At 37.6% G+C, this 57,671-nt stretch carries 48 protein-coding genes and 2 pseudogenes (1 of these 50 running past the window's edge); 30 read left to right on the top strand and 20 right to left on the bottom strand.

Annotated features, from left to right (window positions below):
* The 7 genes from cxpE to ASC84_RS14290 form a co-directional block, all read left to right on the top strand.
* Positions 1-495, top strand: partial view of a chloramphenicol efflux transporter CxpE gene (gene cxpE, locus ASC84_RS14320; RefSeq protein WP_004721760.1) — the final stretch only. 708 nt of this gene lie to the left of the window's left edge; 495 of the gene's 1,203 nt are visible here — the last part of the coding sequence; its start codon lies off the left edge, out of view; it ends in the stop codon at positions 493-495.
* 15 nt (positions 496-510) lie between these two features.
* Positions 511-1,218 (top strand): DnaA regulatory inactivator Hda, encoded by a 708-nt coding sequence (gene hda / locus ASC84_RS14315; RefSeq protein ID WP_004721759.1) that lies wholly within the window; start codon positions 511-513, stop codon positions 1,216-1,218.
* Positions 1,219-1,389: 171 nt separating this feature from the next.
* Positions 1,390-3,204 carry a rhombotarget A gene (gene rbtA / locus ASC84_RS14310; RefSeq protein ID WP_056515887.1) on the top strand — a complete coding sequence of 605 codons (1,815 nt, stop codon included), beginning with the start codon at positions 1,390-1,392 and terminating at the stop codon, positions 3,202-3,204.
* A 10-nt stretch (positions 3,205-3,214) separates the two neighbouring features.
* Positions 3,215-5,677, top strand: a complete 2,463-nt coding sequence (locus ASC84_RS14305; protein ID WP_056515884.1) for a CSLREA domain-containing protein — start codon at positions 3,215-3,217, stop codon at positions 5,675-5,677.
* Between the two features lie 225 nt (positions 5,678-5,902).
* Complete coding sequence (locus tag ASC84_RS14300) at positions 5,903-6,685, top strand: hypothetical protein (RefSeq protein WP_056515883.1); 783 nt, start codon at positions 5,903-5,905, stop codon at positions 6,683-6,685.
* 9 nt (positions 6,686-6,694) lie between these two features.
* On the top strand, positions 6,695-7,819 hold the full coding sequence (locus tag ASC84_RS14295) for a toxic anion resistance protein (protein ID WP_056515879.1): 1,125 nt from the start codon (positions 6,695-6,697) through the stop codon (positions 7,817-7,819).
* A gap of 45 nt (positions 7,820-7,864) precedes the next feature.
* The gene (locus ASC84_RS14290; protein ID WP_056515877.1) at positions 7,865-8,782 is read left to right on the top strand and encodes a hypothetical protein; all 918 of its coding nucleotides are present in this window, start codon (positions 7,865-7,867) and stop codon (positions 8,780-8,782) included.
* A gap of 102 nt (positions 8,783-8,884) precedes the next feature.
* Here the strand turns inward: ASC84_RS14290 and ASC84_RS14285 are convergent, their stop codons facing one another.
* On the bottom strand, positions 8,885-9,505 hold the full coding sequence (locus ASC84_RS14285) for a DsbA family protein (protein ID WP_004721747.1): 621 nt from the start codon (positions 9,503-9,505) through the stop codon (positions 8,885-8,887).
* Between the two features lie 408 nt (positions 9,506-9,913).
* On the opposite strand from ASC84_RS14285, the gene ahpF reads away from it, so the two are divergent.
* Positions 9,914-11,479: an alkyl hydroperoxide reductase subunit F gene (ahpF, locus tag ASC84_RS14280; RefSeq protein WP_056515874.1), complete on the top strand. Its 1,566-nt coding sequence runs from the start codon at positions 9,914-9,916 to the stop codon at positions 11,477-11,479.
* A 175-nt stretch (positions 11,480-11,654) separates the two neighbouring features.
* On the opposite strand, the gene ASC84_RS14275 is transcribed toward ahpF, so the two are convergent.
* Positions 11,655-12,311 carry an FMN-dependent NADH-azoreductase gene (locus ASC84_RS14275; RefSeq protein WP_056515873.1) on the bottom strand — a complete coding sequence of 219 codons (657 nt, stop codon included), beginning with the start codon at positions 12,309-12,311 and terminating at the stop codon, positions 11,655-11,657.
* 153 nt (positions 12,312-12,464) lie between these two features.
* Here ASC84_RS14275 and ASC84_RS14270 point away from each other — a divergent pair, with 153 nt between their 5' ends.
* Complete coding sequence (locus ASC84_RS14270; RefSeq protein ID WP_081409373.1) at positions 12,465-13,322, top strand: LysR substrate-binding domain-containing protein; 858 nt, start codon at positions 12,465-12,467, stop codon at positions 13,320-13,322.
* Between the two features lie 272 nt (positions 13,323-13,594).
* On the opposite strand, the gene ASC84_RS14265 is transcribed toward ASC84_RS14270, so the two are convergent.
* The 3 genes from ASC84_RS14265 to arsC all read right to left on the bottom strand — a co-directional run bounded on the left by ASC84_RS14265 (position 13,595) and on the right by arsC (position 15,848).
* Positions 13,595-13,846, bottom strand: a complete 252-nt coding sequence (locus ASC84_RS14265) for a YfhL family 4Fe-4S dicluster ferredoxin (protein ID WP_004721738.1) — start codon at positions 13,844-13,846, stop codon at positions 13,595-13,597.
* A gap of 9 nt (positions 13,847-13,855) precedes the next feature.
* A complete protein-coding gene (gene yegQ, locus ASC84_RS14260; protein ID WP_035371560.1) occupies positions 13,856-15,256 on the bottom strand; it encodes a tRNA 5-hydroxyuridine modification protein YegQ in 1,401 nt (466 codons plus the stop codon).
* Positions 15,257-15,419: 163 nt separating this feature from the next.
* Positions 15,420-15,848, bottom strand: a complete 429-nt coding sequence (gene arsC, locus ASC84_RS14255) for an arsenate reductase (glutaredoxin) (protein WP_004721734.1) — start codon at positions 15,846-15,848, stop codon at positions 15,420-15,422.
* 98 nt (positions 15,849-15,946) lie between these two features.
* Between arsC and ASC84_RS14250 the strand changes: the two genes are divergently transcribed.
* Positions 15,947-16,270, top strand: coding sequence for a metalloregulator ArsR/SmtB family transcription factor (locus tag ASC84_RS14250; RefSeq protein ID WP_056515868.1), 324 nt, complete (start codon positions 15,947-15,949; stop codon positions 16,268-16,270).
* Positions 16,271-16,276: 6 nt separating this feature from the next.
* Positions 16,277-17,353, top strand: coding sequence for an ACR3 family arsenite efflux transporter (arsB, locus tag ASC84_RS14245; protein WP_056515865.1), 1,077 nt, complete (start codon positions 16,277-16,279; stop codon positions 17,351-17,353).
* Positions 17,354-17,381: 28 nt separating this feature from the next.
* On the opposite strand, the gene ASC84_RS14240 is transcribed toward arsB, so the two are convergent.
* Complete coding sequence (locus tag ASC84_RS14240; RefSeq protein ID WP_056515861.1) at positions 17,382-17,786, bottom strand: Cd(II)/Pb(II)-responsive transcriptional regulator; 405 nt, start codon at positions 17,784-17,786, stop codon at positions 17,382-17,384.
* 169 nt (positions 17,787-17,955) lie between these two features.
* Here ASC84_RS14240 and ASC84_RS14235 point away from each other — a divergent pair, with 169 nt between their 5' ends.
* On the top strand, positions 17,956-18,591 hold the full coding sequence (locus ASC84_RS14235; RefSeq protein ID WP_056515858.1) for a cation transporter: 636 nt from the start codon (positions 17,956-17,958) through the stop codon (positions 18,589-18,591).
* A gap of 72 nt (positions 18,592-18,663) precedes the next feature.
* Here the strand turns inward: ASC84_RS14235 and ASC84_RS14230 are convergent, their stop codons facing one another.
* Complete coding sequence (locus ASC84_RS14230; RefSeq protein ID WP_056515857.1) at positions 18,664-19,512, bottom strand: hypothetical protein; 849 nt, start codon at positions 19,510-19,512, stop codon at positions 18,664-18,666.
* Between the two features lie 261 nt (positions 19,513-19,773).
* On the opposite strand from ASC84_RS14230, the gene ASC84_RS14225 reads away from it, so the two are divergent.
* On the top strand, positions 19,774-20,355 hold the full coding sequence (locus ASC84_RS14225) for a TetR/AcrR family transcriptional regulator (RefSeq protein WP_004721722.1): 582 nt from the start codon (positions 19,774-19,776) through the stop codon (positions 20,353-20,355).
* A 617-nt stretch (positions 20,356-20,972) separates the two neighbouring features.
* Here the strand turns inward: ASC84_RS14225 and ASC84_RS14220 are convergent.
* Both ASC84_RS14220 and ASC84_RS14215 read right to left on the bottom strand, forming a co-directional pair.
* On the bottom strand, positions 20,973-21,701 hold the full coding sequence (locus ASC84_RS14220) for a hypothetical protein (protein ID WP_227515155.1): 729 nt from the start codon (positions 21,699-21,701) through the stop codon (positions 20,973-20,975).
* Between the two features lie 357 nt (positions 21,702-22,058).
* Positions 22,059-22,760 (bottom strand): hypothetical protein, encoded by a 702-nt coding sequence (locus tag ASC84_RS14215; RefSeq protein ID WP_056515852.1) that lies wholly within the window; start codon positions 22,758-22,760, stop codon positions 22,059-22,061.
* Positions 22,761-23,067: 307 nt separating this feature from the next.
* Here ASC84_RS14215 and ASC84_RS14210 point away from each other — a divergent pair, with 307 nt between their 5' ends.
* The 3 genes from ASC84_RS14210 to ASC84_RS14200 all read left to right on the top strand — a co-directional run bounded on the left by ASC84_RS14210 (position 23,068) and on the right by ASC84_RS14200 (position 28,860).
* The gene (locus tag ASC84_RS14210; protein ID WP_056515848.1) at positions 23,068-23,712 is read left to right on the top strand and encodes an RluA family pseudouridine synthase; all 645 of its coding nucleotides are present in this window, start codon (positions 23,068-23,070) and stop codon (positions 23,710-23,712) included.
* Between the two features lie 139 nt (positions 23,713-23,851).
* Complete coding sequence (rapA, locus tag ASC84_RS14205) at positions 23,852-26,689, top strand: RNA polymerase-associated protein RapA (RefSeq protein WP_056515845.1); 2,838 nt, start codon at positions 23,852-23,854, stop codon at positions 26,687-26,689.
* Positions 26,690-27,165: 476 nt separating this feature from the next.
* Positions 27,166-28,860, top strand: coding sequence for an AMP-binding protein (locus ASC84_RS14200; RefSeq protein WP_056515842.1), 1,695 nt, complete (start codon positions 27,166-27,168; stop codon positions 28,858-28,860).
* Between the two features lie 162 nt (positions 28,861-29,022).
* Here ASC84_RS14200 and ASC84_RS14195 read toward each other — a convergent pair whose 3' ends face one another.
* The 3 genes from ASC84_RS14195 to fabR all read right to left on the bottom strand — a co-directional run bounded on the left by ASC84_RS14195 (position 29,023) and on the right by fabR (position 31,867).
* On the bottom strand, positions 29,023-30,039 hold the full coding sequence (locus tag ASC84_RS14195; protein ID WP_004721710.1) for an AI-2E family transporter: 1,017 nt from the start codon (positions 30,037-30,039) through the stop codon (positions 29,023-29,025).
* A gap of 257 nt (positions 30,040-30,296) precedes the next feature.
* Complete coding sequence (gene dapB, locus ASC84_RS14190; RefSeq protein WP_056515840.1) at positions 30,297-31,127, bottom strand: 4-hydroxy-tetrahydrodipicolinate reductase; 831 nt, start codon at positions 31,125-31,127, stop codon at positions 30,297-30,299.
* 44 nt (positions 31,128-31,171) lie between these two features.
* Positions 31,172-31,867 carry an HTH-type transcriptional repressor FabR gene (fabR, locus tag ASC84_RS14185; RefSeq protein ID WP_004721706.1) on the bottom strand — a complete coding sequence of 232 codons (696 nt, stop codon included), beginning with the start codon at positions 31,865-31,867 and terminating at the stop codon, positions 31,172-31,174.
* A gap of 142 nt (positions 31,868-32,009) precedes the next feature.
* On the opposite strand from fabR, the gene ASC84_RS14180 reads away from it, so the two are divergent.
* The 4 genes from ASC84_RS14180 (at position 32,010) to ASC84_RS14165 (ending at position 35,405) form a co-directional block, all read left to right on the top strand.
* Positions 32,010-33,077, top strand: a complete 1,068-nt coding sequence (locus tag ASC84_RS14180; RefSeq protein WP_056515837.1) for a ferredoxin reductase — start codon at positions 32,010-32,012, stop codon at positions 33,075-33,077.
* 12 nt (positions 33,078-33,089) lie between these two features.
* Positions 33,090-34,184 (top strand): acyl-CoA desaturase, encoded by a 1,095-nt coding sequence (locus tag ASC84_RS14175; RefSeq protein WP_056515836.1) that lies wholly within the window; start codon positions 33,090-33,092, stop codon positions 34,182-34,184.
* Between the two features lie 99 nt (positions 34,185-34,283).
* On the top strand, positions 34,284-34,919 hold the full coding sequence (locus tag ASC84_RS14170; protein WP_056515828.1) for an SMI1/KNR4 family protein: 636 nt from the start codon (positions 34,284-34,286) through the stop codon (positions 34,917-34,919).
* Between the two features lie 165 nt (positions 34,920-35,084).
* On the top strand, positions 35,085-35,405 hold the full coding sequence (locus tag ASC84_RS14165; RefSeq protein ID WP_004721698.1) for a hypothetical protein: 321 nt from the start codon (positions 35,085-35,087) through the stop codon (positions 35,403-35,405).
* Positions 35,406-35,504: 99 nt separating this feature from the next.
* On the opposite strand, the gene ASC84_RS14160 is transcribed toward ASC84_RS14165, so the two are convergent.
* From ASC84_RS14160 to ASC84_RS14150, 3 genes are all read right to left on the bottom strand, one after another.
* Positions 35,505-36,275, bottom strand: coding sequence for a TSUP family transporter (locus ASC84_RS14160; RefSeq protein ID WP_056515824.1), 771 nt, complete (start codon positions 36,273-36,275; stop codon positions 35,505-35,507).
* A gap of 141 nt (positions 36,276-36,416) precedes the next feature.
* Complete coding sequence (locus ASC84_RS14155; RefSeq protein WP_056515823.1) at positions 36,417-38,621, bottom strand: TonB-dependent siderophore receptor; 2,205 nt, start codon at positions 38,619-38,621, stop codon at positions 36,417-36,419.
* A gap of 206 nt (positions 38,622-38,827) precedes the next feature.
* Positions 38,828-39,535, bottom strand: coding sequence for an SIMPL domain-containing protein (locus tag ASC84_RS14150; protein ID WP_056515819.1), 708 nt, complete (start codon positions 39,533-39,535; stop codon positions 38,828-38,830).
* Positions 39,536-40,034: 499 nt separating this feature from the next.
* Between ASC84_RS14150 and ASC84_RS14145 the strand changes: the two genes are divergently transcribed.
* Together ASC84_RS14145 and ASC84_RS14140 are read left to right on the top strand one after the other, a co-directional pair.
* Positions 40,035-41,408 carry a diaminobutyrate--2-oxoglutarate transaminase gene (locus ASC84_RS14145; protein WP_004721690.1) on the top strand — a complete coding sequence of 458 codons (1,374 nt, stop codon included), beginning with the start codon at positions 40,035-40,037 and terminating at the stop codon, positions 41,406-41,408.
* Positions 41,409-41,411: 3 nt separating this feature from the next.
* Complete coding sequence (locus ASC84_RS14140; RefSeq protein ID WP_004721689.1) at positions 41,412-42,944, top strand: aspartate aminotransferase family protein; 1,533 nt, start codon at positions 41,412-41,414, stop codon at positions 42,942-42,944.
* Positions 42,945-43,120: 176 nt separating this feature from the next.
* On the opposite strand, the gene ASC84_RS14135 is transcribed toward ASC84_RS14140, so the two are convergent.
* The 4 genes from ASC84_RS14135 to mutS all read right to left on the bottom strand — a co-directional run bounded on the left by ASC84_RS14135 (position 43,121) and on the right by mutS (position 48,161).
* Positions 43,121-43,840, bottom strand: coding sequence for a D-Ala-D-Ala carboxypeptidase family metallohydrolase (locus ASC84_RS14135; protein ID WP_004721687.1), 720 nt, complete (start codon positions 43,838-43,840; stop codon positions 43,121-43,123).
* Positions 43,841-43,980: 140 nt separating this feature from the next.
* Positions 43,981-44,304: a ferredoxin FdxA gene (gene fdxA, locus ASC84_RS14130; RefSeq protein ID WP_004721686.1), complete on the bottom strand. Its 324-nt coding sequence runs from the start codon at positions 44,302-44,304 to the stop codon at positions 43,981-43,983.
* A 359-nt stretch (positions 44,305-44,663) separates the two neighbouring features.
* Entirely contained in the window at positions 44,664-45,167 is a 504-nt protein-coding gene (locus tag ASC84_RS14125) for a GNAT family N-acetyltransferase (RefSeq protein WP_056515816.1), read from the bottom strand.
* Positions 45,168-45,506: 339 nt separating this feature from the next.
* Complete coding sequence (gene mutS, locus ASC84_RS14120) at positions 45,507-48,161, bottom strand: DNA mismatch repair protein MutS (protein ID WP_056515814.1); 2,655 nt, start codon at positions 48,159-48,161, stop codon at positions 45,507-45,509.
* Between the two features lie 232 nt (positions 48,162-48,393).
* Between mutS and ASC84_RS14115 the strand changes: the two genes are divergently transcribed.
* Positions 48,394-49,743 (top strand): site-specific integrase, encoded by a 1,350-nt coding sequence (locus ASC84_RS14115; RefSeq protein WP_056515811.1) that lies wholly within the window; start codon positions 48,394-48,396, stop codon positions 49,741-49,743.
* A 536-nt stretch (positions 49,744-50,279) separates the two neighbouring features.
* Here ASC84_RS14115 and ASC84_RS14110 read toward each other — a convergent pair.
* Positions 50,280-50,846 (bottom strand): hypothetical protein, encoded by a 567-nt coding sequence (locus tag ASC84_RS14110; protein WP_227515154.1) that lies wholly within the window; start codon positions 50,844-50,846, stop codon positions 50,280-50,282.
* A 193-nt stretch (positions 50,847-51,039) separates the two neighbouring features.
* On the opposite strand from ASC84_RS14110, the gene ASC84_RS14105 reads away from it, so the two are divergent.
* The 7 genes and pseudogenes from ASC84_RS14105 to ASC84_RS14070 all read left to right on the top strand — a co-directional run.
* Complete coding sequence (locus ASC84_RS14105) at positions 51,040-53,382, top strand: hypothetical protein (protein WP_056515808.1); 2,343 nt, start codon at positions 51,040-51,042, stop codon at positions 53,380-53,382.
* 729 nt (positions 53,383-54,111) lie between these two features.
* Positions 54,112-54,291: pseudogene (locus tag ASC84_RS23315) on the top strand (hypothetical protein); the annotation flags it as partial.
* 38 nt (positions 54,292-54,329) lie between these two features.
* Positions 54,330-55,063: pseudogene (locus ASC84_RS14095) on the top strand (hypothetical protein).
* A gap of 166 nt (positions 55,064-55,229) precedes the next feature.
* Positions 55,230-55,562 (top strand): hypothetical protein, encoded by a 333-nt coding sequence (locus ASC84_RS14090; protein ID WP_056515804.1) that lies wholly within the window; start codon positions 55,230-55,232, stop codon positions 55,560-55,562.
* Positions 55,563-55,663: 101 nt separating this feature from the next.
* Entirely contained in the window at positions 55,664-55,954 is a 291-nt protein-coding gene (locus ASC84_RS14085; RefSeq protein WP_056515801.1) for a hypothetical protein, read from the top strand.
* 88 nt (positions 55,955-56,042) lie between these two features.
* Entirely contained in the window at positions 56,043-57,074 is a 1,032-nt protein-coding gene (locus tag ASC84_RS14080) for a DUF932 domain-containing protein (RefSeq protein ID WP_056515798.1), read from the top strand.
* A 355-nt stretch (positions 57,075-57,429) separates the two neighbouring features.
* The coding region (locus ASC84_RS14070) for a YqaJ viral recombinase family protein (RefSeq protein WP_162242538.1) at positions 57,430-57,671 on the top strand (242 nt) is incomplete at its 3' end.

Here is a 57,671-nt window from a genome sequence, read left to right as displayed (position 1 = left end):
ATCATTGGTATGATTGCGGGGCTGTGCAGTATCATTCCATATCTTGGATTTGGTGTCGGAATTATTGCGGCAGTGATTGCTTGTTTTTTCCAGTTTGGTCTAGATCCAAAACATTTATTGATGGTTCTGGCCGTATTTGGTGTAGGGCAGCTCATCGAAGGATATATTCTTCAACCGTTCTTATTGGGTGATAAAATTGGTTTATCTCCTGTAGCTGTGGTATTTGCAGTACTTGCGGGGGCTCAGTTGGGTGGCTTTGTGGGGATGTTGATCGCACTGCCAGTTGCAGCTGTTATCGTGGTTTTACTCAAGCATCTCAAAGATTTATATCAAGAAAGTCAGTTCTTTAAAGCAGAGGATACTTTAGTGACTATACAAAATAATGGCACTACTGAAACAATTTCAGTCGAAAGCGACAAAGTTGATCTTGATATTGAAGTTAAAAACACGCAAGATACTGATCAATCGATTAAAAATGATCAAAATCCACTTTAGGAATGATTTGAATATATGCGTCAATTACAGTTGGATATAGAACCACAACTGGATGCCAGAATTAGTGATTTTTCTGGGCCAGGCTGGGGACCTGTAATTGATGCTGTGCGTCAGCTTCATGCAGGGCTGATGAATCGTTTCTACATCTATGGTGGTGCTGGAACTGGAAAAAGTCATTTACTCACGGCGATTTGTGATTCTTATTTAGAGATTGGCAAATCTGCGATTAAAGTATCGCTCTTAGAATTACTTGATGCGCCCATAGAGGCAATTACCTCATTAGAAAGCTATGATTTGGTTGCTTTAGATGATATCGAGGCCATTAGTGGCGTACCACATTGGCAAAAAGCGGTATTTCATCTGATTAATAACAATAACGAAGATGGCGGACAGTTGGTGTTTTCATCACGATTTGCGCCGATAGAATTAAAGCTAGAATTACCAGACCTACAATCTCGCCTTACTCAGGCAGTCAGTGTAAAAGTACCGAGTGGACAGTCCTATGCAGATCGACATGCTTTATTGCATTCCGTGTTGGAACGTCGGGGTGTACATTTTGACCCACAAATAACGGAATATTTGCTATTACATGGGCCACATCAAACGAGTACACTACTTCAGTCTGTTGAACAGCTAGAAAAGTTATTAAAGGGTGAGAAGACTAAATTATCTCATGCAACTTTAAGGCAGCTCTATGCATTGATTGATGAATATCGACAATAGTTGATTTTTACTATTGTTGAGTGCGCGTAACACAAGAGGTGAAGTCAATAGATCGGCCGATGAAAATTCTTGAGAATTTTTATTGTGTGTGACAAAGTACGCAAAAAGGACTGATAGCAAAGCGTAATGCTGGCTAATAAGAAATAATTAAAAGAAATCAAGGAGACTATAATGCTCAAACGGGGCATAGGCTTAGGATTATTATGTATTACTGGTCAGGCATTTAGTGCAAATATTACTGTGACTACCACAGACGATATTGTAAAAGCTGATAATCAGTGTTCATTAAGAGAAGCAGTTGAATACGTCAATCAGGGAATGCCTGAAGCTGGCTATAATGGTTGTGGTGGCGGCAAAGAGGTGACTGCAAAAATTATATTACAAGGCAATAAAGAGTATTCACTGAATAAGCAAATCCGAATATTAAAAGATGTCGCATTTGGTTCGACCTATGAAAGTAATGTAAATAATACACAAACGCTTGCAGGTAAAAACAATGCCATTATTAAAATGGTTGGAAAAGAACGTTTATTTAAGATTGAAAAAGATATAGATCAGAAAGCAGAGACACCACCTGCAATGCTGAAAGTTTCATTTGATGAAATTACCCTGAAAGGCTGTGGCCAAGATGTATGCGCTGAGCAAGGTGGTCTGATCTATAACAAAGAAGCATTGGGGATAAGTAATAGCCAACTTTTAGATGGTCATGCAAAGGAAGGTGGGGCAATCTATAATGCAGGTATTTATGCCGCGAATACAGCATTAAGTATCGTTGCTATTAACAAGACCTTAATCAAAGGCAATAAAGCAGAAAAAGGTGGTGTAATTTATACTGAATTACCTGCATTTGTTATCACACAATCCTTGATTCGAGATAATGAAGTTACCGATGCTACAAGTTCAAACTTTGAAACAAAAAATCAATTTTCTGAAGATGCACTAAAAGCCTTAGTAGGTTCTTCTACGTTCTATGGAATTGAAAATAGTACGATTTTTAACAATAAAGGCTATGTGGTTAAAGTCTACGATGCTATGCAGCTCAACAATATCACCATGATTCTCAATAGTATGGGCCTTATTGTAGATGCGCCTCAAAAGAAAGGTTTTGTCGCAAATAGTATTATTGCCAAAAATGGTACACAAGATTGTACGATTGTGGCTGGTGGTGAGGCAGAACAGATCAGTAATAATCTTTATTCTTCAGGATGTAATGGTTTTAAAGCAACAGCATTGGGTAATGCGCAACTGATTGCTGGAAGTACCACAGAAGGAAAATGTGACTTTAGTAGCAATGGGATTTTATGTCCGTTTGCTGAGGCACCGAGTGTAGCCTTAGGTTATTTTTTACCAAGAATTTTACCAAGTTATAACTCGGCTGAAGATTCTCTGATTATTAACCATGGTCCAGAACCTCAAAATAAAATAGCAGCTTGTTCAACTGTTGATCAGCGGAGTAAACAGAGAAATTCCAATTCAGAATTATGTGATCGTGGTGCAATTGAACTGGTAATTGACCTCGCAAATATTTCGACCGTAGGGCAAGATATTTTATATGGTGAAATAGCTAAGTTTTCAATCTCTGATCAATTACAAGATGGTGAACTTGTTAGTGCTGAAAAGTGTAAACAAATTTTTAATCGCGAATTGGATGACAATGGTAAGCCTTGGCAAATAGGTTGTTTAAAGATTATTCAAACCAATACCCCATCGAAAGGCACCATGACGATAAATCAGGCAGGTGATATTGTGTATACACCGAATGGTCAATGGCAAGGTTCAGATGAATTTAAAATTAATGTGGTGACATCGACCACAAGTTTTAATAAATCGGATAATCCTTATATTACGATTCCTGCACGAATTGTACAAAGAAAGCCAGATGATTTTAAAAACTATAAAGTAAAGACCTCTGGTGGAAGTCTAGGATTTCTTTCAATCATTGGACTGATTGGTTTAGCTGGCTATCGACGGATCAAGTATAAGTAAAGGATTGCACATGAAAAATTATAAAAAAGGATTTCTGACACTTGTTATATTGTCGACCATGTCTTTGATGGCGGCAGAAGATAAAACGATTTATGTAACCACCTTTGATGATGAGGATGGGACAAATCCTGACAAGTGTTCATTAAGAGAAGCGTTACACGCCGCCGCGACACATAAAGCTTATGGTGGCTGTAGTGCAGGACAGGTTTATTCAACAGTACCCAATGTGATTCAGTTGGAAGCAGGTGAATATAAGCTGACTAAAGAATTAAGACCCAACTCAGATGTTTCTATTATTGGTAAAGAGCCAGGTGATTATAGTCGCCCAGATGTATTAACCAATAATTTCCCTGCTGCAACACCATTAAAAACCACAATTTCAGGTCAAGGAAACTCACGTATTTTCAATACCATTTATGAAAATAAGCCGAGTCTAACGCTGAATGATGTAATTTTAAAAAATGGCTCGAGTTTAAATGACAGCAATAATAATGTGGGTGGAGCAATTTATGCTGGCGGTGCGCTCACCTTAAATAATGTAAATATTATGGATTCCAATGCGAAAGCAGGTGGGGCAATTTATTTAAATGATGTTTCAAGTTCTCTGACCATAAATTATGGTGTATTTCAGACCAATAAAGCGGAACTGGGCAGTGTACTTGGAATGACCTGTGCTGATAATTTAGAGTTTACCAAACGTAATATTGCCGTGAGTGGGGTAACATTTATTGGCAATGGTGCTGCAGATAGTTTAAGCATGCTTAATTTTTGTGGGCAACCTGCAGTGACCTTTACTGCAAATACGATTACTGACAATATCGCAAGTGCAAGTCAAGGTCGTATCATTCAATTTAGCCAATTGACACCACAAGGCAAGGTTAATTTTAGTGATATTTCTTCTTTATCACTAATCAGTAATACCATTGTAAAGAATGACGCTTGGGCAACATTATTGTATGGTTACAATGGTATAAAAGCATTAAGTAATAATATTTTGGCTTACAATAAAGGAAAATCTTGCCGTTATGCAAATGGTGATGTGAGTAAAGTTGAAGGTTCAGGTGTCGTTCTTGTATACAATGCTTTAAAATTGGCTGCTGGTGATGATCAATGTGAGGTTGCAGAGGAAGTAAGGAAAGAGGATAAAGATCATACATTTGATGTAGGTAATATTGGATTCACGACTATTTTAAATGAGTTAGAACCACCAAGTGAATCGACAGGCTTTATGCCGATGTATTTCCCTAAAAATTTAGGTACAGATAAAGATCTTGTCGATATTGGTTATACGGGTTGTAGTGGCGTTGATCAGCGTGGTGTTACACGCGTGATTGCGGAAAACTCAAATGGTCCCAGTGATGTGGCAAACTCATGTGATATTGGCTCGACAGAGGTTTTACGTCTCACTGCCAATAACCTGAGTGCAAGTAATACTTCGGTTGTTGTGGCACTTAATTCTTATCAAAACATATTGGATAATTATAATAAGTTGATTGCAGATCCAGCGACCAAACAAGACTATATTCCTTTTTATAAAATCCAATCAGAGTTGTATAGTAATTTAATCAAATACACCAAATCAGACCAGAAATATCGCACGATCTTTGTTGATCCTTTTGTAGCCAATTTGCCTGCGGAAATTATAACCAAAGATGCTACTGGTAAAGATGTTCGGGTGGTAAAACATTTAAGTGCGGACAATTATAATGTGATTGTAGAACCACTTGGTGTCGGAGTATTAAATGATAAGAAACAATTTGTAGGTAAAAAAGAGCCAAAATTCGACTGTGTATGGAATAAAGACTTAAAGAGAATTATGTTATGGCGTATAGATGACAATGTTACACCATCGGGTGATAATGAATTTTGTAGCTATAAACTTGAGTTAAAGACAAATCCAAACATTACCTCTTCAGCCTATATAATTGGAAGCTTTACCAATATTGCACCTATTGCTAAAGATGCAACATTTAATATTGAACATGGCTCAACCAAAGCGATTGATGTAGATTTACTGCAATATGCCAATGATGATGGTGATGGTAATGCTGCTGCGTTAACAGCTAAGCCGAATAAACCAAAATTTTATGTCAATGCAGATGGGGTTGAATTACCAATCCGAATTGGTAAAAACATCGATCCTGTTATAATAACGGCGGATCGTAGTGGGCCTTGTCCTGGTAGCGACAATAAATATACCTGCTATGGTGGCAAAATCCATATCCAACTTAGAAGTACGCTTGATCCATTTAGTTATAAATTTACCTACTATGTATATGATGCAGATGGGAAAATTTCTACTCCTGAAAATAGTAGTGTTGAAGCTGCTACAGTTACTTTGAAAAACTCAGGTACGGCGCCGGGAAGCCCTCGGGTCAGTGGTGGTGGTTCATTGGGTTGGTTGAGTATTCTTGGGCTTTTAGGCTTAGTGGGTTATCGTCGTAATCAAGCGAATAGACAACCAAAACAGTAACTAACGAAAGCAATTATAGGAAAATCAATACAGGTTAAATAATCGTCTTTATGGCATTGTCTGTCATACAAAAAGCCAGTTTTTAGAAGCTGGTTTTTTTGTATCTGTATGTTTTTTGCTATTTGTATAGGCTTTCTCCCTAATTTGTATTATAAGTTTTAAATAGAAAGGGTTTGTTGATTGATTTCCCTTAAATCATTGAAAAGTTATTCATTTTGAACTGATATGAAGCAATTTACTGTACTTACACCGCTTGAACAGATCTCATGTAGTTCTGATGAATTACTTTCGATTAAAAGAAATGATTTGGTTCCATTACTCGACAATCAAACACGACTGAATTTATATGCCGATCAGTTGATTCAAGCACAATCGGTACTGCTAAAAGCCATTGATCCAAGTTTGACGCAAAAGCTGAGTCAAATTATTGCACAAATTATTCAGCAATTATCTGCATCCAAGAAAAAGCTAAATCAACGTAAATTCAATGCGATACAAAAATGGTTAGGCTTGGATTTGGAGTTTGGTGTCGGGCAAGTCAAATATTTAAATGATTTAGAAAGTTTAATTGATGAAGCCAAACATTTGAGTCAAAGATTACAAATCGAAATTCAAAAGTCGGAAGCAAGATTCCAACAAGCCAATGGTTTAAGAGAGCAAATGGCGAAATATATTCGTGCAGCGCAGGAATTTTTACATGAATATCCTGCTTTTGTACAACATCGTCATCCCTTGGATAACTTTGCAGAGCGGTTGTCTAAGAAAGTCAATACGCTACAAACGTTACAAGCCAGTAATGATATTGCGTTAGCACAAATGCTGTTAACACAACAACTTTCATTGAGCTTACTTGATCGCTTTAATGAAGCTCAGCATGTTCTGATTCCTGCATGGCAATATCATGTCAAACAGAGTAGTGCGCAGAATTCTTTTACAACGACTGAAGAACTGGATAAAAGTCGTGATAAATTAATTCAATCATTAAAGAAATCATTAGAAAATAAATAGGATACAAGTATGAGCGATTCGAATCATCAAGCATTAACTGAACAATCCAATACGCCGTTGGAATTGCAAAAGTTTGAACAATTGAATTTGAAAGAAATAGGTTTAAATACTGAAGATTTTAATGAAGTTGTAAATGCGCATAAAGACTTGGCCAATATTAATCATGCATCTGTTGCTGAATATGGTAAAAATATTGCGACCAAAACATCCTCATATACAGATGAATTACTCAACTTGGTCAAAAATAAAGACTTAGATGTGACTGGGCAAAAATTAAATGAAGTTGTGCAAGTTGCTCAGCAATTGAATACATCCAGCATTTTGAATCAATCAAAAAACTCAGGATTTATTAGTAGTATACTCAGTAAGTTTAAAGGTGCTAAGCAAAGTTTCGATCAACATTTTAATACCACCAAAGAGCAAATAGATTCATTGGTCAAAGAAATTGAAACATCGCAAACAGGTTTAAAAGCACGGGTAGATACATTAGATCGTATGTTTAATGGGGTGCAAGAGGAATATCGACAGTTGGGTATTTATATTGCCGCAGGTCGAATTAAGCAAGTCGAAGTACAGCAAGAAATTGCGACTTTATCTCAGCAAGAGCAAGATCCTAAAATCAATCAGCGTGTTTATGACCTTAACTATTTAGCCAACAATTTAGAAAAGCGGGTCAGTGATTTACAAGTCTTGCAACAATCTGCAATGCAAACCTTACCGATGATTCGTATTATTCAATCCAATAATATGATGTTGGTCGATAAATTTTATGCGATTAAAAATATTACTTTACCCGCATGGAAAAACCAGATCAGCTTGGCGATTTCTCTAAATGAGCAACGTAATAGTGTACAACTTGCCAACACGATTGATGATGCAACCAATGAGCTATTAAAACGCAATGCAGATTTACTTCATCAAAATTCTGTGGATACTGCCAAAGCCAATCAACGTTCAGTGATTGATATTGAAACGCTTGAACATGTTCAAAATACCCTGATTAAAACTGTAAATGATGTCATTCAAATTCAGAAAGAGGGCATGCAAAAACGTGAAGAGGCTTCGACTCGGATTAAAGCGCTTCAATCGAATTTACAACAGTTGGTATTAGATACCAGTACGCATCAATCCTAAGCCAAATCTTAAATCTTGGCACAATCTCATCTAAAGGTGTAAAGGTTGACTGAAAAAACTCAATATCCTGTAGATATTCAACAGATCGAACATGGATTAAAAATACTTCAGCATCGAAAACGGAATTTGATGGTTTCGGCTGTGGTTTTATCCTCTGTAGGTATCGCAAGTTTAGTTTCTGTTTTTTTTCAACAGGAATTGGTTTTTAACTTGTTTGGTGTAGCACAACAGGTTCATCAATTGCACTTGCCATATATTCTAGATCAGCAGTTAAGAGAATATATCCATCAACCAGACTACCTGATGAATGCATTATCATGGTTTGGCTGGTTGATCTTAAAATTAATTGTGTCTTTTATTGGCGCATTTATTATTGTTGCTGTATTAAAAAAAATTCGCTTTTTTAAAGTCCGCTTTCAATCATTTATCCTTAAATTTGTTGCATGGCTGTTATCCTTGATTGTGCTATGGTCTGGTTTGACTTATGTGCAATATGATCTTAAAGATGATGAAGACAAAGAGTTAAAATCATTTATAAAGTATGATCAAAACATTCAGCAAAGCGATATTTATCAATATCTGCAAAGATCTGATGCGCCTGAAACAGTACAAAGCTATTTATTGGCACAAACTGCGTTGATGCATAAACCTGTTGATAAGGTTGTGGCTACGGTTTACACAGAAAAATTGATTAAAGCGGAGCAATCCGATTCGCGCTTTTTAGAATATGGCTTTAAACCTGAGCAATTATGGACAATTCAACATCAGGTATTTAATCGAGCGCTTTCCCCGATTGCGCAAGGTGTTGAAGCGCAAGTGAGTCGTGCAAGCTTTTGGTCGAACATTGTTGAAAAGATTTTATGGGGAATTTCAGCACTCAGTTTATTTTTTAGCTTGATGATTTATTGGGTGGCAAGTCGAATTGCCAAACGTTTACACCGAATTGGTCATCGTATCGGTTAGTGCAATACTTCAAAGCTTATACTTTGTAAAAATCCTGGTAAAAAGCACTTTTGTGATGAGCAAAAGTGCTTTTTTATTGCTGTAAAATTAAATCTCGTTGTCCTAAGCGACATCTTTCGCTCGGTTGGTAATCAGGTCTTTGAGTTCTAATGTATCAAAGGTTTTATCCCAAATTTCACCATCCACAATATAGTAAGGCGTAGGATGTTTACCGAAACCTTGTACATAATGAGTAATCTCAGTTTGTTTGTCTGCGATTTCCTTATGCTGAATAGAGCGTAGAACTTTCGTACCATCCAAGCCCATACCTTCAATGATTTGTTTCAGCACTTCAGGGTTGGCAATGTCTTTACCATGGGCGAATATGGCATGGAATAAAGCCTGCGTTAATGCGAATTGGTCAAAGATATTATCTAAAGCCAATATCGCCTGATGGGCTAAGCGGCTATTGGGCATACGCTTCATATGCTCAATATCCACGGTTAAATCTTGACTATAGGCAGCAAATTTTGCCATATCAAGTTTACGATTGGCTTCTTTGGTTCCATATCTTTCAGTTAGGTATTGATAAACATCTAAGCCTTGTTCTGGAATTTCTGGTAAAACTTGCACAGGTAATAATTCGATTTTTTTCGCCATGGGTTGATTCCAATGTTGTTTGAGTTTTTCAAACGCCACATAACTCATTGGATAGACGATATCGAATACGAACTCTATTTTCATTGTTTTACCTCTTCACTTATTTATTCAGGAATTGTGAATAAGTACACCTTGTTGTACTTAATTGGAGAAACCACAACATAAATTTAGCTTAAAACTTTGTGGCTTGGCTGCGCATGAATTTTTGTAGAGAGATGGTCGAAGAAATATTATTTTTGTTGAAAATTAATCTAATTTTAAGTTTCGAGGAAGTCGGGGTATTTCTATTGATTTTCTAGCCAATGCCCATATATATACCAGCATTAAAGAATTTAAATTTGAGAATAGGGGGAGATGCTGATGAGAACGTGGCTGATTTTTGTTAAACTAAAAAACCGATTGATTTAATAAAAACAAACTGTTTTATCTATTTTTTAAATAGACGTAATATACATTCAACGAAAGAAATTTACTCCCTTGGAGATTGTTAGCATGTTAGATACAAATACTTCTGCTCAATTAAAAACATTGTTAGAGCGTCTTGAGAGCCCAATTGAAATTGTTGCTTCTTTAAATGGTTCTGATAAGTCAGATAAAATTAAAGAATTGGTGACTGAAATTGCTGCGCTGTCAGATCAAGTGACTGCACGTTTCGATGGTCAGAATGATCGTAAACCGAGCTTTGGTATTGCAAAAGTAGGTGAACAACCTCGTGTATTCTTTGCTGGTTTACCGATGGGTCATGAGTTTACCTCGTTAATTTTAGCTTTATTACAAGTATCAGGTTATGCGCCAAAAGTTTCTGATGAAATCTTGGCTCAAGTTAAAGGTTTAAACCTGACTACAAATTTTGATGTATTTGTTTCTTTAAGCTGTCACAACTGCCCAGATGTTGTTCAAGCACTTAACTTGATTGCAATTAATAATCCTGGCACTACAGCGACCATGATCGATGGTGCATTCTTCCAAGATGAAGTTGAAGAGCGCAAAATCTTGGCTGTACCTATGGTTTTCCAAAATGGCGAACATATTGGTCAAGGTCGTATGACTTTAGAAGAAATCGTTGCGAAATTGGACAGTGGTGCTGCGGCTAAAGATGCTGAAAAGCTGAATGCTAAAGACGCGTTTGATGTATTGGTGATTGGTGGTGGGCCTGCTGGTGCAACATCTGCGGTTTATGCTGCACGTAAAGGGATTCGCACAGGTATTGTTTCTGAGCGCTTTGGTGGTCAAGTCATGGACACCATGGATATTGAAAACTTTATCTCAGTACAGAAAACACAAGGTCCTAAGTTTGGTTCAGATATGGAAGCGCATGTACGTGAGTACGGTGTGGACATTATGAACTTACAAAAAGTGAAAAACATTGTTGGTGCTGATCAAACAGCCAACGGTTTAGTTGAAATTGAACTGGAAAATGGTGCAAAACTTGAATCAAAAACGGTCATCTTATCTACAGGTGCACGTTGGAGAGAGATGAATGTACCTGGTGAGAAAGAGTACAAAACACGTGGTGTTGCGTATTGCCCACACTGTGATGGTCCATTATTTAAAGGCAAGAAGGTTGCCGTGATTGGTGGGGGTAACTCAGGTGTAGAGGCCGCAATTGATCTTGCTGGTATTGTTGAACATGTCACATTGATCGAGTTTGATACTCAACTTCGTGCTGACCAAGTGCTTCAAGATAAATTGAATAGTTTGCCAAATACCACGGTGATTTTGAATGCACTATCTACAGAAGTGATTGGTGATGGTTCGATTGTGACAGGGTTGAAGTATAAAGACCGTGCAACAGACGAATTGCATACCATTGAACTTGCGGGAATCTTTGTACAAATTGGTTTATTACCAAACACAGATTTCTTAAAAGCAACTGCTGTAGAGCTCTCAAACCGTAATGAAATTGTGGTGAATGATCGTAATGAAACCAATGTAAAAGGTGTATTTGCTGCGGGTGACTGTACAACAGTGCCTTATAAACAAATCATTATTGCAGCTGGTGAGGGTGCAAAAGCGTCTTTATCTGCATTCGATTACATCATTCGTTCAGGTCAATAATCTTTCGATGATTGCACGTTGAAAAGCAAGCCAAAGTGTCCCAATGAGCACTTTGGCTTGTCTTAACATTTATCTCATGTTTTACCCTTGATAGGAATTGAGTTGCTAACAGCTCAATTCCTTTTTTTGTTGGAGATTGAATGCTATTGAATAGAGCTTGCGAAAATAAGCTTTGTTAATGTTGCAGCTCTTGAACAAGTGCAATGGTTTTCTGTTCTGCTGCTTGGATCGATTGTGCTAACAACTCGCCACCAAATTCCTGATACTCAATCGCAATTTCATGAAATTTTTCGATACCAATAAAATTGAATGCTGTTTTTATTGCGGGTTCAGCATGATTGGGAAATGGCGCATCAACTGCATCAAAGTCATGCCCACCACGGGCAGAAAGGATAATCATGGTTTTTTGATGATCTAACAGCCCTGAGTAAGGTTGTTCTTTGCTGAGATCAAATGTGTAGGTTTTATTCATTCTCACGATGTGATCAATATAGGCCTTTAAATGTGCAGGTGGGCCAAAGTTATACATTGGCACACCAAGCACAATAATATCTGCCCAGTGCAATTCCTCGATAAATTCATTACTCAGTTGTAAGCGTTGTTGCGCCTTTTCTTCAGATTCTGCATAGCCAAATTCAGAAATGATCCACTCTTCATCAATATAAGGCGGTGGGTTTTGACCTAAATCACGATGTTTAACTTGTACAGATGAATCAATTTCATTCCATTGATCAATAAATAATGCGGTTAAGCGTCGGCTTAAAGAACCATGTGGGTGTGTACCTGAAATACCTGTTCTTAAACTAGTATCTATTTTAAGTATATTTGCCATGATAATTACTCAATTTGTTGTTTGTTCAAATTGATTTTTATAGAATATGGAAAAAACAACAAACGATAAAAATACATGTTATAACTGAATATAATTCATTTATATTTTACACGGTGATCTTTGGTGGTTTTGCATAATTCCTTGGAGCAGTTGTTGGCCTTTCAGTATGTTGCTGAACAACTCAGCTTTAAAAAAGCAGCAGACCAATTGTTTTTAACACCTACCGCCTTAAGCCATCGTATCAAGAAGCTGGAACAGCAATTGAATATTCAATTATTCGAGCGGCGTACACGCTCGATCAGCCTGACGCCAGAAGGAGAGTATTTACTTAAGCATGTGCAATCAGGTTTTGGGCAGATTCAAACGGCTTTGTTTCAACTAGAGCAAAATAAACAAAGATTATTGACCATTACCACAACACCATCGTTTGCAAGTGAGTGGATTATTCCCTATTTGCCAGAGTTACAAAGTCGCTTTCCCAATATTATGTTTCGGGTACATGCAAGTTATGACCTCGTTAATATGACTTCCGGTCTCTATGATTTAGCGATTCGGTATGGTTCAGGGGGCTATCAAGATGTTGATACAGAATTATTAGCAGTTGATGAATATGTAGCTGTCGGGCATCCCTCTTTGGATATTGCAACTATGAACTGGACGACTGCACCATTGATTCACTTTACTTGGGGGGACGAATACTGTCCAAATCGAGTCAATTGGCAGAAATGGTTTGAAAAACAAGGCTTACATATTCAAGCAGGGCAAGCGCAGGTCTTTTATACGCAAGAAAGTCATGCAATTCAGGCTGTATTGTCTGGACAGGGGGTTGCATTATTAAGCCGCATTTCGATTGCCAATGATTTACAACAAGGACGGCTGAAAATTGTATCGCCGTGTGTTGAAACGGCATGGAATTACTATTTTTTAACTTTGCCAGATGCTGATTTTATTGTGAATGAAGTCAAACAGTGGTGTAAGGAGAAGTTTTCACAAAATTTTGCCCATGAATAAAGATCTATGAATTTTTTCGTCGCTTAGCTTTTTGCTTAAATTACCTATCTTGAAATTAAAATTTAAATCAAACGTGATTTTTTAAATAAGAAAAAAGCCAAAGTGTTCCCCAAATACACCTTGGCTTTTCCCTAATGTTATTGTTTTCCCCTTTTTATGAGCTGTGTTGCCATACAGCTCAGCTCCATTTTCTTTATTGTTATTATTATCTGAACCTATGCGTTAACTAAGCAAAATACGTTCCAAGATTAGAATTGGTGTCGCATTTTGTCTTAACCAAACAAACTTAGATAATGAAAGCGATTTAATAATTGCGCTTTGCTTTCTATATGTTGTGGATTTTGAACAATACATTCAATCGGACAGACATCCACACAGGTTTGATGTTCATAAAATCCGACACATTCAGTACAACGCTGTGTATCAATTTCATAGAACTTTTCGCCCTCAAAAATTGCCTGATTGGGGCATTCTGGTACACACATATCACAATTGATGCATTGGTCTGTAATCATTAAAGCCATTTCGATATCCTAAACTGCTTGGTAAGCCAATGATGATGCTGAAATATCAGCAGTCGAATTTGGTAAGTTTCTAATTAATAAGGCATATTGCATATCAATATCGGCAGGAATTGGAATTTCTACAATATATCCTGAGCCTTTTGCATCTATGATCGGTTGTCTGTTTTTATCTAAAATTTCATAAAGAATAAATGTGATGTTGCCAGATGTGGTCATGAGTTCCATGGAGTCACCCACAACAAAACGATTCTTTACCTCAATCTTGATGTAATCATCGTTGCGTTCAAGCACTTCACCAACAAATTGTTGATGGTCAAACTGAGAAGAGCCAGTTGCATAGTTTTGATATTCGGCATGGACATGACGGCGTAAGAAACCTTCGGTATAACCTCGATTGGCTAAACCTTCGAGTTGTGACATTAACGCCCGATCAAAAGGTTTTCCTTGTAGCGCATCATCAATCGCTTTGCGATAAATTTGTGCTGTTCTAGCGCAATAAAAGTAAGATTTGGTGCGTCCTTCGATTTTTAAGGAATGAATGCCCATCTTGGTTAAACGATCTACGTGTTGAACTGCACGTAAGTCTTTAGAGTTCATAAAGTAAGTGCCATGTTGGTCTTCTTCAGCAGCAAACATGTCTTCTTTATGACGTTGTAATAAAACCGGTTCGCCAAATTGATGTTGTTGTATGGCGTGTTGCTCGTCGGCATCTTTATTGTTGCAACAGTCTGATGCTGTCTCCAGTTGTTGGACTGGAATGACATCCCCAGATGCATCTTCTGTTGCTTCGTGAATATTGTATTCCCAGCGACATGCATTGGTGCAAGCGCCTTGATTTGCATCACGTTTATTCATATAGCCTGAAAGTAAGCAACGACCGGAATAAGCCATACAGAGTGCACCGTGTACGAACACTTCGATTTCCATATCGGGTACATTCTGTTTAATTTCTTCAATTTCCTCGATAGATAACTCACGTGACAAAATGACACGGGTGAGTCCCATATTTTTCCAAAATTTTACGGTTGCCCAATTGACCGCATTTGCCTGTACAGACAGATGGATGGATATTTGTGGGAAATTTTCTCGAACCAGCATGATCAAGCCAGGATCTGACATGATCAGTGCATCAGGTTGCATGGCGACCACAGGTTCAAGATCACGAATAAAATTTTTTAATTTAGCATTGTGTGGTTGAATATTCACCACCACATAAAATTTTTTGCCTAAGGCATGCGCTTCAGCAATCCCTATTTTTAAATGATCATGATCAAACTCATTATTACGAACTCGCAAGCTATAGCGAGGTTGACCTGCATATACCGCATCGGCACCGTAAGCAAATGCATAACGCATATTCTTCAATGATCCAGCTGGTGATAGGAGTTCAGTAATGTGTGAGATGCTCATATAAATTCAAAAGGCATACTAAAAATATGGTTTTATTGTAAGGGTTTGAAAATAAGATTCAACCTAGTAAAACACTCAGGATTAATTGGGTGAATTTTTATTAAAACACTTAATACTCAATACCTTATGTTTAATTAATTGAGTTTTTTGAAAAACCTAAAAATTATTTAAGCCTTTTTAATTGCTGATCGATAATAATTTCGCCATCTTCTTTACTAAAAGCAGCACGCTGTGGCGCAGATAAGAGATCTAAAACTAATTCAGATGGTCGACATAAACGAACACCCAATTCAGTCACCACAAAAGGGCGGTTGATTAAAATCGGGTATTGCAACATGAAATTAAGCAGTTGATCGTCAGTCCATTCTGTTTGATCTAGTTTTAAGGTTTTATAAACATCAACATTTTTACGTATTGCATCTCGTACCGACAAAGCAGATTGCTGAATCAAATCGATGAGTTGTGCTTTGCTTGGCGGATACTGTAAATACTCGATCACTTCAGGTTCGATACCTGCATTTCGAATGAGTGCAAGGGTATTACGTGAAGTCCCACAGGCAGGATTATGATAAATCTTAATTTGAGATGACATCGATCGACTCTCTGTTAAAAAGCAATATTGCATTTATATATGGATATGCGTATATTCGCAATAGTGAATATGCTAAACCATAAAATTGAGTAATTGCGATGGATCAACCCGATTTCTTTAAGTGTTTATCTGACCCAACTCGTTTGGATATTTTAAAAATTGTGTTGGCACGGGGGAACGTTTGTGTTTGTGAAATCACCGAAGCCTTAAATTTAAGCCAGCCAAAAATTTCTAGACACTTGGCCTTGTTGAGGAATTTGTCCATTTTACTTGATCAACGCAAAGGCCAATGGGTGTATTACCGTTTAAATCCTGAATTACCAGAATGGGCCAATGCAGTATTAAACATAATTGCAGCGCAAACTGCGAATTCAGTTATGGGTCGTTCAGACTTGATCCAAATCAACAGCTGTTGTGAGTAAGCTGTCATGAACTCAAATCAGCCAACTTCGCGGCTTTCTTTCTTAGATCGAAATTTAACTTTATGGATCTTTATTGCGATGGGATTGGGGATCTGCATCAGCGTATATTTCCCGCAGGCTACTGTGGCTTTAAATCGCTTAAGCCTAGATTCAGTCAATATACCCATTGCGATAGGTTTAATTTTGATGATGTATCCGCCACTTGCCAAAGCGGATTATGCGACCTTAGCTGAAGTCTTCAAAGACAAACGAACGCTGACTTTGTCTTTGCTACAAAACTGGTTAATCGCGCCGTGCCTGATGTTTGCTTTAGCGATCGTGTTTTTACATGCTTATCCTGAATATATGACGGGTTTAATTCTTATTGGTTTAGCACGTTGTATCGCAATGGTATTGGTATGGAATAACTTAGCAGGTGGTGATAATCAATATGTCGCAGCTTTGGTTGCTTTTAATAGTATTTTCCAAATCGTCTTTTTTAGTACTTATGCTTGGTTGTTTTTAACTGTTCTACCACCGTATTTTGGTGTAGCAGGAAAAGTTATTGATGTTAGCTTCTGGACGATTACACATGCGGTTTTAATCTATTTAGGTATCCCATTTTTATTGGGCTTTCTAAGCCGGATCATTCTAGTTAAACGCAAAGGATTAGACTGGTATCAACAAACGTTTATCGCTAAAGTCAGTCCGCTGAGTTTATTGGCATTGTTATTTACCATTGTGGCGATGTTTAGTTTAAAAGGGGCGGATGTAGTTAGCTTACCATTCGATGTACTGCGAATTGCCATCCCATTAACCCTGTATTTTGTGGTGATGTTTTTCCTGAGCTTTTTTATGAGCAAATGGATGGGCAATGATTATCCTAAAACTACGGCGATTTCTTTTACCGCAGCAGGAAATAACTTTGAGTTGGCACTTGCTGTCGCGATTGCAACATTTGGATTGGCTTCACCTGTCGCATTTACCACGATTATTGGTCCTTTGGTTGAAGTCCCTGTATTGATTGCGTTGGTCAGTGTTTCGCTATGGCTGCGCAAAACTGTTTTTAAATCAGCACATGGACTCAATCAGCAGAGGGAATAGCCGAGAGACTCATTTAACACAATATAAATTATTCCGATGCTTCAAGTTTTTTGACAATCTGACAATGATCAATGGTGGTGTTCGAGGAGCAGGATTGACGTAATTCATGCAGTTGCGATTTAAAATGCTGTAATTCATATATCCGAGTTTCTACATGTCGAATATGTTCTTCAATCAATTGGTCAATGATTTTACAACCTTGTTCAGGGTGCTGAAGATGCTCTAAAAGTTGAATAATTTCATGTAAGGTCATGTCTAATGCGCGGCAACGTTTAATAAAAATAAGCCGCTTTAATGTTTCATCATCATAATATTTATAATTATTATCTGCACGATAACTGGATCTGATCAGATTTTTTTTCTCATAAAAACGCACAGTATCCGTCGACAGCTGAGTTTTTTTAGCGAGGTCACTAATTAAGTATTGCTGCATGGCTTATTTTCCTGAATCAACTTGACCTTGGACTAACTCCATAGTTTTAAATAGCAGTATAGCTGATTTTTTCATCATTGTTGACGCATGTGCTGATTTTCTTTAAAGCGCCAACTTGACTGAAAAATAAGTAGATAAGTCCATTTATATTGAATCAAGGAGAAGTGTCATGGCGTGTACATGTAGTCATGAACCTGCACCACAGAAACCGAATAGCAAGTTTAGAACGGCTTTGTGGATTGCACTGTTTATTAACCTTGCCATGTTTTTTGTTGAATTGATTGGTGGGGCGTATGCACATTCTTCTGCACTTTGGGCGGATTCTCTGGATTTTTTTGGTGACTCGGTCAATTATGCCGTTTCTTTAGCGGTATTAGGCGCAACACTGTATTGGCGAGCGACCGTTGCCTTGTTTAAAGGGGCAATCATGGCAATTTTTGGTTTTGTCGTGATTGGCAAAACGATTTATGCCTATACGAAAGGGATCCCTCCAGAAGCGATTACCATGGGGGCGATTGGTGTACTGGCTTTAATCGCCAATGTGATTTCAGCCCTTATGCTTTACGCTTTTAGAGATGGGGACTCCAATATGCAGTCTGTTTGGCTGTGTAGCCGTAATGATGCGATTGGAAATGTAGCCGTAATCTTTGCAGCAATTGGGGTGTTTGGTACAGGAAGCATGTTGCCAGATATTATCGTGGCTGTGATTATGGCGACTTTAGGCTTAACAGGCGGTTATCAGGTGATGAAGAAAGCATTACAAGAACGTAAACAAAATATGCCGACTCAACAAGTACTACAATGACGCTCATCTAAACCACAATAAGGTATTTTTGATCTCAGCAATGGGATCAAAAAACCATCATGAAGCAAGCACTTAAATTTCAGCTATACGTGTTGCCATTTTGCTCCAGAAATTATTCCAGAGTCCTAAATACTCAGACTGGACTTGGTCCAAATACTGTTGGTTGTTTTGATCATAGCATTGTATCAGTAGGGTCCAAATGTCATCTTGATGGTTGTCATCATTGGCAAGGGTCGCGTCATTTTGATCAGCCAGCCCATGACAAGCATAATAACCCTCAATAAATTTACTGTTGTAAATGGACATGTTGTTGCGGAGTGCTTCACTAAACTTTATGACTTGCAATTCTGTACAAGCCAAAATGAGCAATAATTCTGTATAAGAATTGATATGTTGGTGAATAAATTGGGCCAATGCAAAAGCTTCTATTTCAGTCTGTTGCTGATCCATTGGATCTAATTCCAACTGCCGCATCAATTTTAAAAAATAAACCAGATGTGATTTGGATGCAGCGCTTTTTTCGAGTTGGTGTGTATTGAAACCCAGTTCATCAAGTAAGTTCAACGACAGTAAGTAGCGTGCATATATTTTAGCTGCAATCCTATTTTCTGGATGAATATTATGGTTTTTTTCGAGGCTAACGGCTTGATAAATTACCATGCTAAGTGCATCTGTAAAATTTTTAACAATCGCAGTGAAATAATTAATATGAATAAATTTAAGCTGTTCAAGCGTCAGCTGGCTTTGATTCAACTGGACTAATATGGGATGCTTAAATAAAACATGACAGTGTGTTTGTCGCTTTAAATTTGCGATAGCTTGAGTATTTTGCTGCCATAATTCAGGTTGCAAGGAATTTTGAATGAAATGCAGCAACTCGAAACGAGTATGTTCAGATTGCGTGAAAGATAATATGCTCATATGCTGCATTAAAATTTTAATTTTGCCGTTTTTATAATAGTAAAAAACAATTTGTTTTGCTAGTATTTATGCAGGTTTAATATTTTATATTTCATATACTTGCCTTTGTAGTCTTGATGTTTTTTTATAAAAACTCAGTATTCATATGAATTTAAGATATAATTCTTAGCATACACTTGAAGTAATTCGTATTTATGTGCTGTTCTTATAAGCTAATGCTTTAATTTTAATCTTAAATTTTTGTACATCAGGTAAAAACAAATGTCAAAAAAAGAGGACATCATTAATACAGCGTTGAATCTCTTTAATACATATAGTTATAATTCTATCGGTATAGACCGAATTATTAGTGAGTCTGGCGTTGCAAAAATGACTTTTTATAAATATTTTCCATCTAAAGCCAAATTGATTGAAGAATGTTTGGTCACGAGAAATCTCAATTTGCAAGAATCATTAGATGCTGCAATCGCTAAATGTGATCCACAAGATTATTTATCTCATATTAAAGCCATCTTCACATGGTACAACGCATGGTTTCATAGCGAAGATTTTAATGGTTGTATGTTCCAAAAAGCCGTAGAAGAAATTTCAAAAGTTTATCCGTCATCACTCCAACCTGCAACTGACTATAAAGAGTGGTTAAAAGGGCATTTGAGTAATGCGTTGCGTCATTTAGGTGTTAAACAAGATATTCAACTTGCTTCTTTCTTGTCGAGTCTTCTTGACGGAATGACGATTCAGGCGCAAATAGATCCTCAGCAAGTGTGTTTAGATGATTATTGGAGACGGGTAGAAACCCTGATTCAGATGGAATTGGCTTTAGCTCAACCGAGTTCAGTTTAACCTTTAAGTTTGTTGAAATCTTAGGTTGCAAGCGTAAGCAATATTGATTTGCGCTTGCTGATCTGTTTAATTTACTACTTAAACTTGAAAATAAAAAAGCGCGACCACTTGAAGTGAATCGCGCTTTGCTGATAAGTTTTTTATATACCTAACGATTTATTGTCATAACAATAAATCGTTAGGTAAAGAGATGCTTGAAGCATCTTCTTATATTTATTCTTATACCCTCTGAATGCACTGGTCATTCGTTTTTTTCAGCAAATTATACAGACTTGTCTGTTTAGTTGGATTATAAAGATTTTGTTGCTTTTTACAACAGAATCTTTGTGAATTTGTTTGTTTTTTTATCAAACAGCTTAAAAGTTAAAAAAAATATCTAATTTTTGGTACTTTGCGTTTAATTTTATCGTGGCTCGCCTATTCTAAAAGTCTGTTTTTGACTTTATTGATGAGACTAGCAGACTTCTATTTATCTTTAAATGGCAGTAAATTGTTATACACGAAGCATGTGGTCAAGAATTTGAAAATTGAAATGAATAATTGTAAATAAATATTAGAGATAAAAATAAAAGACCTTGAAAAATGCCTATACTGTTGGGAATATCAATATTTAAGCATTAGTGACTCATTCTTCGGGCTAAAATTCTAGGATCATTGCTATTGAGGATTTGTTCAATTTTGCCATTAGGGCGCTGAAAAATCGTTTGATCATGCGTATAGACTTTGCCATTGCGAGCAACCGCATTTTGATCACTGGGCGGGGTAAATAACCAAGTTTCATTTTGTGTTAAAGGATGAACCAATAAATTGAATTCAGTATTTGCTGGATATTGAATATCGCCTAAGGTTAATTTTTCTGTCAGTGTGCCATTTTCAATTCCGATGAGTTGTTTATTTTGATCCAAATAGACATTTGCCCATTGTAGGGAAACAGCTTTGTATTGGGTGAGAGGATTGTGAATCCGCCAGTAATCTGTAGAAACAAAGTTGTCTGGATATTTTTGATATTTAGAACGTTCAATATCTGCCTGTGCCACAAGTATAATATTTTCTAGCTGCGTATCTTGAGCAAGATTACAGTGCTCTAAACCAATGATGTTGCCAGCATCATCTAAATAGACTTGAATATAGCTCATCAGCTGACAATTCCAACCTTCGATCGTATCCTTACCTGTACCCATTAATGTGGTTGAACGATCATCAAAAAGTTCCAAATCAATACCACGAGGAATTTTCATGCTGTTAATTTGCAGCTTTCCAAATAATACGGGTTGGGGAAATTTGGCTTGTCTCAATGAGGTCAATTGATCGGGTGCAAATAATTCAAGTTCAGTCCCTTGTGGCATTTGAATGCCTAAAATTTTCTCAGGCGAACTTAATGTTTTATGTATGGAATGATGCTCTTTTTCAATCTCATTTTTTGTATATAGAACAAGGAAATAAAGTATCAAGCTCAAAAAAACGCAGAGTACACTACAGACAAATAGAGACTGAATAAAAATATTGCCATGCCTAAGGGTATTTCTGAATTTTGAGCTAAATATTAATCCAATCGCAAATAGACTAAAAATAATGGTCCCAAAGCCAGCGACAAAGAAAATCCAAAGATAGTTAAAAGAAAGTGGAATCATGCTATTGAGAATCGTATTTTTATATTTGCTAAGATTCAGGATATTGTATGCAATATCCTGAATTATTTTCAATCAATCAAAAATCTTATGAAGCGCTTGGAACGGTAAAGTCACTACATCAAAAGCGACAGCAAAAGGGAATAACACCAGTTTATCTGCAGTTTTACTGCCAGCCTTTGAGTAATCTTTTACCTCTTGAGTGGTATAGATACTGACTTGATAGGGTTTACTTAGTGCTTTTAGGGATGAAATATTAGAAGCAGAAGGGTAAACCAGACCTGATAAGGCAATGTTAAAACAGAAACGTTGCGCTTTTAAACGTTGATCACTTGAGGTGGTACATTCTTCTGCACCATTTTCAATAAAGAATGCACGATCTTGTTTAGTGACATCTTCAGAAAGTTTGACATATTTGAGTGGTAGGGTTCCTGAAAAATGCCCATCATTTTTTTCTGAATTGAAGGTCAGCGCTTTATCAATTTGAATAAATTTTGGATCAAGTCCTGTAATCACTTTGGCAAATCGTGCACCACCACTGGTGATGACATAACTATTTTTTTGCCCTGCAATGACAATGCTGTCAGAAGGTAGGGCCGAAATTGCTTGTGATGGTTTGCCAAATGCTAAAACCGTATCATTGACCAATACGGTTTGAACATTACGGGTACGAACACCGTTATCTTTCTTTAAAAGGGTTGAAGTTGCACAGCCGGTCATGGCAAATGCGGAAATAATACAAATGGACAATGTAGATTTATAATTTAATTTATTCATATTTTGCTCATTTAATCTTAAGGTATTGTTTATACCATTAAAAAAATAGGGTGTTAAGTTTTTAACTTACCAAAAAATAGACAAAAATTTATTTTTTCAATGAATTAATCCACTTTACCCACAATTGATTGGCAAAATGTATCTAAAGTTTTTGATTGTCTTGTAAATTGCCAATGAATTTAAAGCAATTGTACGATTTATTATTCTTTCTTTAGAATAATCGAATAAATCAGATAATTTTGATTGTAATTTCACTCCAAGATTCTTAGAATTGCCTGCTTGTTTGCGTGATCATTGGAACTGAACTTTGAGTAATTTTCTAACCGAACACCTGATCCATCGTGATGATGATTTTATGGTGATCCATAAGCCAGCAGGTATACTCACAGTTCCGGGAAAAACAGCAGACTTACAAGATTGTGTTATCAACAGATTATTAAAAATCGAGCCTAAGACTTTACTCATTCATCGTTTAGATCGTGATACCTCTGGGATTTTGGTATTCGGACTGAGTAAATGGGGACAAAAAAGTATTTCTAGACAGTTTCAAGAACGTCAAACCTCTAAAACCTATCAAGCTGTTGTTGCTGGCACTTTACATGGTGAAGGCACAGTTGATGTTCCTGTGATTTATGATCCAGAACGTCCACCCTTGCATATTGCAGATCCAGAACATAATAAGCCTGCATTAACACATTGGAAAGCAATCCAACATTTTCAAATTCAAGGACAGGCTGTAACCCGTGTTGAGTTAACACCAATTACAGGACGGTCACATCAGTTACGCGTGCATATGCAATATTTAGGACATCCTATTATTGGTGATACTTTATATGCAACTGTAGAACAACAGCAGCTTATGCCACGACTTTGTCTACATGCACAACAACTGAGTTTTCATCATCCTAAAACAGAGGAGCTTGTACAATTTGATTGTCCAGTTCCGTTTTAGTTTAGATTTTTAAGTTGAAATTAAGTCGCTCAAAATTTAATGAGCTTTATGTCAAAAAGTATTGCGTAATGGGTATAAACTTTGTTCAAATATTCTCCTGATTTGAGCAACCGTGTTTTAGCCCTAACATGAGATAAAGGTGGAAAAATTGCAACAATTTGCTATAGGTCAACGTTGGTTATCGGACACAGAAACTGAGTTAGGTTTAGGTGTATTGATTGACGTCGATGAACGTTCAATCAGTATTCTTTTTCCAAAAAGTGACGAAACTCGTGTCTATGCACGTAATAATGCCCCATTATCTCGTATTGTTTTTAATATCAATGATGAAGTTCAAGACCAAGAAGGCATCAAGTGGATTGTCGAGTCTTTAGATGATCGTAGTGGTGTGATTCGTTACAATGTTATTCGTACATTAGATAATGGTGAACAAGAGAAAAAAGCGTTAAACGAAACGCGTATTGGCGCACAAATTCAATTGTCAAAGCCTTTAGAGCGTTTATTGGCAAGCCAAATTGACTATAAAGAATGGTATGACTTACGTATTGAAGCGATGCAAATGCAAGCCAATATGCAAACGTCACCATTACGTGGTTTGGTTGGTGCGCGTGTAGGCTTGATTCCACACCAGCTGTATATTGCACATGAAGTGGGTAAGCGATTTGCACCTCGTGTATTACTTGCAGATGAAGTCGGTTTAGGTAAAACAATCGAAGCGGGACTCATCATCCATCAACAACTCAAAACCGGTCGTTCTGAGCGAATTCTGATTCTTGTGCCAGATTCATTACAATATCAATGGATGATTGAAATGCGTCGTCGTTTCAATTTGAATTTCTCATTGTTTGATCTTACTCGTACAGCTTCAATCAAAGAACATGATCCTGAACTCAATCCATTCCTGACTGAACAATGTATCATTGCTTCAGTAGATTTGATGATTGACCATGATGATTTGCGTGAGCAAGCCATTGAAGCTGGTTTTGATCTGTTGGTGGTCGATGAAGCGCATCATTTGATGTGGAGTGAAGAGGAAGGTGGTAATGACCGTTATGACCTTGTTGAAGAGCTTGCTGAAAAAACTGAAGGTGTACTGCTTTTAACTGCAACACCTGAACAGTTAGGTGTAGAAAGCCATTTTGCCCGTTTACGTTTACTTGATCCACAACGTTTTAGTTCGCTTGATCGTTTCCTTGATGAAGAAGAGCAATATCATCACACTGCTAAAATTGCTGAAGTGTTGATGTCAGATTTGCCACTTGAAGCGGAACATTTGGCAGCAGTTGAAAAATTATTAGGTCATCCGATTGAAGATCAGCCTGAACATCGTTTCCGTGCAATTCATGAGCTTTTAGACCGTCATGGTACAGGTCGTATCTTGTTCCGTAATACCCGTGAAGCAATTCAAGGTTTCCCTGGACGTGATTGCCAACCTGCACCATTACCAGCACCAGAAAACTGGTCTAAAGATGGAAAATTACGCGAACAAATGTGGCCAGAAGAGCTGCAACTTGATGGCGCATGGATGGAAACAGACCCACGTGTTATGTGGTTGATGGAACGATTACGTTCTGATTTAAAACATAAAAAAGTATTGCTGATTGCACGTAGTGGTCCAGTTGTTGAAGCACTTGAAAATGCTTTACGCATCCATGCGGGTATCCGCACCGCAATGTTCCATGAAGGCATGAGCTTATTGGAGCGTGACCAAGCAGCGGCTTATTTTGCTGAAGATTCTTATGGTGCACAGATTTTACTGTGTTCTGAAATTGGTTCAGAAGGGCGTAATTTCCAGTTTGCTTCTGATCTTGTGTTGTTTGATTTGCCAGCAAATCCAGATGTACTTGAACAGCGTATTGGTCGTTTAGACCGTATTGGTCAGGAAAACCGTATTCAGATTCATGTGCCTTATCTTGTAGGTACAGCACAAGAGCGTATGTTCCGTTGGTACAATGAAGCGTTGAATATTTTCAGTAATATTTCGCCTACAGCACAAACCTTACAAGAAAACTTTATTGTCGATTTAAAAGATTGCTTATTGGATGATAAAGGCCAAGCCTTTGAAGAGCTTCTTGAAGCGGTCAATGTACAGCGTCAAGCACTTGAAGTTGAATTGCAAGATGGTCGTGACCGTTTATTGGAATACAATTCATGTCGTCCGATCGTGGCACAAGAAATTGTTACTGCGCTTGAAGACTATGATGACAATACTTTATTGCCAATGTTTATGAAGCGGTTTATGGCATCAACCAACATTGACTTTGATGAGCAAAGCAATGGTACGGTGATTATTAAACCAACCGATCAAATGCAAGTGCAAGGCTTGGATATCGACGAAGAGGGCATGACTGCAACCTTCTATCGTGATCAGGCACAGATCCGTGAAGACGCGCAATATTTAACACTTGAACATCCGTTTACTGAAAGTGTGATGGAAATTATCCGTACTCAATCTTTTGGTAGTACCAATGTTGCAATTCTAAAAACCAATGCACTTAAACAAGGCACGATCTTGTTGGAAGTTTGGTTTAAAGTGGATGTGGTCGCACCTAAGGCATTAAACCTACCTTCAAGTTTGCCGACACAATTGATTCGAGTGTTATTGACTGAAACGGGTCAGGATATTACTGCTAAGCTTGATCCAGAAATTATTAAGCCGTATTTACATCATTTAGATAGCAACAGCTGTCGTCAAGTGGTGAAAGCACGTCGTGAAGTGATTGAACAACGCTATGCACAAGCTTTAGATATCGCTAAAGGTGTTTTACCGCAGTTAAAAGAGCAAGCTAAAGAAATTTATGGTAGCAAATGGCAATATGAAATTGATCGTTTAAGCTACTTAAAGCAATTTAATCCAAGTATTCGTGCAGATGAAATTGAACGTTTACAGAAATTCCAGAAAGAAGGTTTAAGTCTATTGGAAGGTATTTCTGTGACGCCAGAAGCGATTCAGGTATTGGTTGTGGTTAAACCTTAATTTAGTGTAATTTTATCTAGATTCTAAAAGCTCCTTTGGGAGCTTTTTTGATGTATATGTTATGCATATTTAAATAATCAATTATTGGGTTATTTTTATTTATTTGATTTTAAATGTAAAAGTTATAACCATTTATAAAAATTAATTCCTATTATTGCACCATTTATATGGTCATATCTTGTATGAGGGGCTATAGACCATGCATCAATGTCACCACGCGATAGAAACGCCATGTATCATTGGATGAGATCTACTTTACAACAATAATCAATGAAGGATTTACAGGGAGTTTGTTGTATACATCGCAACCGTTTTTATGCTATTAAAATAGTGTACTTTGATCTCGATTTGTTCCTTAGAGATAAAGTTTACTCACCCATGTAATTTGATCATTCAGTATTGTGTATCCAAATAGACAAGTTCTAAAGCAACCGTCTATAGCCAAGATAAAAACTTAAAATAATGGAAGAAATGATATGGAAAACAAGGATTTTGTTGAGTTTCATGATACCCATGTGCAATATCTACTTCATTGGGAAAAGCAATTACCGCAAAAAGATGTGTTTGTACAACCATTGGCCAATGGCAATGTGGTGCATTACACATGGTCGGAAGTTGCACAACAAGTTCGCAGTATGGCGAGTTATTTACAGTCTTTAAACTTGCCTGAAAAGAGTGCGATCGCAATTTATGGTAAAAATAGTGCGCATTGGCTTATGGCAGATTTAGCGATCTGGATGTCAGGTCATATCTCAGTCCCACTCTATCCAACACTCAATGCGGAAGGTGCAGCTTATGTACTCAACCACAGTGAAGCAAAACTCTTATTTATTGGAAAATTGGACGGTAAAGCGGATAGCTGGAATGAGGTAAAAACAATCATTCCACAAGATTTAGCTTGTGTGCGTTTGGCATTATCACCTGAATTCGACGCACCGCAATGGAATGATATTGTGCAATCTGTTGCGCCACTAGAAAACCCGGTATTACCCAATAAAAATGATTTAGCGACCATCGTTTATACGTCTGGCAGTACGGGTGTGCCTAAAGGAGTTATGCAAAGTTTTGCGACACTTTTATCGGCTGCTCGTGAGCTCAGATTAACTTATCAAGTGACAACATCTGATCGAGCCTTATCTTATCTACCACTTGCACATGTTGCAGAACGTATTTTTATTCAATCTTCATTGATGGTTTGCGGTTTTACCGTGTATTTTGCAAATTCAATTGAAACCTTTGTCGAAGATTTGAATCGTGCCAAACCCACACTATTCTTTTCGGTACCACGCTTATGGACCAAGTTTTATTTGGGCGTTAATGAAAAAATACCGCTCCATATACAAAAGATTTTATTCAAAATACCTGTGTTGGGTAAATTGGTTAAAAAGAAATTACTCACCAAGCTCGGGCTAAATCATGTCCGTTATGCATTTACTGCTGCTGCACCATTACCTACAGATATTATTTTATGGTATCGAAATTTAGGTTTAGAGTTACTTGAAGTCTATGGTATGACTGAAAATTGTGGTTATTCGCATGTGACACGTGTGGGGCAGTTTGCCAGTGGTTATGTGGGGCATGCCCAACCTAAAGTGGAGTGTAAAATTGATGAAAATGGTGAAATTCTGGTAAAAAGCCCAGGAACTATGTTGGGCTATTATAAAAATCCTGAAAAAACTGCAGAAGATATGACCGAAGATGGATTTTTACGTACTGGGGATTTGGGCGAGATCGATGCTGAAGGGCGGTTAAAAATTACTGGTCGAATTAAAGATATTTTTAAAACAAGCAAAGGCAAATACATCATGCCAGTTCCGACTGAGCAAAAAATCGGCAATCAGGCCTTAATTGAATCTGTATGTATTGGTGGTTCAAGCCAACCACAACCAGTTGCCTTTATTATGTTGGCTGAAGATATTCGTAACAGTCTGAAGCAGAACCCGAAGCGAGATGAAATTGAAAACACCTTAAAAGCATTAAGAGTGAAGATCAATGAAGAACTTGAGCCCCATGCAAAAATCAGCTTCTTTGTCGTAGTCAATGAACCATGGACCATGGAAAATGATTTACTCACTCCAACGATGAAAATTAAACGTAATAAAATTGAAAGTCGCTATGAGCCATTTTTAGACGCTTGGGCACAACAGAAAAAAGAAGTGGTCTGGGAATAAAAGTTTTTAACTACATTCGCATTATTAGGAAAAAAGCCTGAATTGTAATATTGTTCAGTTCAGGCTTTTTTTAATTCTCTTCTTTTACAAAGTAATACTTCACACCTTTAAAAGAAGGGTTTCTTGACGACCAAATGATTTATGTTTTAGATCATTTCAGCTTTAAATCATTTCAGCTTGTTTAAGTTCTAACTTGATATAGGCATAGAAGATGGGTGCAACAATTAGACCCGCTAAGCCAAAGAACGACTCAAAGACTAACATTGCCAATAACACTTCCCATGACGCTGCATGGATTTTTGTGCCAATAATTTTGGCGTTAATAAAGTATTCCAGCTTATGGATAAAAATCAGATAAAGTAATGCGATACCTGCGGTAGATACTGAAATGGTTAAACCTGCCATCACAATAATGGTATTGGAGAGTAAGTTTCCGACAATTGGAATTAATCCAAAAATAAAAGTCAGGATCACTAAGGTGTTGGCAAAAGGTAAATGTATATCAAATACAGGAAGGATCAGGTGAGAGAAAATCAAAAATAAAAAGGTATTGATTAACGAAATTTTAAACTGAGCAAACACCACATTTTTAAAAGATGACGAAAGATTCTCAATACGTGTGATCATGGCACGCTTAAATTCTGGCTGATCCGGCTGTGGACGCAGTTGGTTTAATGAGACAAGGATCCCCACAATCATACCAATCAGCATGGTGGCTAAATTATGTAAGAAGCCTGTTCCGGTACTTTTTAAAGTTGATAAATTATCTTTGATTAAATCAAAGGTTTGATCTTTTAATTCAGTGAGTGAATAAGGAATAAATCCGGGAATATATTGTGCCACTTCAAGTTGTAGCTTTTGTAAGGTTTTATCGACTTGGTCACTGATGGCATTGATTCCCGCACCTTGCAAATCATGTTGAACAAAGCTGATTAAGCCTGTGATGCTGAGCACAATCAAAGAAATAATAAAGACGGCTAGAATGATGCTAATGGTCAAGCGAGCTCTTTGACCATCAATATATCTCTCCGTAATGCTACCTAAACTATTGATGATTTCAAAAACAACAAAACCTGCAAAAAATGATGCTAAAAGATGCAAGGGAATCAGTAAAGACAAAAAGATCAGCATGAGTACGTAACTTGCAATAATACTTTGACGATCATTTAACAGTTTCATGTGAATAGAGCTCAATTATACAATTGATGTATAGGGGAATATAAAAATACCAAGTTAGATTTATATCACTCTAACTCGCGGCGAGATAGCTATTTTTAAATACAAAGCTTAATTCAATGTGAAAATATTTGACCTCAATACTGGGTGAAAAGTCTTTAAAAACTTTAAAGAAATATAAAAGATCACTATCGCGTGATTGAGCAAAAAATTAATGCTGCGTACATTGAGCAGTATATCTAATAGTACATAGAGCGCTATTAAAGCGAGTGGTTCAAATGAATCACGTCATGCATGTTGTATAAGCCAGCGGGTTGAGAAATACACCACATTGCGGCACGAATTGCACCAGTCGCAAAGTTCATCCGATTGCTTGCAATATGTTTGATTTCGACCTGTTCCCCATGACCATAAAATATTGTGTTATGTTCACCAACAATGTCACCACCACGTATGGCTTGTAAACCGATCTGTTGGGGTGTTCGCTCAGCAACTTGAGCATGGCGTTGATAGACTGCTATATCACTGAGCAATTGCGCTCTGACTTGAGCAATCGCTTCTGCATACATCAATGCAGTACCTGATGGTGCGTCTATTTTTTGTCGGTGGTGTGCTTCAATGATTTCAGCTTCAAATCCTGTACCTAATAATTGGGCAGCAACTCGAACCAAATCAACACTAAGATTGACACCAATGGAATAATTGCCTGAATGCACGATAGCAATATCTTGCGCGGCTTGAGCAATGTGTTGATTTAATTGCTCAGATAAACCAGTGATACCAATAATCATTGGCTTTTTAGCGTGCTGACAAATTTTTAAATGTTGCGATAATGCTTCTGCTGTAGTGAAATCAATCACCACATCACAATGCTGAATGACGTCTTCCAAACGATCTGAAATAAGCACATTTAATGGTGCTAGATTGAGATATTGCCCTAGTTCATGACCAATCGCTGCACTTGCAACTCTTGCTGTAGCAACAGTAATGTTTAGTCCCGCATTGAGACAGGCCTGAACTAGCATTTGTCCCATGCGGCCAGTCACACCAAGTATGCCTACACGAATATTTTGTTGATTGTGACTGATCATTGGGTCTTGATACTTATATTTAATAGGCTATGAAAGAATAGGTATTATTTAATTTGCGCTTCGTCTAAATGACGCGAACCTTCGAGTAACATGCGAATCATCACCATGGTTTGTTCAGCGACTTCTTTACGTTCAGCAATCGGCAAATCAATCACCTTGGCACCCATATTAAATACCAGCTGAGTAATGGCTTTGGCGACTAAATCAGGATGGGTTAATTTACTGTGATTGATGCGTTCTATTCGAATCAAATCCTCTTGGAGTTCTTGTTGGAAATAATTAAGTTGTTTGTCTACAGCAAGTTTATATTGCTTTGATCCTGTATAACCTTCACGCAGTAGCAAACTTAGGTTGCCTTCATCGGCATCTAGTTGTTCAATAAATACTTCAACTGAACTGCGAATAATACTGCTTTGTCTAATTGCCTTGATTCGAGCTTCATGCAAAATTTGACGGAGCACCACGCCTGAACGATCAATCAGTTCAATCGCTAACTCATCAATATCTTTAAAGTGACGATAAAAACTATTTGGCGCAATCCCAGCTTCACGAGCAACTTCTCTTAAGCTTAAAGAGGAAATACTTTTTTGCGGTCCAATCAAATTTAAGGCGGCTTGAAATAATTCTTCTTTGGTAATTGTCGCTTTGCGTCCAACAGTACGTACAGAAACTTTTTCAAGCTCATGAATTTGATCTTGAAGGGTAGCTGGGTTCTGAGGTAGTACGGACGTTGGATTCATAAAGTATCAAATAGTTAAAATATTTTTTTCATTATAGCCTTTGTCATTACATAAATGAAATGTCTAGATACAATACACGCGTATATACAAATATATATACATGTGTATAATAATTAAAAATCACTCAGATGGTGAGCCTAGTATGCACGCTATTGAAAAGCAAAAATCTCCCGTAAACGCTATATTTGATATGGTGTTAGGTACACATACGACTAATTTTTGGCTACAGAAAATTAATCCATTGTGGTCAGTTCAACAAGCTTTGGGGAAAATTGTTGAAAAAGAACAATCCGCTGCAGATACGATCAGCTTAACCATCAAAATTAACCGTTTGTTTAAAATGGGGTTAGCTGGGCAGCATCATCCGATCACTGTCGAAATTAATGGTCGTCGTTATGAACGTACCTATAGTCTGACTCAATTAGATACACAACATGTACTACTCACGGCAAAAAAAGTAGAAAAAGGCATTGTGAGTAACTGGTTGTTTGAACATGCCCAAGTGGGTGAGGTGATTGAATTTGGTCGACCTTATGGTGATATGTTATTGCCTCAAGTTGCCAGTCCATTGATTCTGGTCGCTGCAGGCAGTGGTATTACGCCGATGTATAGCTTGATTCAGGCATTGGCAGCGAACCAGCAGCTTGATCGTCAGCCAGTACATTTAATGTATTGGGTTAAAAAAAATGCAGACGTTGCCTTTAAACAACAGTTTGAGCAATTAGCCCAACAGTATCCCGATTTTAAATTTGATGTGTTCTATACCCAAGAAGTACCTGCGGATGCACGTTTAAATAATGAATATTTACATATCATTAAAAATCTTGAGCAAAGTACGGTGTATGTATGTGGTCCTTCAGGTTTTGTCGCAACAGCTGGGCAATTATTTAAACAGGCCAAAGTACTCAAGAGCGAAGCATTTAGCCTAAGCCCCGTGATTTCTGATGACACTGGTTTTATCAATGTCACATTAACCAAATCCAATAAAGTGGTTGCAATCCCTAAAGGTCAAGCCATTTTAGTCGGCTTAGAACAACAAAATATCAAACCAGAACATGGTTGTAGAATGGGTATTTGCAATAAATGCGCGTGTAATAAAGTACAGGGTGCCACAAAAAACTTAGTTAATGGTCAAGAAAATTTTGAACCAAATAATTTGCTGAGAATTTGTGTAAATACTGCCAAAACTGATTTAGTTATTGATCTTTAAGCGAGTTTTATCATGAATATGCCAGTTAAAATTCAATATTTTAAAAACACCAAAAACCGTGAACTGACCCAGACTGAGCTAGATGCTTTAGCGCGCGAGCTAGATGCGATTAAGCAAGAAGTCTTAGATGATATTGGCGAAAAAGATGCCAAATATATCAAAAAAGTATATGCCGCTATCCGTTATAGTAGTATTTTAGGCCGAGCATGCTTATTTGCGGGTTGGTTTCCACCTGCATGGTTACTGGGTACAGGTTTACTGAGTTTTGCCAAGATCATGGAAAACATGGAACTCGGTCATAATGTCATGCACGGACAATATGATTGGATGAATGATCCACGCTTTAAAGGTACAACTTACGAATGGGATATTGTTGGAACCTCTGACAACTGGCGCCAGACCCATAATTATAAGCATCATACCTATACCAATATCAAAGGTATGGATGATGATATCGGCTATGGTTTATTGCGTTTATTTCCAGAACAACGTTGGAAACCGGGGTTTTTATTGCAGCCTTTATATGCAATTCCGTTCTGTCTATTGTTCCAATGGGGCGTTGCGGTTCAAAACCTTGAAATTGGCAAACTAGTTTATAAACGTAAAACTTGGGCGCAGTTTAAAGAAGAGTGGAAGCCAACTCAGAAGAAAATTGGTAAACAGTTTTTTAAAGATTATCTTTTCTTCCCCGTGATTGCAGGCCCTGCAGCTTTACCTGTATTTACAGGTAATTTAGTCGCCAATGGTATCCGTAATATTTGGACATTTAGTATCATTTTCTGTGGTCACTTTACCAAAGATGTCGAAGTGTTCCCTAAAACTGTTTTACAGGATGAAAGTCGTGGACATTGGTATATGCGCCAGATTCGAGGTTCTTCGAATTTAACCGGTTCAGAAGCATTTCATATTTTGACGGGACATTTGAGCCATCAAATCGAGCATCATTTATTCCCTGAAGTGCCTGCTCGTCGCTATCGTAAAATGGCGCCCAAAGTTGAAGCGGTATGTAAAAAGTATGGTTTAAACTACAACAATGCAAGTTTGTTTAAGCAGTATGGTCAAGTCCTTGGACGTATTGTGAAATATGCATTTCCATTTAAAAAATAGTTGATTTGCTAAAGCCACTTTTAAGTGGCTTTTTTATTGTCAATGATTGGGTTTTTCAGTAAAGTTTATTTGACTGTTATTAGGGTTAATGAGAAGAACATGATTCAAAAACAATTAGAAAATATACAAAATTGGTTAGTGCAACATGCTGCAAAGATCGCAAATCAATCACTCAATCCTGCGGCAAGTATTGCTGATATAGAACAATTTGAACAAAGGCTTTCTAAACACTTACCTGATGATTTTAAACAGTTGTACTATTGGCATAATGGGATGAATGAAGAGGAAAATTTAGGCAGTTTATTTTATGGTATGGAATTTTTATCGCTTACTAATATTGAAAATAAACGTGCCGATCTTGCGGATCTAGTTGATGAATTGTTTGTACTTCAACATGCTGACCCACAAATCAATCCAACCAATGCCCACCATCGGGATTGGGTTCAGTTTGCGCACGATGGTGGGCGAACAGGTTTGTATGTGGATTTATCACCCACCGCCGCAGGTCAAATTGGGCAAGTGATTTTTATTGATCATGAATATGATGTTGGGATTTTGGTCGCCAACTCGATTACCGATTTTCTTCAACAATTTTCAGATGATTTAGACAATGACTTATATCAGTTGAATGAAGATGCTTTAGAAGATGAAAATGAGTTTTTAGAAAGTGATGCAGCTATTGATCTGGTCAATTGGCATATGAGTGAACGCTGGGCACGTTCTGATTTTACTTAGCTTTTTTGAGAAAAATCATTTTATAAAATTATGTTTGAACGCTTCACTAATAAAAAGTGTATCAATAGCGATTATTGCTACACACTCAGTTTTGAACGTATTACATTTCTAATCGAATCAATTTTACAAAATCAAGTAAGCTCTAATTTTTAAACGAGCAAAATGATGGATCATAAAATAACGGTTGATGAGGTTGTAGCACGTTCAGTAAAAATCAGAGAACGTTATCATGAGCTAGAGCGAATAAATCATCATGCTGAATGGACAGTGCAAGAGGATGCATTGGCATTTTTATCTGATGCTGGATTGGTTGGGAGATTAGTCATGGCTCAGACGGGGAAGTGGCTACACAAAGGCGATGCTCAACAAGAGTTGCAGCATAAGCTAGGTGAATGTGTTTGGTGGTTAGCCATTATTGCCAATGAATTAGATATGGATTTAACTGAAGCCACACAATACTTTTTAGATAAAGCTGAAAAGATTTAAATTTTTGGAAAAACTTCCATAGGAAGTTTTTTTATAATCTTAGTTTAGAAGCTCGCATTTTGGTGGGCTTCATTCAATTTTTATATTTAGTATGAATGACTAACCGATAAATAAGTCATAGCCCATTCGGCCAATTAAAAATACCAGTAAAATTAAAAAGAAAACACGAATAAAACCACTTCCATATTTAAATGCTAAAGCGGTACCCGCAAGTGAGCCTAAAACATTGCAAACTGCTAAAATGATGCCAGCCATCCATAAAATATGACCAGAAGGGATAAAGAAAAACATGGCAGCAATATTGGTGGCGACATTGACCAATTTGGCAGATGCAGAAGCATTTAAAAAATCAAAAGCAAATACTTTCACAAACAGAAAGAGTAAAAAACTACCTGTCCCTGGGCCAAAAATTCCATCATAAAATCCAATTAAGGCGCCAAAAAATAAACCTAACGCAATTTCTTTTTTACCCGTCTGTAACACAGTATGGATTTTACCTAAGTCTTTTTTGGCAAAGGTGTAGATCGCAATCAAGATCAGTAAAAAGAATACGATATAACGCATCAACTCTTTAGGTATCAATGAAACTGACATTGCACCTAAAAAAGAAAATATAAATGCTGCCAACATTGTGGGTAGTATAAGTTTCCAATTGATTGTAACTTTCTTAAAGTAAGCAAATGCAGAAGATACAGTCCCTGCCATGGCAATGATTTTATTGGTTCCAAAAACTGTGGCGAGACTTTGATTGGGAAAGGCATGCATTAGTGCTGGGAGTAGGACCAATCCACCTCCACCGACCGCAGCATCAATTAAACCCGCACAAAAAGCGAAGAAGCCTAAACTCAGAAGTATTGTCTCGTATTCCATTACAGATTGTTCTAACTGCTATTTTAAGAGAATAATCATAGAATATATTCAAATAAAAGTAATTAAAAAGCGCTAATCTCAATCCATGAGATTAGCGCTTTAGTTTTAAATGCTTTGTAAATCTACAAGTTTTTCAAAAAATTAGAAATCAACAGAAGTTTGTAGATAGAAAGTACGTGGCTGTCCTACGTATTTACCACCTGTAGAGTCAGATGAACGAGTAAAATATTCTTGATCAAATAGGTTTTTAATCCCACCTGCAACTTTTAAGCCGTAAAAATCTTGCCCAAAATCATAAGCTGTACGCACAGCAAAAGTTGAGTAACCTGGGATATCACCAGTACGACCATCTGCCGTTTCAACAGTTTGGTAAACATTGCCTGAACCCGGCGCATGTTGTTTAGATTGAGCAAACATATCTGCATTGACAGACCATTGGTCAAAGCTATAACCAAGCCCTAAATTTCCAACATGTCGTGAATAATAAGGTAAGTCCTTACCAGCAAATTTACCTGCTTCAGACATTGCTTTGGTAAAGGTATAATTACTATAGACTTTTAAGCCTTGCAGCGAGTCGTTGAGATTACCAAAGTCATAACTTAGACCGAGTTCTACGCCTTTATGAGTCGTTGCCCCCAGATTGGTCCAAATGCCTGTTCCAATAGTGTCTGGGCGCTCTAGTGATAGCTCTTTGTCGAAGTCTAAATAGAACACTGTAAATTCAGCATTTAAGCCATTGCCGAGATATTTAGTCCCAATTTCGTAGTTGTTGGATTTTTCAGGATGTAAACCATCTAAAGTGGTTATCGCTTTATTTCCTTCGACTTTAGCCAACTGGTTATATTGTTGAGGGCCAAAAGAAACCGCTGCATTGGCAAAAACATTCCATTGTTCATTGAAATTGTATTGCACTGCAAGGCTTGGTAAAAACTCATCAGAATTAATTTTTGGATGCACCGTATTGATAAATTTACCATTTTGGTACGCGGTATAATCATTATGGGTTTTAATTGACTCAAAACGTACACCCGGAGTAATGGTCAGTGCACCGAGGCCAAAACGGTTATCAATATACACGGCATGGGCTTTGGTTCCACCTTCACTGCTAGTGTTGGCAAGACGTTCACCTGGTGTGCCTGTCGCAGTATTATATGGTGCTGTACGACCCGAAAACTCTGAACTGTCTTCTTGTAAATAGCGATAACCGACAGTGACTTCATTATTCATATTGCCCAAAGTGTAGGCGCGTGAATAACGTGGTTCAATGCCAAAATATTTATAATCACGTGGAGAATTACTAATTCGACTATTTGCAGTACCTTCTACAGCAGACTCTAGATCACTGGTACGGAATGAATCGACATAATAACCAAGGATTTCAAAGTTATTTAATTCATCTTTATGGCTATATTTAACAGAAACATCTGAACGACGACCTGCAAAATAGTTACGATATTGGTTTGACTGGTATGGATTTTTGGCATAATCCGCAGTCGTTAAGCCTTCTGGCATTTCGCCACGGCCTTCATAATGATGCAAATTAAGTGCAATCGAATCTGCATCTGTAAACTGATATGACGACTTTATCATGACGTCATCGATATCTATGTCGTTATTGGCTTCGCGATAGCCATTTCCTTTGGTTCCTGAATAAAGTAGCGCAAGACCTAAACCATTATCCATCGTACCGCCGATAAAGAGGTTTGGACTGTACTTGAGTTGGTCGGTACCTGTGGCGAATTCAGTGGTTAAACCAACAGAGCCTGATAGTTTTTCAGGGATTGCACGGGTATTAAAGTTGATAATCCCACCCACGTTTTGAGGCCCAAAGCGGACTGAACCTGCGCCACGAACAACGTCTACAGATTCAATATTGCCCATTGAAACAGGTGCCATAGACAATTGTGGTTGACCATAAGGCGCGAAGGATAATGGAACACCATCCATCAACACAGTGGAGCGCGGTGAGAGGCGAGAGGTTAAGCCACGTACACCCAGATTGAGTGAAACATCACTTCCACCTGTGCCATTGCTGTCCTGAACCTGAACCCCTGGCACTTGTTTTAACGCATCACGGATAGAGGTCACCGCAGATTCGTCCATTTTTTTACGATCGATAATGGTACGTGCACCTGCATGCTTGTGAACTTTTTCAGCATTGGCTGCTTCAAGCCAGTTTCCTTCAGCTTGTACGGTGATTGTTTTAAGTGTTTGCGTTGAAGTTTCTTGATTGTCCTCGGCAAAGGCAGCATTGGATATAAAGCTAAGTGAAACAGCAATTGCAAGGCTGAGATGTGAGGGTTTGAACAGGGTGAAGTCAGGTGTTCTATGGCTTGAAATTTTCATAAAGAGATAGGCATTTGAAATTGTGCGTATCTTAATCTCTTCAAGCATATTTTTAAATCAGGATGATTATCATTTAAAACTATTGTTTAATTCAAATTAATAGATTTTTTAATCAAATATTCACTTTTTTATATTGCAATCGCAAATTTATATAGCGCAATAGCAAAAAACCGTGCATAAGCACGGTTTATATAATAATCAAAAACTTATTTAAACTGGATCGAACCATTGGCATTGACTGTGATTTTTGATTCTCCCGCTGCCATATTTTGACCACCAACGGCATCGGCAGCTTCGAACTTAGCCATAGATGCACGCGCTGCATATACTGGTTGCGGATAAGAGTTACTGGTGTTGATGTTGATATTGACCAAGTTATAAGACGATTTATTCCACGCTTGCGTTAAAATTTGCGCACGTTGCTGAAAGTTCTTTGAAGCTTCAACCATCAACTCATTTTCAACTTTTTTACGTTGTTCATCAGACACTGTGAAATTAATCGATTGTGTTTGGAAGCTAGTTTGCAATTCGTTGATTAATTGGCTTGCCGCTTTAAAATCTTTACTTTCAATTTGAATTTCTGCACGACCACGCCATTCTTTCAATTTTTGGTTGTCATTGTCATAAACAGGGTAAGTGGTTTGTGAGCCTGTTTCGACTTTAACTTGTGGATACTTTTTGGAAATGCTAATGGCTTGATTCATTAACTGGGTGATTTGAGAAGATAACTCAGCAGGTTGCTTGTTGTTTTTCTCAATAAAAAGTACAGCATGCATTTCATCATTAGACACCTGACGTGTCGCATCTGCTTGAACATTGACAATATTGTAGTTTAACGGGTCATTTTCTGCTGCCATCGCCATTGTGCTCAGTGTGGTTCCCAAGAGTAAAGTAGTTAAAGCTAAATAACGCATAATGAATCCTTAAAATTGTTTGACTAAATTTTATGACCGAAAGATATATTGTATAAATTGAATCTGTTTTTAATCATAAATCTGGTTTACGGAAAACTATGGCAGATTTTGTGGTGCATTTGTAATAATTTGCATATGAATTGCAATTTTGTTTTGATTAAAATGATTTAAAAATTAAAAACTTATCGAGTTTGGTTGTGGTAAGAAATGATCAGAGTGGTTAAAATTTATAAAGTGATTTTAATTATCGGCTTTTCTTTGCTTTGTCACATAGTATGATGATAATAACCAATTAGATTTAGCTAAATGTTTTTTTCGATAAATGGAGTGTGGATAAGTACATAAAAGATATTTATTTTCTTGTAAAAAACTGTATTATCGCGCTCCTAGTTATGAAGATTAAAAGCACTCTAACTAGATTTCTATAAAGCACCGAGTCAAAGGACCACAAGTCACCCGACTTATTTCTTTCAACCCATATCAGAGATGGTAATTCGATATGAGCGTTACTTCTGTAAATCCTGCTGCCACTTCCACAAACGAATACTACTTGACTCGCCAAAGTCAGATGGAATCGAATGTTCGTAGTTATCCACGTAAATTACCGTTAGCGATAGCGGAAGCACATGGTTGTTGGGTTACCGATGTTGAAGGTACAAAGTACCTCGATTGTTTAGCTGGGGCAGGAACATTGGCATTAGGCCATAACCATCCTGCGGTGATTAAAAGTATTCAAGACACTTTAGCGAGTGGTCTCCCTTTACATACTTTAGATTTAACAACGCCTTTAAAAGATGCTTTCACTGAAGCACTGCTTGCACAACTTCCGGGTGGGCAAGAAGAGTATTGCTTACAGTTCTGTGGCCCATCTGGTGCAGATGGTACAGAAGCAGCGATTAAATTGGCGAAAACCTATACAGGTCGCAATACAGTTATCAGTTTCTCTGGCGGTTACCATGGGATGACTCATGGCGCGTTAGCGATGACAGGTAATTTATCTGCTAAAAATGCGGTAAATGGCTTAATGCCAGGCGTACAATTTATGCCATACCCGCATGAATACCGTTGCCCGTTGGGTGTTGGCGGTGAAGCAGGTGTTGATGCCTTAACTTATTATTTCGAAAACTTCATTGAAGATGTCGAAAGCGGTGTAACTAAGCCTGCAGCTGTGATTCTTGAAGCAATTCAAGGTGAAGGCGGTGTGGTTACAGCGCCTGCGAAATGGTTGCAAAAAATCCGTGAAGTGACTGAGCGTCATAACATTGTGTTGATTTTGGACGAAGTTCAAGCGGGCTTTGCACGTTCAGGCAAAATGTTTGCTTTTGAACATGCTGGTATTGAACCTGATGTTGTGGTGATGTCAAAAGCAGTGGGTGGTAGCTTACCATTGGCTGTTTTGGGTATTAAACGTAAGTTTGATGCTTGGCAACCTGCAGGTCACACAGGTACTTTCCGTGGTAACCAACTTGCAATGGGTACTGGTCTTGCAACGATCAATACCATTAAAGAGCAAAACCTTGCACAAAATGCGCAACAACGTGGTGATTTCTTACAAGCTGAATTGAAAAAATTAGCGCAAGAATTCCCATGTATTGGTAATGTTCGTGGTCGCGGTTTAATGATCGGTATCGAAATTGTGGATGAGCGTAAGCAAGCGGATCATATGGGTTCTCTTCCTGCGGATTCACAGTTGGCTGCTGCAATTCAAACGGCATGTTTTAACAATAAATTATTGTTAGAAAAAGGCGGCCGTAGCGGTACAGTGATTCGTTTACTTTGCCCATTGATCATTACTCAAGAAGAATGTGAAGAAGCTATTGCGCGCTTTAAGAAAGCGGTTGCAGAGGCTCTTATTGCAGTTCGAGGCGCTTAATTCATGGTAGATTTTGCAGAACATCGTAAAGCGTTACTCTGCAATGATGCTCAATCCATTGCTGACTATGAGTCAGCAATGGGTGAGGCGACTAAAGCGGTCGCAGCATGGTTGCAAAATGACAAAATGTATACAGGTGGGAGCATTAAAGAACTTCGTGAAGCGATTTCTTTTGCACCGTCTAAACAAGGTCTAGGTTTACACCAATCGCTTGAGCGTATGGTTGAGCTTTTCCTGAACAAAAGTTTGAAAGTACATCATCCACACTCTTTAGCACATTTGCATTGCCCAACCATGGTGACAAGTCAAATTGCTGAAGTCTTGATTAATGCGACCAACCAATCAATGGACTCATGGGATCAAAGCCCAGCAGGTTCTTTGATGGAAGTTCAATTGATCGACTGGCTGCGTCAAAAAGTAGGTTATGGTGCAGGTCAGGCAGGTGTGTTCACCTCTGGCGGCACTCAATCTAACTTGATGGGCGTATTGTTAGCGCGTGACTGGTGTATTGCCAAGAACTGGAAAGACGAAAATGGTCTGCCATGGTCTGTGCAACGTGATGGCGTTCCAAGTGATGCCATGCGTAATGTCAAAGTGATCTGTTCTGAAAATGCACATTTTTCTGTGCAAAAGAACATGGCAATGATGGGCATGGGCTTCCAATCTGTGGTGACTGTTCCAGTCAATGAAAATGCACAGATGGATGTTGATGCGCTCGAAAAAACCATGGCGCATTTACAGGCTGAAGGTAAAATTGTTGCTTGTGTTGTTGCAACTGCTGGAACAACCGACGCTGGTGCGATTGATCCATTGAAGAAAGTGCGTGAAATCACCAATAAATATGGCGCGTGGATGCATATCGACGCAGCATGGGGTGGTGCACTGATCTTATCGAATGACTACCGTTCAATGCTTGATGGCATTGAATTGTCTGATTCGATTACATTGGATTTCCATAAGCATTATTTCCAAAGTATTTCATGTGGTGCGTTCTTGTTGAAAGATGAAGCGAACTATCGTTTCATGCATTATGAAGCTGAATATTTAAATTCTGCTTATGATGAAGAACATGGTGTACCGAACCTAGTGTCTAAATCTCTACAAACTACACGCCGTTTTGATGCGTTGAAATTGTGGATGACGATTGAAAACCTAGGTGAAGAGCTTTATGGTTCAATGATTGACCATGGCGTTAAGCTAACTCGTGAAGTGGCAGATTACATCAATGCTACTGCTGGTTTGGAAATGCTGGTTGATCCACAATTTGCATCGGTATTATTCCGTGTAATACCTGATAATTATCCAGTTGAATTGCTTGATACTTTGAACCAAAACGTTGCAGATGAATTATTTGCGCGTGGTGAAGCCAATATTGGTGTAACTAAAGTTGGACAGGTTCAATCTTTGAAAATGACCACTTTAAGTCCAGTTGCAACTTTAGAAAACGTCAAGAATCTTCTTGCCTTGGTGCTAGAAGAAGCTGACCGTATTAAAGATGCAATTGCTGATGGTACCTATACGCCTGCAATTGACTAGATTGATATCCAGTTGATTGACGTTTGAAATAGATTAATTTTATTTCAAAAAACGCCCGATGAATTTCATTGGGCGTTTTTTATTTAAGGCTGTTTTGATCTAAAATATGATCAGTGATCAAATACTTGGTCATAAAAAAGAGATCTTATTGATCTCTTTTAAATTGAATGTGAGTATTAAAAATTACACATTGAGCTATTACGGGTGAGATCAGGTCCCCAAGTACGATAACCTTGAGTATCAATATGGATTTGCCCTGAAGCATACAGTCCTAAGCCCATGTTTAAGCTTTGACCATACTGCGACCAGAACTGGCATAATTTGAATTTGGTATGTTCAATATACGCATAATCTTGAGGTTGAGGATTTTCTGGCCCAATACGGAAATCAATGGCTGAATTGAATAGGTGACGTGAAGATCCAGCACCACCGGCACATTGGTTTAAAGGTAAGTCTCGATATACCGAGGTTACAGTAAAATCAGTCAGAACTTTAGAGGCAACCAAGTATTTAAATACTTTTAATGTCGGTAATTGATTACTCCAAAGCTCACGACTTGGAATCATATATTCAGACTTACCACACTTGTCCCAATCACGCGCAGTTTTAAATAACTCAAAACTAGGAATAATATTTCCAGCATTATTTTGTTCAAGAAAACGTTCATAATCACGTGCACGTGACTGATTGTCTCCATAGATCAGCCATTGGCGATAAGATGAAGGCATCGTTTTAGGAGGAATGGGTCGCTCAATCGTAATTTTTTCTTCGGGGATGTAAATACGCTGACCATGCGACGTGCTAATTGTTGGATTCTTTTGAGGGGAAGATGTACATCCAGCCAGAATCATTGTAGTAACACCGACAGCAAGTAAACCTTTCAAAATAAATTTCATTCTCAATATTAGCTAAAGCAAGTAACGGGCTATTTTAGTCTAGTTTGGCGCGTGTATTATGGATAAATTGCAAATAAATGTACAATTTACATATTAAAATGCAAAAAGATCAGCCTAAGCTGATCTTTTTTATACAATACTTATTTTTCTAAGTATTGTAATTTATCGGCTTTACCATTCCACTCTTCACGATCTTCAGGTTGATCACCGATTTGAGTAATGTTTGGCCATTTTTGAGCAAGTTCAGCATTTAATTCAATAAATACTTCTTGACCTTCAGGGAGTTCATCTTCAGAGAAAATTGCATTTGCAGGACACTCAGGTTCACATAGCGCACAGTCAATACATTCGTCTGGACTAATGACTAGGAAATTTGGACCTTCATAAAAACAGTCTACTGGACATACTTCTACGCAGTCTTGATATTTACACTTAATACAATTTTCAGTGACAACAAAGGTCATGGCGTCAGCTACCTAAAAATATGGTTCTAATTAATAATGCTGTATTTTAGGGAAAACGCCGCAAACTAACAATTGCTTTTATTGATATTTAATATAGAAGAACCTGCTAAATCAATTTTTTTTATAGAAAATTCTTCTAACTTGTGATGAATTATGCATTTTTTAAAATATGCGCTGTAATTTTGATGTTGCCATAGGTGAAAAAATGCTAAACATATTCAAAAAAGAACATAAATATGAGACTAAATCACAGAAGCGAAATGGGGTTATTACCTTGGTATGCTGTTTTTTTAGCCAATTGCTATATTCAGAACTATTTAGAATTCTTTAGACCTGTATTTTCAGTATGAGTCAGATCATCACAAAGTATAGATAAGATGAATATCTTCAGGTTCTAATTCCCATAACTGCTGATCAGGTTTTTCTAAGACCAGCGCGCCTTGTTTAAGATAAAAGTCGACAGTACGCTGGGTTGGTGTTGCTGAAATATACAGTTGTTGTGCACCAAGTTGCTCAGCTGATTTTATCGCTGAATGCATGAGCTGTGTACCAAGACCAAGGCCTTGATGATTTGCATCGACATAAAAATATTGTAATAGCCTCGCCTCTGGATAATCAGTGATGACTTGATTAGATACCAGTTGCACACCAATTAATCGATTCAATTGATTAAATGCGCCCACACATCGTCCACCTTGAATAAGATGCTGCTTTAACAGCGGGGGATCATTTTCTAAATGATATTCATCCCAGCTTTGCACATCATAAAAACAATCGACCAAATGTAAATTTTGCTTTTGTTGTAGATACATTTGAGTGATTAATTCACGTCGATCAATATGTTGCCAAATGAGAKCAGGCAAGGCATGAAACGAAGAGAATAGCGAGACTATTTTCGAGTTTCATAACGTAGGCTGAGATAATTTTAGCCACAACCCTTCGGGACTAGTGTTTTTTTTGCCGCTACGTTGTTACGAACTACTGATTTAGAATGACTAAATTACGTATTTCGTGTCTCGTATCACCTAAAAAACACACGTAGTCGCAAACATAGACGAATTGTCAACAGACCCTATTTAATCACCTATTATGGAGTGCTTTAAATTATCGTCTAGATTGCTATTTAAAGATCAATAGATTCAAGTTATTTCCAGCCTAAGTAGAGAATTTCAAAATTACTTAGACTGGATAGCTGTTATTGCTTATGCATTTAGAGCTGCTTTTAATGCATAGAGGTGATCAAGCGCTTGGCGAGGGGTTAAATCATCGACATCAATATTTGCTAAAGCATCGAGTACTGGTGATGACTTTTCAACTTCAACGACTTTTTCAATTTCAATGATGTGTTCAAACTTTTCAGGCTCAATGGTTTCAACTTCTGCAAATAAGTCATTTTGCACAACGGATTGCAATTGTTGCTGTTGTTGTTTCTCTAAAATTTTTAAACGCTTTTGCGCTTCTTTAATCACCCCCGCAGGGATCCCTGCAAGTTTTGCAACTTGTAAACCATGACTTTGGCTGGCAGGACCTTGTTGTACTTTATGCAATAGAATCAAATTACCATTTAACTCTTTGGCAGTCACATGGTAGTTATCAATTGCCACTTCTTTTGAAAGTTCAGTTAATTCAAAATAATGTGTGGCAAAGAGACATAAACATTTGATTCGTTTGGTTAGATCAAGCACACATGCCCAAGCTAGGGATAGTCCATCATAAGTACTTGTACCACGACCAACCTCATCCATAAGCACCAAAGACTGATTGGTTGCATGGTGCAAAATCTGAGATGTTTCTGTCATTTCCACCATAAAGGTAGATTTACCAGTAGATAAATCATCAGCAGAGCCTATTCGAGTAAATATACGGTCAATTGGTCCTAACTTCGCTGTTTTAGCTGGGACGAAACTACCACAATACGCCAGCAAACTAATCAGAGCAGTTTGACGCATAAAGGTTGATTTTCCGCCCATGTTTGGCCCTGTAATGATCGCCATACGATGATTGAAATCGAGTAGGGTATCATTAGGGGTAAATGGCGTTTTACTGAGTGACTCAACTACAGGGTGGCGACCTGCGGTAATTTTGATCCCGATTTCTGGACTGTATTCAGGTCGATTCCAATTATTCAAACGGGCCTGATGGGCAAAGTTTGCCAATAAATCGATATGGGCAATCGATGCACTCATCATTTGTAAATTGGCAATATCCGCTCTTAACTCATCTAATAACATTTCAAAGAGTAGTTTTTCTCGCGCAAGCGCACGTGATTCACTGGAAAGTACTTTATCTTCAAAAGATTTTAATTCTGGGGTGATATAACGCTCGGCATTTTTCAGCGTCTGACGACGGATGTAATGATCAGGCGCTTGTTCTGCTTGGGCACGGGTGAGTTCGATATAGTAACCACTGACACGGTTATAACCAATCTTCAGGGTATTAATGCCCGTGTTTTCTCGCTCTTTGATTTCTAAATCAATCAGGAATTGGCCTGCGTGATCACGGATTTTACGCAGTTCATCGAGCTCATCATCAAAACCTTCTGCAATTACATTGCCATCACGCAATAATACAGGTGGGTGTTCAACAATCGCAGACAGTAAACGTTGGTGTAATCCATTAAAATCGCCCAATTCTTCATTCAATTGCACAATCAATTTAGATTGCTGAGTCTCAAGAATCGGTTGGATTGCATGTCTTAAGAATGGGATTTGTGCACATGCTTGACGAAGCTGCACCAAATCACGAGGACGTGCACTGCCAAGTGCAACACGACTTAAAACCCGTTCAATATCGCCAATTTCTTTTAGGACTAAGCGAACAGGACTTTCATGGTAGCCTTTGAGTAAAGTATCCGTTGCATCTAAACGTGCATCTAAGATTTGAGTATCACGGATGGGCTGCATCAATGTACGTGCCAGCAATCGTCCGCCCATTGCAGTTTGGCAATCATTGATTAAGCTAAATAGCGAAGTACCGTGCTCAAATAATGGATCAATAATTTCTAAATTACGGCGTGTAACAGGATCAAGTGCAATAAAATCTGAGCTTTGTTCTAATTTAATTGAACGAATATGTGGTAACGCAGTTTTTTGAGTTTCTTTGGCATAATGAATCAGTGCAGCCGCCGCCGCTTTAGCCAAGGGTAAATGGTCAATACCAAAACCAGAAAGTGTGGAAACTGCGAATTGGTCACATAAGGTTTTCTGCGCGTTATTTAAATTAAAATCGACATTAGGTCGTTTGGTAATTGGACATTCAATTTGTCGTTTAATATCTTCAATAATATTTGGGTCGACTATGTCTTCATCGACCAATATCTCACTTGGCATTAAGCGAGCTAATTCAATCGCCAAGCTTTCAGATTTAAATTCTTGTTGTTGAACTTTAAAAATACCCGCACTTAAATCCAGCAGTGCCATACCAATTTGGTTTTGTTGAAAGCAGATTGCAACAAGATTCGATGCTTGTGTTGCGGTTAACAGGGCATCATCGGTCAATGTTCCAGGGGTAATAATTCGCACTACACCGCGTTCAACAGGTCCCTTACCTGTGACTTCACCAATTTGCTCACAGATGACAACCGCTTCGCCTTTTTTAACCAAACGCGCCAAATAGCCTTCCGCAGCATGGTATGGAACACCTGCCATTGGAATAGGTTCACCATTGGCTTTACCACGATGAGTGAGGGTAATACCCAAAAGTTTTGCGGCTTTTTTTGCATCGTCAAAGAACAGTTCGTAAAAATCGCCCATGCGATAGAACATTAAAGAGTGTGGATGCTGCATTTTTACTTTTAGATATTGCTGCATCATTGGGGTATGAGAAGATAAGTCAGCCATTGTTTCTTTGCTATTCATGTATATTAAATCCTTAAATTTAAACAATAAATAAATTATTTTTGAAAGTTTGGCTGTCCAACCAATTCTAACAATTTCTGTGCGAATCCAACCTAATCTAAGAAAAAAGTGTACCTTTTGGTGTACCTTTTTTTATGTCAAAATTGAGTCAACAGTGTGTGAGAGATGTAGTTAATTTCTCACATTTGGTATTTTAACAAATTGAAGCTAATTAACAAAAAGGAATACTGATATGATTGAGGAAATAAACAACAAAAAGAAAGTGGCATTATCTGCTCGTGCTATTGATAAAATGAAGACAGGGGATGCTGTAAAGAGTGATATTGGTGAATATTCTGGTTTGAGAGTGGTTTGTGGCAAAACTGGATTGAAAAGTTTCGTTTACCGCTATAGGAGTCCAATAGATAATTCATTGAAAAAAATTACATTGGGTAATTATCCTATCATGTCACTTGCTGAAGCGCGTATCGAACTTCAGCGTTTAAAGTTATTAAGATCGCAAGGTGTTTGTCCAGTAACTGAAAGGAAAGCAGGAAAACTGGTAATCAAAAATAAAAAAGAAAAACTATCAGAAACTGATAAAATTTTAACTGTAAAAGACGTAGTTGACCTTTATTTAACTGAAGTTATTGAAGATAAAGTGATTATTGATTCTCGCTCTGGAATTAAGAAAAATATAAAAGGTGCGCGAAATTTAAAAGGACAGCTTGAAGCAAGACGAACTCTATATGCTGATGTAGTTGCGGTTTTAGGGCATTTGCAAGCTGAAAGCGTAGTTAGAAAAGATATTGTAGAGTTTATTAAGAAGATTATTGATCGAGGAGCTCAGGTACAGGCGGGACGTGTGTTATCAGAATTGATCATTGCATATGATTACGCCATCGGTTTAGATTATTTTTCTGAGAGTTTTGCTAATCCAGCTTTGTTAGCCAAATCTAGTTTAAAGCAAACGAGAATAAAGCTTACTTCAAGTAAAAGGACAAGAGTATTATCCGATTTCGAACTTAAACAGGTGCTTGTTTGGTTACCTGTATCAGGATTTTCTAAACATCATAAAAGTATATTACATATAGCGCTCTGGACAGGTGCACGTACAGGTGAGATTTGTGCAGCTGAATGGAAGGATATTAATTTAGAGAAAGGTACTTGGCATTTAAAAGGCACAAAAAATGGTAGTGAGCGTTTCGTCCAGCTTTCGAAACAATGTATAAAGTACTTAAAAACTCTGCCAACTATGAATAGTATTTATTTGTTTCCATCATTTAGAACAGGGAACCCCATAGCTCAAAAAACTTTGACTGAAACAAAGTGGGTCTTGAGGGGGAAAGATAGAGCTACAAATCATAATTTGCAGCCACACCAGTTATGGCCAGAAGATATGGAAGACTGGAATCCTCATGATTTAAGAAGGACGTTGAGAACTAATTTATCTAGACTAGGATGTCCAACAGATATTGCTGAAGCTATATTAGGGCATTCTAAAAAGGGAATAGAGGGAACATATAATTTACATACATATGAAAATGAATGTGCAATATGGTTACAAAAATGGGCTGATTACTTGGAGTCTTTAGGTGTGTGATTCATATAGATTGTTTTAATCTAGCAATTTATAAATTCTATTAGTTTAGGCAATATGAGATAGGGATTATACGGGAGCTTCTTACGTCAAATTTAGAAAAAACCCTTTTTTTTACAAGAAATTTTTTATTTTCTGTGCTTTGTCCCATATTGTAACCCACATAAAATTTTGGATTGGAATAATTAAAATAAGAATTATTCAGACAGCTTTGGATAATAGGTAAATTGAGTTTAAGTTGAGCTCTTACAGGACTGACTCATATATGTACCGCATGCCTACTTTTTGATCTTGTTCTTAATACTCATAGTCATGCGGATCCTTTTGTCAAGGTTATCTTGATCTTTAATTAGTTGATCAGTAGGTAGTCCTACTTTTTGCTTTTTTGGAATTGGGCTTGGATAAATGAGTTTTGTTGACTTAGTCTTTGCAATCGGGGCTGTAGGTTTTTTATGTCTATTTTTAATTAGCAATGGTTTTGTGTCATCTTGGGTTGTAAAAGGTGTGCCAATGAAAGCATCATCATTTTTCTCAGTACTTTAGTTTTTTGGTTCAGTATCCCAACTTTTCGATTTAGGCAAGGATATTTCATTATGGATAGATTCTGAAGGAAGAGGAGAATTTCCAGCCTCATTTATAGATTCTATTTCCTGTTTAGTGCTTTGGCATGACTTTAGGTGAGCCTGATTTTCTATCTTAGATTGCATTTGATTTTGATAATTTTCGTTTGTATCAACTACATTATTTTCTAGCTCAATTTGAGTATTACCCTCAACTTTTGGTGGGTTTTGGACTGTTTTTTGGGCGTAGTGCTGTCTATAAATTGTAAGCTCAGCAAGGTATTCTTTTTCGCGCTCATGCGCAAAGTTTAACTGTGTTTGTAGCGAGATATTTTGCGAAATGAGTAGGTTTAAAATCTGTTTAAAATTAATTTCACTATCTTTATTTGACTTTTTATCGAGTAACTCGATAATGGCTGGCATTACTTCTTCAAAATCTATTTTTCCATTGATTATTTTGAGTTTATTTTTTGTTTGCAAATGATAAATCTGTGTTCTGGAGAGTCCTGTTCGTTTGCTTAGCTGAAGTACAGTTAATTTTTCCATGTTTAAATCTGTTTAAAATAAGCCTTTGTGTTGAGTGATTATACTTATAAAGCGATTCAACTTTTAGTTAAAAAACTTAGAAAATGTGCTTTGTGAGATTATTTTTTAATTATGGGCTGTGAAAAAGTGTGCTATTTTTAGTTTGTATAATTGGGTGGTCTATATGACTGTGCTTTTGAGAAGAGTTTATTAGATGAAACTTTCAAAAATTGAGTACACACAGCGTACCAAAGAGCTACAAATTCATTTGAATTTTTATCTGATGCAGATTAAGCCCATTGACATCAAACCGATGGGGCTGCGCGATGAATATTATGCTGTAATGGCTTATCTTAAAATCGTTTTACAGCTTGAAAAACTCATTTTAAGTTTTGTGTATAACGGGAAATTAGAACGTAATGAAGAGCGGGATCTATTTGACCTACTACACGAAATATATAAACGAGGAATAGGGTGTTTTGAGCTAGAAGAAATGCCTGCTTTGGATATGGGGCAGATAGAGCCGCAGATACAGCCGGCAAATGTTGTGTTATTTGGTCAACTACATGGCATAGCTAAGGTCATGCTCGACTCCGATTATACGAAGGCGCTTTATCAACTTTATTGTATATGGCTCGAAAATATTTCAGTAGGGACTCGCAAAGAAAGTTTTACTGATCTCATTAAAAAAAGAAATATTATTATTTTGCAAAAAACTTTATCTATTCTAGAGAATTTTAAGTCAGACATTTGGAAGTTAAGAGATAAACGGATCACAGAATTGCAATCTAAGTTTGATCAAATGTTAGGTTCAAAAAACAGTGTAAAAATACTCTGTGTTAATTTATTTGTACCCGAACACTATGGTGAAGCTCAAATTCAATTTTTAAATGAAGCTTTAAAAAAACTTCGTAATCAAATGGGTAAGCAAGAACATTATCTTGGTCTGTTTTATAAACTTGAATATGGTATTGATGGGCAATTTTTTTACTTTTGTGTAGTGGTTTTTGAAAATTTTAAAAGTATTGCGATAGATGTGTTATATAAAAATATTGCTACTGTTTGGCAAGCCATATGTATGGGAAATCATAATTTAGAAACCGAACCTTTAGATCATTTGTCAGAGTTGCTCAATATCAAGCTTTACCGTACCGCGACTTTACAAGCCGGAGTCATTTCTAGAAGCGGACCAAGTTATACACAGTTTGTAAGAACAACACTTGCTTATATTGCCAACGCACTACATCTTTTACAAATACTTTATAGGGAGGTTGTTTGGACTGAAGAGGAGCCGTATGACTGTGCCGATAAACCTAGAGAAATCCGTAAAAATGCCATTACGCCAAGAAAACCAAAAAAATTGGAACATCATCAGGAAAATCAGTCTCTTCTACAAGCATTAAAATTAAAAAATGTTTTTAAGCCTTTGCAAAAGGATATCCTGGATATTGGGCTGAGTTATGAACACATCCCCTATATTGATCAGTCATACAGCCAGAATATTCTGGACTTCACACCGGCAATGATCCGGATGGAAGTCGCGGTGCTTTTAGCCCCTGTCTGGAAAAGAGATCCAGTTATGAATGTCGGTAAAGAAATTAAGGAAAACGATTGGGGCGGTTTAATCCAGGATGATGTACAAGAACACAAGAATATTGAAATTTTACTTCAGTATGCTGATTTTATGGGCCCACGGATTCTATGCTTTATCGCTGCTTTTTTAATGCTCCCAAAACAATATTCTCATGTCTATGGTTTTAGTTTGTATAAAACTGCATTACATCAGAAGATTCGTGAATTAATGGCTTTACCCCTTAAAATGTTTAAGGAACAAATAAAGGGCTTGGTAGATGAGCATTTGATGCCCGCTGCTGCTTTTACCAAATTAGATAGCCTGCTGACTAGCCGACGGCTTCACACAGAATCATTACAAGACTGGTTAATGGTGCAGGAGCGAGTCAAAAAAAGATCATTTCTCGCGGTTGAGAGCTACGTAAAAAAACTGGAAATCAAACAGAATATTTATAGAGATGTAGAATTTACGATTACCGTTCAAAATTCTCAATCTTTAAAACCAATCGATACCCTTTTGAGAAATGTTATTGATCATTTTAACAAAACTCATGAGGAGCTGATGGGGTATATTGGATATTGGAGTTTTCAGCAGGTAGATGAGCAGAAGATTAAATATATTGCGACCCTCACATTTTATTTGGATGAACGTTATATAGAATCGATAGGACCAGAAAGTTGGTTTGAAAAGCTCAAGCTTCAGGCGGATTTACGTCTAGGTAAAAAGATGAATGCATTGAATATTGATAAAATAAAGGTGAAACAAATTCTTTTGCAAGACGGCATTATTGAGTACATCGAGTCTTTTCAGTCAAGATTCATTAAAAAAAATCACCCTAAACGTTATGTCTCCAGTCACTTATTTGCCTTGATTCATCGTGATTTATACTGGATGCATACAGCCATCCTTCAGAATCAAATTTTGATTCGCGGGAGAAATGGCTACAAAAAAAGATCTAGAAAAAAGGAAAAGAAAGAGACTTAACTTCCGCTTCGGGCTGAAGCATAGAAATCAAAGCTATGGTGATATTTTGAATTGAAGACTAGTCGGAAATACGGGGGGACTTTTTAGATTAGGTCCTAGGTAAATGATGTTATATATCATATATCTAATATATCTTTAATACATATCATTTCTAGTACTTAATATCTATGCATTCTATCTCTACTACTCATATCATTTCAGTTTTAATCATAAGATTTAGAATTTCCTATATTTCTATCTAGTCGTGATAAGACGACAAGATAGAGACTGATGGATTTAGAACAATAAAAATTAAAAAATATTCAGATGCGCTACCTATGAAACTTAATAGTATAGTAGACAATCGAATGATAAATGAAACAGAAACCCTAATTGCACTAGAGCAACTGATTTTAGAAGTGAGTCAGACACTGGATAGTGAGCGTTTGACTCATCGACGAAATGAACAAAAACTCAGGGCTTATGCTCGGCAATGCTGTGATTTAATTCCAGTCTTTAAGCAACTTATTTCTCAAGGTTTTCAACTGATGTTCCCAGTAGACCAATTTAAGCGTGTCCTTGACATCGCAAATAGGCTATTTCTTCAATATGGTTTAACTGAACAGGAAATACCTTATGTGGATCAATATATCGAAATTTGTCAGGCGATGTATGTATCACCAGCAGCCTATCAACGAGACCAGAGGAAGTTTCACGATCAGGAGTGTAATAACAGATTTGAGCTTGAGNATCGAAATTTGTCAGGCGATGTATGTATCACCAGCAGCCTATCAACGAGACCAGAGGAAGTTTCACGATCAGGAGTGTAATAACAGATTTGAGCTTGAGGAGTATCTTCGTAATTTAATTCAAAAGCACTGTAAAACCCTTTGGGGGGACGAGCTTTCGTCTGGCCTTTTACCTTTTTAGAATGGCTATTTTCTTAAAACTCATCAAGAAGCATAACAATGACAAATTCAACTCAAAGTCCCACACCAAAACCTTACTGGAAAATCATCAGCGTAGTTTTGATTTTAGTAGTAATCGGTGCTTATCTATTGAACCAGCATCTACAACGTAAAGCAGAGCTACAGTTAGCGCAGCTGGCAATAGAACAGACCAAAGCCCAAAAAACTCAAACTGCTGATGTGACCCAAGCTTCATCTGAATCAGCCGATCAAGGTTTACCTGAAGATGCAACAACACAAACTGAGCATTTAGGCCCTAGTGAAGATGACGTTGCTGGTGCGGTCGCAACAGTGGAAGCAGCTAAAGCCTCACAAAACTCAGCGACTGAGCATTTAACTATGCAAGTCGATTCTGAATATCATGAGGGAAAAACATTAAGTTCAAATGCTGCAAAGTATGGGCTAAAGCCAATCAAAACTGCACCAGCTGATCTTAAGGCAACCGTTTCAAGTATTGATCAAATGTTAGCGTCACATCTCATGGAGGTTTGGGGACGATCTAGGCAACCGTTTCAAGTATTGATCAAATGTTAGCGTCACATCTCATGGAGGTTTGGGGACGATCTAGCCCAGATCAGGTGGCTAAGCGTGTTGAAGGTTGGAGTCAGCAGGGCAACAGCATTACTTATCGTGCCGCATGGGACTCAGATCGTTATCAATGTACCTGGTATGTGGTGAGTTGGAACCAAAGCAACAATCAAGTTTTAAGCGAAGGCTATAAACCTTGTTTTTAAACAGTCAGCTGTTTAGAAATTGAATTTTCAATCATTTTTATACCCCATTAAAACAGGAATATCACCATGAAAAATATTAAAATTATCAGCTGTGCTTTAATCAGCTTATTTTTAACAACCGCAGTGATGGCAAAGACAGAACAAATCATNAAACAGGAATATCACCATGAAAAATATTAAAATTATCAGCTGTGCTTTAATCAGCTTATTTTTAACAACCGCAGTGATGGCAAAGACAGAACAAATCATCTTAAAAAAAGATGTTGGGTTTGGTGAAGAAGCAGTTATTTTTCCGACCACCAAAGGTGAGGTAATCCTTAATCGTTATGCACTTTCTGCAACAGTTGTCAAACAAATCAAATCCTATAAAAAAGGGCAATGTTTAGAAATCCAGTCTCAACATGGATTCTTTAAAGATACAGGTGATGGGCAATATATCCAGAGTATCCGACCATGTAGAAGTCCATCTAGTTTGGCTGTACCTAAAGTCAATCGATAAGCTATACACGTTTAATTCTAAATCGAATCAACCCTAAAAACCACGAGCTGATGCTCGTGGTTTTTTTATGTCTATTTATTCATAAATCAAGGAAAAACACTATGCAGCAATGCCCCTATTGCCATTCACCGCATGTGCAATTGCTCAGGCAAAGTCAACAATCACAATCCAAAACTAAGTTCACGTTCTCATCGTACTCACCAATGTCACTGGCAACGGTAGGTATGCAAATCTCTAAACGGCTGGGGATTAATCCCTTTGTTGGTGGTTTTATTGGTTTAGCCGCTGGAGGGATGTTTTTACTTTACATCCAACAGCAAGACAATTTGATCACCCTACATTACCAGTGTGAGCAATGTCAGGAACACTTCGAAATTCAACAGACCGGATGAATTTAAACAATCTACTCAATATCCCATTCTGAAATATTCACACTGAATTGATTCAATTCATTATTCACTCAATAAAAGGAAAAACCTTATGGCACATCAACTTGAACAAATGGCTTATGTCGGTCAAACCCCTTGGCATGGACTCGGTAATCAACTCAGCCCAAATCAACCCATCGAAGTCTGGGCAAAACAAGCTGGCATGGATTGGCAGATTGAAAGCTCTAATGTCAACTATATGGCACAGAATGCACGTGGACAGAGCATCATCATGCCGTTTGAAGAACAACGGGTGTTGTATCGTTCTGATACACATGCACCTTTATCTGTGGTCAGTCAACGTTATCAAGAAGTTCAGCCTAAACAAATTTTAGAATTTTATCGAGACCTGACTGAACAATCTGGTTTTGAATTAGAGACTGCTGGGGTACTTAAAGGTGGCAAGAAATTCTGGGCATTGGCGAAAACAGGACAGACTTCAGCACTCAAAGGTAAGGATGTCAGCAATGGCTATATTCTGTTAGCTACGGCTTGTGATGGTACGCTCGCCACAACAGCACAATTTACTTCAATTCGTGTGGTGTGTAATAACACCTTAGCCATAGCGCTAAAAGGACATGATGCAAGTCGAGGTGTAGTCAAAGTCCCTCACAGCACCAAGTTTGATGCAGACAAGATCAAACAACAATTGGGTATTTCTGTACGGGCATGGGATGAACACATGTATCAAATGAAGCAGCTCAGTCAACGTAAAGTCACACAGCAAGAAGCGGCTGCTTATTTTGATGCCGTGTTTAATAACAGCAGTTTGAGTATCGCTGAACAAGATGAACGTTTTATTCAATATTACAGGCAAGTTGCCAATAGCGCAGATGCCAATAAAACTGAACCGAATGGACGAGCCATGTCTAAAGTCATGACCATGTTTAATGGACATGGGAGAGGTGCGGAACTATCCTCAGCCAAAGATACTGCCTACGGTTTGTTATGTAGTATCACGGAATTTTCAGACCATGAACGTCGAGCCATGAGCCAAGATCATCGACTTGATTCAGCATGGTTTGGTGCAGGGGCAGGCTTAAAACTACGTGGGCTAGAACAAGCCTTAAGGATGATTGCTTAAAACAGGTATCGAGGTTTTATTTAGACAATATCGCCATCACGCAGAGGATTTGATGACAGATGACTGTTTTGAGTACAAATTTAAGATAGGGGATTTAGTGGTTTTAATTTACCCCATTCAGGAAGTGCAGGTGAGAACCGTGGATGAAATACCACACCCTCAATATCTGGTCTTAGATGGATATCGACACATCTACCATACTGACTTTATCCGTCTTGCAAGGTTTGACGAAATTAAGCTGAGTTATCGCATCGACTAAATACCATTTAAACATACTGATTTCAATTCTAATCCCATGCCAAAAAAGCATGGGATTTTTTTATGTCTTTCATACTAGACGCTAGAGGAATACATCATGAGACAACATAGCGTAAATTTATCCCAACCCATCATAGGTCCTGTTGTAGGATCAAAAACTTATTCATTAGCTTCAAAACGAAAAAAGCAACCCAAACGCCTAGCTGAAACCAAAACCATCTCACAAGCCGAATGGCTCAATGTGCGTAAACAAGGCATTGGCAGTAGTGATTGTGCCGCAGCCTGTGGACTGAATCCCTATATGTCAATGCTTGAACTGTGGATGATTAAAACAGGACG

It is taken from the genome of Acinetobacter sp. Root1280 (genome assembly GCF_001425285.1).
Classification (GTDB): domain Bacteria; phylum Pseudomonadota; class Gammaproteobacteria; order Pseudomonadales; family Moraxellaceae; genus Acinetobacter; species Acinetobacter guillouiae.
Note: the sequence above shows the minus strand (reverse complement) of the source record. Positions and strands in the feature narration are given on the sequence as shown.

Excerpts from the sequence above, each read along its gene's own strand:
- rbtA (WP_056515887.1), top strand. The coding sequence starts at position 1,390 with ATGCTCAAACGGGGCATAGGCTTAGGATTATTATGTATTACTGGTCAG.
- ASC84_RS14080 (WP_056515798.1), top strand. The coding sequence starts at position 56,043 with ATGGCACATCAACTTGAACAAATGGCTTATGTCGGTCAAACCCCTTGG.
- ASC84_RS14110 (WP_227515154.1), bottom strand. The coding sequence starts at position 50,846 with ATGGAAAAATTAACTGTACTTCAGCTAAGCAAACGAACAGGACTCTCC.
- ASC84_RS14140 (WP_004721689.1), top strand. The coding sequence starts at position 41,412 with ATGGTAGATTTTGCAGAACATCGTAAAGCGTTACTCTGCAATGATGCT.
- ASC84_RS14150 (WP_056515819.1), bottom strand. The coding sequence starts at position 39,535 with ATGCGTTATTTAGCTTTAACTACTTTACTCTTGGGAACCACACTGAGC.
- ASC84_RS14275 (WP_056515873.1), bottom strand. The coding sequence starts at position 12,311 with ATGGCAAATATACTTAAAATAGATACTAGTTTAAGAACAGGTATTTCA.
- ASC84_RS14230 (WP_056515857.1), bottom strand. The coding sequence starts at position 19,512 with ATGAGCATATTATCTTTCACGCAATCTGAACATACTCGTTTCGAGTTG.
- ASC84_RS14265 (WP_004721738.1), bottom strand. The coding sequence starts at position 13,846 with ATGGCTTTAATGATTACAGACCAATGCATCAATTGTGATATGTGTGTA.
- ASC84_RS14220 (WP_227515155.1), bottom strand. The coding sequence starts at position 21,701 with ATGCCACAAGGGACTGAACTTGAATTATTTGCACCCGATCAATTGACC.
- ASC84_RS14300 (WP_056515883.1), top strand. The coding sequence starts at position 5,903 with ATGAAGCAATTTACTGTACTTACACCGCTTGAACAGATCTCATGTAGT.
- ASC84_RS14175 (WP_056515836.1), top strand. The coding sequence starts at position 33,090 with ATGAATATGCCAGTTAAAATTCAATATTTTAAAAACACCAAAAACCGT.
- ASC84_RS14085 (WP_056515801.1), top strand. The coding sequence starts at position 55,664 with ATGCAGCAATGCCCCTATTGCCATTCACCGCATGTGCAATTGCTCAGG.
- ASC84_RS14145 (WP_004721690.1), top strand. The coding sequence starts at position 40,035 with ATGAGCGTTACTTCTGTAAATCCTGCTGCCACTTCCACAAACGAATAC.
- ASC84_RS14225 (WP_004721722.1), top strand. The coding sequence starts at position 19,774 with ATGTCAAAAAAAGAGGACATCATTAATACAGCGTTGAATCTCTTTAAT.
- mutS (WP_056515814.1), bottom strand. The coding sequence starts at position 48,161 with ATGAATAGCAAAGAAACAATGGCTGACTTATCTTCTCATACCCCAATG.
- ASC84_RS14155 (WP_056515823.1), bottom strand. The coding sequence starts at position 38,621 with ATGAAAATTTCAAGCCATAGAACACCTGACTTCACCCTGTTCAAACCC.
- ASC84_RS14195 (WP_004721710.1), bottom strand. The coding sequence starts at position 30,039 with ATGAAACTGTTAAATGATCGTCAAAGTATTATTGCAAGTTACGTACTC.
- arsC (WP_004721734.1), bottom strand. The coding sequence starts at position 15,848 with ATGTCATCTCAAATTAAGATTTATCATAATCCTGCCTGTGGGACTTCA.
- hda (WP_004721759.1), top strand. The coding sequence starts at position 511 with ATGCGTCAATTACAGTTGGATATAGAACCACAACTGGATGCCAGAATT.
- ASC84_RS14105 (WP_056515808.1), top strand. The coding sequence starts at position 51,040 with ATGAAACTTTCAAAAATTGAGTACACACAGCGTACCAAAGAGCTACAA.
- ASC84_RS14165 (WP_004721698.1), top strand. The coding sequence starts at position 35,085 with ATGGATCATAAAATAACGGTTGATGAGGTTGTAGCACGTTCAGTAAAA.
- arsB (WP_056515865.1), top strand. The coding sequence starts at position 16,277 with ATGAACTCAAATCAGCCAACTTCGCGGCTTTCTTTCTTAGATCGAAAT.
- ASC84_RS14115 (WP_056515811.1), top strand. The coding sequence starts at position 48,394 with ATGATTGAGGAAATAAACAACAAAAAGAAAGTGGCATTATCTGCTCGT.
- ASC84_RS14200 (WP_056515842.1), top strand. The coding sequence starts at position 27,166 with ATGGAAAACAAGGATTTTGTTGAGTTTCATGATACCCATGTGCAATAT.
- yegQ (WP_035371560.1), bottom strand. The coding sequence starts at position 15,256 with ATGAGCATCTCACACATTACTGAACTCCTATCACCAGCTGGATCATTG.
- ASC84_RS14215 (WP_056515852.1), bottom strand. The coding sequence starts at position 22,760 with ATGAATAAATTAAATTATAAATCTACATTGTCCATTTGTATTATTTCC.
- ASC84_RS14250 (WP_056515868.1), top strand. The coding sequence starts at position 15,947 with ATGGATCAACCCGATTTCTTTAAGTGTTTATCTGACCCAACTCGTTTG.
- ASC84_RS14170 (WP_056515828.1), top strand. The coding sequence starts at position 34,284 with ATGATTCAAAAACAATTAGAAAATATACAAAATTGGTTAGTGCAACAT.
- ASC84_RS14180 (WP_056515837.1), top strand. The coding sequence starts at position 32,010 with ATGCACGCTATTGAAAAGCAAAAATCTCCCGTAAACGCTATATTTGAT.
- ASC84_RS14305 (WP_056515884.1), top strand. The coding sequence starts at position 3,215 with ATGAAAAATTATAAAAAAGGATTTCTGACACTTGTTATATTGTCGACC.
- dapB (WP_056515840.1), bottom strand. The coding sequence starts at position 31,127 with ATGATCAGTCACAATCAACAAAATATTCGTGTAGGCATACTTGGTGTG.
- ahpF (WP_056515874.1), top strand. The coding sequence starts at position 9,914 with ATGTTAGATACAAATACTTCTGCTCAATTAAAAACATTGTTAGAGCGT.
- ASC84_RS14295 (WP_056515879.1), top strand. The coding sequence starts at position 6,695 with ATGAGCGATTCGAATCATCAAGCATTAACTGAACAATCCAATACGCCG.
- ASC84_RS14285 (WP_004721747.1), bottom strand. The coding sequence starts at position 9,505 with ATGAAAATAGAGTTCGTATTCGATATCGTCTATCCAATGAGTTATGTG.
- ASC84_RS14160 (WP_056515824.1), bottom strand. The coding sequence starts at position 36,275 with ATGGAATACGAGACAATACTTCTGAGTTTAGGCTTCTTCGCTTTTTGT.
- ASC84_RS14235 (WP_056515858.1), top strand. The coding sequence starts at position 17,956 with ATGGCGTGTACATGTAGTCATGAACCTGCACCACAGAAACCGAATAGC.
- ASC84_RS14135 (WP_004721687.1), bottom strand. The coding sequence starts at position 43,840 with ATGAAATTTATTTTGAAAGGTTTACTTGCTGTCGGTGTTACTACAATG.
- ASC84_RS14090 (WP_056515804.1), top strand. The coding sequence starts at position 55,230 with ATGAAAAATATTAAAATTATCAGCTGTGCTTTAATCAGCTTATTTTTA.
- ASC84_RS14240 (WP_056515861.1), bottom strand. The coding sequence starts at position 17,786 with ATGCAGCAATACTTAATTAGTGACCTCGCTAAAAAAACTCAGCTGTCG.
- fdxA (WP_004721686.1), bottom strand. The coding sequence starts at position 44,304 with ATGACCTTTGTTGTCACTGAAAATTGTATTAAGTGTAAATATCAAGAC.
- fabR (WP_004721706.1), bottom strand. The coding sequence starts at position 31,867 with ATGAATCCAACGTCCGTACTACCTCAGAACCCAGCTACCCTTCAAGAT.